Origin of the sequence: Micromonospora yangpuensis, assembly GCF_900091615.1 — a bacterium.
GTDB lineage: Bacteria > Actinomycetota > Actinomycetes > Mycobacteriales > Micromonosporaceae > Micromonospora > Micromonospora yangpuensis.
The window spans coordinates 284,966-342,636 of sequence record NZ_FMIA01000002.1; the positions used below are offsets into that span (position 1 = coordinate 284,966).

At 71.1% G+C, this 57,671-nt stretch carries 51 protein-coding genes (2 of these 51 running past the window's edge); 30 read left to right on the forward strand and 21 right to left on the reverse strand.

Going from position 1 to position 57,671, the window contains the following annotated elements; genetic code table 11:
• The 9 genes from GA0070617_RS01430 to GA0070617_RS01470 form a co-directional block, all read left to right on the forward strand.
• On the forward strand, positions 1–166 hold the final stretch of the coding sequence (locus GA0070617_RS01430) for a DUF4247 domain-containing protein (RefSeq protein WP_091432890.1). The gene continues 260 nt to the left of window position 1, outside the view; 166 of the gene's 426 nt are visible here — the last part of the coding sequence; the start codon falls outside the window, past its left edge; it ends in the stop codon at positions 164–166.
• 38 nt (positions 167–204) lie between these two features.
• Entirely contained in the window at positions 205–627 is a 423-nt protein-coding gene (locus tag GA0070617_RS01435) for a DUF350 domain-containing protein (RefSeq protein ID WP_091432893.1), read from the forward strand.
• 59 nt (positions 628–686) lie between these two features.
• Positions 687–1,391, forward strand: a complete 705-nt coding sequence (locus GA0070617_RS01440; protein WP_139135548.1) for a hypothetical protein — start codon at positions 687–689, stop codon at positions 1,389–1,391.
• A complete protein-coding gene (locus GA0070617_RS01445) occupies positions 1,388–2,992 on the forward strand; it encodes a polyamine aminopropyltransferase (RefSeq protein ID WP_091432899.1) in 1,605 nt (534 codons plus the stop codon). Before GA0070617_RS01440 ends, GA0070617_RS01445 begins: the two co-directional genes overlap by 4 nt.
• A gap of 83 nt (positions 2,993–3,075) precedes the next feature.
• A complete protein-coding gene (locus GA0070617_RS01450) occupies positions 3,076–3,897 on the forward strand; it encodes a hypothetical protein (protein ID WP_091432904.1) in 822 nt (273 codons plus the stop codon).
• A 73-nt stretch (positions 3,898–3,970) separates the two neighbouring features.
• On the forward strand, positions 3,971–4,624 hold the full coding sequence (locus tag GA0070617_RS01455; protein ID WP_229688283.1) for a hypothetical protein: 654 nt from the start codon (positions 3,971–3,973) through the stop codon (positions 4,622–4,624).
• A complete protein-coding gene (locus tag GA0070617_RS01460) occupies positions 4,621–5,430 on the forward strand; it encodes an SDR family NAD(P)-dependent oxidoreductase (protein WP_091432907.1) in 810 nt (269 codons plus the stop codon). Before GA0070617_RS01455 ends, GA0070617_RS01460 begins: the two co-directional genes overlap by 4 nt.
• Before the next feature lie 156 nt (positions 5,431–5,586).
• A complete protein-coding gene (pyrE, locus tag GA0070617_RS01465; protein WP_091432912.1) occupies positions 5,587–6,126 on the forward strand; it encodes an orotate phosphoribosyltransferase in 540 nt (179 codons plus the stop codon).
• A gap of 93 nt (positions 6,127–6,219) precedes the next feature.
• Complete coding sequence (locus tag GA0070617_RS01470) at positions 6,220–6,561, forward strand: ArsR/SmtB family transcription factor (RefSeq protein WP_091445720.1); 342 nt, start codon at positions 6,220–6,222, stop codon at positions 6,559–6,561.
• 66 nt (positions 6,562–6,627) lie between these two features.
• On the opposite strand, the gene GA0070617_RS01475 is transcribed toward GA0070617_RS01470, so the two are convergent.
• The 4 genes from GA0070617_RS01475 to GA0070617_RS01490 all read right to left on the reverse strand — a co-directional run bounded on the left by GA0070617_RS01475 (position 6,628) and on the right by GA0070617_RS01490 (position 10,475).
• Positions 6,628–7,584 carry a DUF368 domain-containing protein gene (locus tag GA0070617_RS01475; protein WP_175440402.1) on the reverse strand — a complete coding sequence of 319 codons (957 nt, stop codon included), beginning with the start codon at positions 7,582–7,584 and terminating at the stop codon, positions 6,628–6,630.
• Positions 7,585–7,767: 183 nt separating this feature from the next.
• A complete protein-coding gene (locus GA0070617_RS01480; protein ID WP_091432919.1) occupies positions 7,768–8,400 on the reverse strand; it encodes a DedA family protein in 633 nt (210 codons plus the stop codon).
• A gap of 204 nt (positions 8,401–8,604) precedes the next feature.
• Positions 8,605–10,167: an LPXTG cell wall anchor domain-containing protein gene (locus GA0070617_RS01485; RefSeq protein WP_091432924.1), complete on the reverse strand. Its 1,563-nt coding sequence runs from the start codon at positions 10,165–10,167 to the stop codon at positions 8,605–8,607.
• Between the two features lie 95 nt (positions 10,168–10,262).
• Positions 10,263–10,475 (reverse strand): hypothetical protein, encoded by a 213-nt coding sequence (locus GA0070617_RS01490; protein ID WP_091432928.1) that lies wholly within the window; start codon positions 10,473–10,475, stop codon positions 10,263–10,265.
• A 125-nt stretch (positions 10,476–10,600) separates the two neighbouring features.
• Here GA0070617_RS01490 and GA0070617_RS01495 point away from each other — a divergent pair, with 125 nt between their 5' ends.
• Entirely contained in the window at positions 10,601–10,993 is a 393-nt protein-coding gene (locus GA0070617_RS01495; protein WP_217628757.1) for a phage holin family protein, read from the forward strand.
• Positions 10,994–11,126: 133 nt separating this feature from the next.
• On the forward strand, positions 11,127–12,149 hold the full coding sequence (gene fbaA, locus GA0070617_RS01500) for a class II fructose-bisphosphate aldolase (protein ID WP_091432932.1): 1,023 nt from the start codon (positions 11,127–11,129) through the stop codon (positions 12,147–12,149).
• A gap of 100 nt (positions 12,150–12,249) precedes the next feature.
• Here the strand turns inward: fbaA and GA0070617_RS01505 are convergent, their stop codons facing one another.
• A complete protein-coding gene (locus tag GA0070617_RS01505) occupies positions 12,250–13,554 on the reverse strand; it encodes an LOG family protein (RefSeq protein ID WP_175440404.1) in 1,305 nt (434 codons plus the stop codon).
• 345 nt (positions 13,555–13,899) lie between these two features.
• Here GA0070617_RS01505 and GA0070617_RS01510 point away from each other — a divergent pair, with 345 nt between their 5' ends.
• Complete coding sequence (locus GA0070617_RS01510) at positions 13,900–14,328, forward strand: DUF3151 domain-containing protein (protein WP_091432935.1); 429 nt, start codon at positions 13,900–13,902, stop codon at positions 14,326–14,328.
• A 126-nt stretch (positions 14,329–14,454) separates the two neighbouring features.
• On the opposite strand, the gene GA0070617_RS31205 is transcribed toward GA0070617_RS01510, so the two are convergent.
• Both GA0070617_RS31205 and GA0070617_RS01525 read right to left on the reverse strand, forming a co-directional pair.
• Complete coding sequence (locus GA0070617_RS31205; protein WP_483308351.1) at positions 14,455–16,368, reverse strand: MinD/ParA family ATP-binding protein; 1,914 nt, start codon at positions 16,366–16,368, stop codon at positions 14,455–14,457.
• 766 nt (positions 16,369–17,134) lie between these two features.
• On the reverse strand, positions 17,135–18,136 hold the full coding sequence (locus GA0070617_RS01525; protein WP_091432942.1) for a diacylglycerol kinase family protein: 1,002 nt from the start codon (positions 18,134–18,136) through the stop codon (positions 17,135–17,137).
• Positions 18,137–18,260: 124 nt separating this feature from the next.
• On the opposite strand from GA0070617_RS01525, the gene GA0070617_RS01530 reads away from it, so the two are divergent.
• Positions 18,261–19,550, forward strand: coding sequence for an adenylosuccinate synthase (locus GA0070617_RS01530; protein WP_091432945.1), 1,290 nt, complete (start codon positions 18,261–18,263; stop codon positions 19,548–19,550).
• 45 nt (positions 19,551–19,595) lie between these two features.
• On the forward strand, positions 19,596–20,846 hold the full coding sequence (purD, locus tag GA0070617_RS01535; RefSeq protein WP_091432949.1) for a phosphoribosylamine--glycine ligase: 1,251 nt from the start codon (positions 19,596–19,598) through the stop codon (positions 20,844–20,846).
• Positions 20,847–20,949: 103 nt separating this feature from the next.
• Here purD and nshR read toward each other — a convergent pair whose 3' ends face one another.
• Positions 20,950–21,852 carry an NshR/TsnR family 23S rRNA methyltransferase gene (gene nshR / locus GA0070617_RS01540; RefSeq protein ID WP_091432954.1) on the reverse strand — a complete coding sequence of 301 codons (903 nt, stop codon included), beginning with the start codon at positions 21,850–21,852 and terminating at the stop codon, positions 20,950–20,952.
• 167 nt (positions 21,853–22,019) lie between these two features.
• On the opposite strand from nshR, the gene GA0070617_RS01545 reads away from it, so the two are divergent.
• From GA0070617_RS01545 to GA0070617_RS01555, 3 genes are all read left to right on the forward strand, one after another.
• Positions 22,020–22,622: an OB-fold-containig protein gene (locus tag GA0070617_RS01545; RefSeq protein WP_091445727.1), complete on the forward strand. Its 603-nt coding sequence runs from the start codon at positions 22,020–22,022 to the stop codon at positions 22,620–22,622.
• 104 nt (positions 22,623–22,726) lie between these two features.
• Positions 22,727–24,748, forward strand: coding sequence for an SPFH domain-containing protein (locus GA0070617_RS01550; RefSeq protein WP_091432957.1), 2,022 nt, complete (start codon positions 22,727–22,729; stop codon positions 24,746–24,748).
• Positions 24,741–29,801 carry a DNA repair ATPase gene (locus tag GA0070617_RS01555; protein WP_229688285.1) on the forward strand — a complete coding sequence of 1,687 codons (5,061 nt, stop codon included), beginning with the start codon at positions 24,741–24,743 and terminating at the stop codon, positions 29,799–29,801. Before GA0070617_RS01550 ends, GA0070617_RS01555 begins: the two co-directional genes overlap by 8 nt.
• Before the next feature lie 187 nt (positions 29,802–29,988).
• On the opposite strand, the gene GA0070617_RS01560 is transcribed toward GA0070617_RS01555, so the two are convergent.
• Positions 29,989–30,441, reverse strand: a complete 453-nt coding sequence (locus GA0070617_RS01560) for an SCP2 sterol-binding domain-containing protein (protein ID WP_091432959.1) — start codon at positions 30,439–30,441, stop codon at positions 29,989–29,991.
• A gap of 190 nt (positions 30,442–30,631) precedes the next feature.
• Here GA0070617_RS01560 and GA0070617_RS01565 point away from each other — a divergent pair, with 190 nt between their 5' ends.
• Positions 30,632–32,083: a HEAT repeat domain-containing protein gene (locus GA0070617_RS01565; RefSeq protein WP_091432962.1), complete on the forward strand. Its 1,452-nt coding sequence runs from the start codon at positions 30,632–30,634 to the stop codon at positions 32,081–32,083.
• A gap of 45 nt (positions 32,084–32,128) precedes the next feature.
• Here the strand turns inward: GA0070617_RS01565 and GA0070617_RS01570 are convergent, their stop codons facing one another.
• From GA0070617_RS01570 to GA0070617_RS01600, 5 genes are all read right to left on the reverse strand, one after another.
• Positions 32,129–32,758 carry a DedA family protein gene (locus GA0070617_RS01570; RefSeq protein WP_091432963.1) on the reverse strand — a complete coding sequence of 210 codons (630 nt, stop codon included), beginning with the start codon at positions 32,756–32,758 and terminating at the stop codon, positions 32,129–32,131.
• Positions 32,759–33,485: 727 nt separating this feature from the next.
• The gene (locus GA0070617_RS01585) at positions 33,486–34,952 is read right to left on the reverse strand and encodes an adenylosuccinate synthetase (RefSeq protein ID WP_175440714.1); all 1,467 of its coding nucleotides are present in this window, start codon (positions 34,950–34,952) and stop codon (positions 33,486–33,488) included.
• A 128-nt stretch (positions 34,953–35,080) separates the two neighbouring features.
• Positions 35,081–36,043 (reverse strand): hypothetical protein, encoded by a 963-nt coding sequence (locus GA0070617_RS01590; RefSeq protein WP_091432972.1) that lies wholly within the window; start codon positions 36,041–36,043, stop codon positions 35,081–35,083.
• Positions 36,044–36,053: 10 nt separating this feature from the next.
• Positions 36,054–37,034: a BUD32 family EKC/KEOPS complex subunit gene (locus GA0070617_RS01595; protein WP_091432975.1), complete on the reverse strand. Its 981-nt coding sequence runs from the start codon at positions 37,032–37,034 to the stop codon at positions 36,054–36,056.
• Positions 37,031–37,783 (reverse strand): NUDIX hydrolase, encoded by a 753-nt coding sequence (locus GA0070617_RS01600; RefSeq protein WP_091445732.1) that lies wholly within the window; start codon positions 37,781–37,783, stop codon positions 37,031–37,033. The genes GA0070617_RS01595 and GA0070617_RS01600 overlap by 4 nt, the downstream gene beginning before the upstream one ends.
• A 184-nt stretch (positions 37,784–37,967) precedes the next feature.
• On the opposite strand from GA0070617_RS01600, the gene GA0070617_RS01605 reads away from it, so the two are divergent.
• Both GA0070617_RS01605 and GA0070617_RS01610 read left to right on the forward strand, forming a co-directional pair.
• Positions 37,968–38,237, forward strand: a complete 270-nt coding sequence (locus GA0070617_RS01605) for a type II toxin-antitoxin system TacA family antitoxin (protein WP_091432978.1) — start codon at positions 37,968–37,970, stop codon at positions 38,235–38,237.
• Positions 38,234–38,968 carry a GNAT family N-acetyltransferase gene (locus GA0070617_RS01610; RefSeq protein ID WP_217628758.1) on the forward strand — a complete coding sequence of 245 codons (735 nt, stop codon included), beginning with the start codon at positions 38,234–38,236 and terminating at the stop codon, positions 38,966–38,968. Before GA0070617_RS01605 ends, GA0070617_RS01610 begins: the two co-directional genes overlap by 4 nt.
• A gap of 49 nt (positions 38,969–39,017) precedes the next feature.
• Here GA0070617_RS01610 and GA0070617_RS01615 read toward each other — a convergent pair whose 3' ends face one another.
• Positions 39,018–39,875 carry a MaoC/PaaZ C-terminal domain-containing protein gene (locus GA0070617_RS01615; RefSeq protein ID WP_091432980.1) on the reverse strand — a complete coding sequence of 286 codons (858 nt, stop codon included), beginning with the start codon at positions 39,873–39,875 and terminating at the stop codon, positions 39,018–39,020.
• Positions 39,875–41,287, reverse strand: a complete 1,413-nt coding sequence (locus GA0070617_RS01620; protein WP_091432983.1) for a 3-oxoacyl-ACP reductase — start codon at positions 41,285–41,287, stop codon at positions 39,875–39,877. Before GA0070617_RS01620 ends, GA0070617_RS01615 begins: the two co-directional genes overlap by 1 nt.
• A gap of 57 nt (positions 41,288–41,344) precedes the next feature.
• Here GA0070617_RS01620 and GA0070617_RS01625 point away from each other — a divergent pair, with 57 nt between their 5' ends.
• Positions 41,345–42,637, forward strand: coding sequence for an acetyl-CoA C-acetyltransferase (locus GA0070617_RS01625; protein WP_091432985.1), 1,293 nt, complete (start codon positions 41,345–41,347; stop codon positions 42,635–42,637).
• Positions 42,638–43,097: 460 nt separating this feature from the next.
• Positions 43,098–44,012 (forward strand): IS5 family transposase, encoded by a 915-nt coding sequence (locus tag GA0070617_RS01630; RefSeq protein WP_091432989.1) that lies wholly within the window; start codon positions 43,098–43,100, stop codon positions 44,010–44,012.
• Here the strand turns inward: GA0070617_RS01630 and GA0070617_RS01635 are convergent.
• Positions 44,009–44,185, reverse strand: coding sequence for a DUF397 domain-containing protein (locus GA0070617_RS01635; RefSeq protein WP_091432990.1), 177 nt, complete (start codon positions 44,183–44,185; stop codon positions 44,009–44,011). The genes GA0070617_RS01630 and GA0070617_RS01635 overlap by 4 nt on opposite strands.
• A gap of 17 nt (positions 44,186–44,202) precedes the next feature.
• The gene (locus tag GA0070617_RS01640) at positions 44,203–45,084 is read right to left on the reverse strand and encodes a helix-turn-helix domain-containing protein (protein WP_175440406.1); all 882 of its coding nucleotides are present in this window, start codon (positions 45,082–45,084) and stop codon (positions 44,203–44,205) included.
• A gap of 567 nt (positions 45,085–45,651) precedes the next feature.
• Between GA0070617_RS01640 and GA0070617_RS01645 the strand changes: the two genes are divergently transcribed.
• The 8 genes from GA0070617_RS01645 to GA0070617_RS01680 all read left to right on the forward strand — a co-directional run bounded on the left by GA0070617_RS01645 (position 45,652) and on the right by GA0070617_RS01680 (position 54,642).
• Positions 45,652–45,831, forward strand: a complete 180-nt coding sequence (locus GA0070617_RS01645; protein ID WP_091445735.1) for a hypothetical protein — start codon at positions 45,652–45,654, stop codon at positions 45,829–45,831.
• Positions 45,828–46,067, forward strand: coding sequence for a hypothetical protein (locus GA0070617_RS01650; RefSeq protein ID WP_091432997.1), 240 nt, complete (start codon positions 45,828–45,830; stop codon positions 46,065–46,067). Before GA0070617_RS01645 ends, GA0070617_RS01650 begins: the two co-directional genes overlap by 4 nt.
• On the forward strand, positions 46,064–47,221 hold the full coding sequence (locus GA0070617_RS01655; protein WP_091433000.1) for a helix-turn-helix domain-containing protein: 1,158 nt from the start codon (positions 46,064–46,066) through the stop codon (positions 47,219–47,221). Before GA0070617_RS01650 ends, GA0070617_RS01655 begins: the two co-directional genes overlap by 4 nt.
• A gap of 455 nt (positions 47,222–47,676) precedes the next feature.
• Positions 47,677–49,188 carry a type I restriction-modification system subunit M gene (locus GA0070617_RS01665; RefSeq protein ID WP_091433003.1) on the forward strand — a complete coding sequence of 504 codons (1,512 nt, stop codon included), beginning with the start codon at positions 47,677–47,679 and terminating at the stop codon, positions 49,186–49,188.
• The gene (locus GA0070617_RS01670; RefSeq protein WP_091433007.1) at positions 49,185–50,384 is read left to right on the forward strand and encodes a restriction endonuclease subunit S; all 1,200 of its coding nucleotides are present in this window, start codon (positions 49,185–49,187) and stop codon (positions 50,382–50,384) included. The genes GA0070617_RS01665 and GA0070617_RS01670 overlap by 4 nt, the downstream gene beginning before the upstream one ends.
• Before the next feature lie 44 nt (positions 50,385–50,428).
• Entirely contained in the window at positions 50,429–53,851 is a 3,423-nt protein-coding gene (locus GA0070617_RS01675; protein ID WP_091433009.1) for a DEAD/DEAH box helicase family protein, read from the forward strand.
• 148 nt (positions 53,852–53,999) lie between these two features.
• Complete coding sequence (locus tag GA0070617_RS29540; protein WP_139135549.1) at positions 54,000–54,179, forward strand: hypothetical protein; 180 nt, start codon at positions 54,000–54,002, stop codon at positions 54,177–54,179.
• A gap of 187 nt (positions 54,180–54,366) precedes the next feature.
• A complete protein-coding gene (locus GA0070617_RS01680) occupies positions 54,367–54,642 on the forward strand; it encodes a hypothetical protein (protein ID WP_091433013.1) in 276 nt (91 codons plus the stop codon).
• 154 nt (positions 54,643–54,796) lie between these two features.
• Here GA0070617_RS01680 and GA0070617_RS01685 read toward each other — a convergent pair whose 3' ends face one another.
• The 3 genes in view from GA0070617_RS01685 to GA0070617_RS01695 are tightly spaced (at most 53 nt apart) and all read right to left on the reverse strand, a layout consistent with a single transcriptional unit that may run on beyond the window.
• A complete protein-coding gene (locus tag GA0070617_RS01685; protein ID WP_229688535.1) occupies positions 54,797–55,969 on the reverse strand; it encodes a hypothetical protein in 1,173 nt (390 codons plus the stop codon).
• Positions 55,970–56,022: 53 nt separating this feature from the next.
• On the reverse strand, positions 56,023–57,111 hold the full coding sequence (locus GA0070617_RS01690) for a hypothetical protein (RefSeq protein ID WP_091433016.1): 1,089 nt from the start codon (positions 57,109–57,111) through the stop codon (positions 56,023–56,025).
• Positions 57,111–57,671, reverse strand: partial view of a hypothetical protein gene (locus GA0070617_RS01695; RefSeq protein WP_229688536.1) — the 3' portion only. The gene runs 1,248 nt beyond the window's last position; the window shows 561 of its 1,809 coding nt (coding positions 1,249–1,809); its start codon lies beyond the right edge, outside the window; it ends in the stop codon at positions 57,111–57,113. The genes GA0070617_RS01690 and GA0070617_RS01695 overlap by 1 nt, the downstream gene beginning before the upstream one ends.

The following is a 57,671-nucleotide window of genomic DNA, read 5'->3' on the forward strand; positions in this document are numbered from 1 at the left end:
TTACGACGACGACTCCGTGGTCATCCTGCCGGTCGCCGCCGGTTCGGTCATCCTGCTGGAGCGGCTCTCGACCGCGTACCCGCGCTACCACTCGACGGTCGGTGGGGGTTGGGGTTGGGGCGGCGGCAGCACCATTCGGGGCGGCGGCCCCGGCAGCGGCAAGTGAGCTTCGCGTAAGACACCCCCCTCACCCTGGAGCCTCCTGTGCAGAACCTCGTCACCGATCTGCTGGCCACCCTCGCCTACGGGGTGGTCGGCGTCCTGTTGATGGGCATCGGCTACGTCCTGGTCGACGTGGCCACCCCCGGCCGGCTCAACCAGCTGATCTGGAACGAACGCAACCGCAACGCCGCCGTGCTGCTCGCCTCCAACCTGGTCGGGGTCGGCACCATCGTGGTCGCCGCGATCGTCGCCAGCGACCACAACTTCACCCTCGGCCTGATCGGCGCCGGCGCGTACGGTGTCCTCGGTCTGCTCATCATGGCGGGGGCGTTCGTGCTGCTGGACGCGGTGACCCCCGGCCGGCTCGGTGAGATCCTGGTCGACCCGGAGCCGCACCCCGCGGTGTGGGTGTCCGCCACCGTGCACGTCGCTGCCGGCGCGATCATCGCAGCCGCGATCAGCTGATGGCGTCGACGAAGCAGCTCACGGATGGGAGAGCCTCCCGGGGGGTCGTGATCGGGTCGATGGCCGCGGTGTTCGTGGTGTTCGGCTGCTGCGTGGGTGACGACTTCAGCAATGTCTTCACGAGTGACAGCGGCAGCACGGCGGTGCCGCCGCCCACCAGCACCCAGCGCCAGGACACCGTGCCGATCCTGGCGCGGGCCGCCACCGAGCAGGGCCTCTGCTACGGCTGGAAGCTGGTGGACGGCTCGCAGGCGGTCACCGTCGGCTCCAACCTGGGCGACGGGATCGCGGTCGAGGACAATCCGGGCTGCCCGCGCTGGTTGCAGCTGGTGGCCGACGTCGACTACACCTCCGCGAGCAGCGAGTTGGAGGACTCGGCGTCGTTCCGGGTGGCTGGCTCGCCGGACCTGGACCGGGCCAGGCTGGGCGGGCTCGACACGGACCTGGCGCGGTTCGGGCTGACCGAGGAGGTCTTCGTCGACGATCCGGGCTGGGCGGTGACCCGGGCGGCCAGCGTGCTGCCACTGCTGGCCGCCGAGGCGGGTCTGGTCGAGCCGCTGGCCACCGCTCCGGCAGCGCCGGCGGCCCAGGTCACGGCCCTGCCCGATGCCGGTAGTGACCTCTGGCGGGACCGCAGTGGCTACCTCTTCGCCGTCGGGGCGCTGCTGCTGGCCGCCGTACTGTTGATCATTGTTGGTCTGGTGCAGCGCAGCCGGCAGCGGCGAGCGGCCCCGGCCCCGACCGGCCGACAGCGGGCCCGATGACCGTCGCCGCCGCCGGGGCCGTCGTCGGACCGCCCGAGGAGGACGCGCCGGTACGGCCGTACTGGCGGCTGGCCCGCGCCGCGGTGCTGGTCGCGGTCTTCGTCTGCGCGGCCTGCGGCCTGGTGTACGAGCTGGCGCTGGTGGCGCTGGGCAGCTACCTGATCGGCGACACGGTCGGGCAGGCCTCGATCGTGCTCGGCGTGATGGTCTTCGCGATGGGCATCGGCGCGCTGGCGGCCAAGCCGTTGCAGTCCCGGGCGGCTCCCGCCTTCGCCCTGATCGAGCTGGCCCTGGCGCTGCTCGGTGGCCTCTCGGTGCTCGGGCTCTATGCGGCCTTCGCCTGGCTGGACCTGTACGGCCCGGCGCTGGTCGGTACCGCCTTCGTGCTCGGTCTGCTGATCGGCGCGGAGATCCCCCTGCTGATGGTGCTGCTGCAACGGATCCGCGAGCAGTCGGCCGGCAGCGCGGTCGCGGACCTCTTCGCCGCCGACTACATCGGGGCGCTGCTCGGTGGACTCTCCTTCCCGTTCCTGCTGCTGCCGCTCTTCGGGCAGCTCAAGGGCGCGCTGGTGGTCGGCGCGGTGAACGCCGTCGCCGGGGTGGCGTTGGTCCTCACGGTGTTCCGCCGGGACCTGAGCCGCCGGGCCACGGTCACCATCGTCGCCAGCACCGTCGTGGTCGGACTCCTGCTCTCCTACGCCTGGGTGACCGCCCGCGACTTCGAGCTGACCGCCAGGCAGCAGCTCTACCGGGATCCGGTGGTGCACGCCGAACGCAGCCGCTACCAGGAGATCGTGCTTACCCGGTCGGTCGCCGAGCCCGGCCGCAGCGTCACCGACCTGCGCATGTTCCTCAACGGCGACCTCCAGTTCAGCTCGATCGACGAGTACCGCTACCACGAGGCCCTGGTGCATCCGGCGCTCAGCGGGGCCCGGGGTGAGGTGCTGGTCCTCGGCGCCGGTGACGGCCTGGCGGTCCGGGAGGTGCTGCGGTACCCGGACGTGCGCCGGGTGACCGTGGTGGACCTGGACCCGGCGGTGGTGGCGCTGGCCCGCAGCGAGCCACAACTGCGCCAGCTCAACGGCGACGCCTTCGCCGACCCCCGGGTACGGGTGGTGCACGCCGACGCGTTCACCTGGCTGCGCGAGTCGGCCGAGCGGTACGACGCGGTGGTGGTGGACCTGCCCGATCCGAACGAGACGGCCACCGCGAAGCTCTACACGGTCGAGTTCTACACCCTGGTCCGGGTGGCGCTGGCCGACGGGGCCCGGATCGTGGTGCAGTCCGGCTCGCCGTACTTCGCGCCCCGCTCGTACTGGTCGATCGAGGCCTCCATCCGGGAGGCCGGGTTCGCCACCGTGCCGTACCACGTGGACGTGCCGTCCTTCGGCAACTGGGGGTTCGTGCTGGCCGAGCCGGGTACCCGTACCCCGCAGCTGCGGCTGTCCGACGACGTACCCCGGTTGCGGTTCCTGGACGCGGAGACGCTGCGCTCGGCGGCGACCTTCCCGGCCGACCGCCGGCGGGTGGACGTGCCCGCCTCGACCCTGCTCAACCCCCGGGTGCTGGAGTACGCCCGGACGGAATGGCGAGGCTACTGACCGTTCCGGCGGGTCGCGACGCCACTTGGCGTGCCGCACTGGCCGGTTGTCGATACGGTGTGCTGATCTAGGAGAGGAGAACCGTGGTCGATTCCCAGAACACGCCCGCCCGTGCCCGGCCGAGCGTCGTCACGATTTCCAGTTATCTGATTCTCGCCTTCGCGATCACCCAGGTGATCGGCCTGATCCTGTCCTTCCTGACCATCGGTCCCACCCGGGACGCGTTCCAGGAGGCCTACCAGGGGTCGGACCCCGACGGTGCCGCCACCCTCGCCAACGTGGGGGTCGCCTTCGCCATCGGCGCGAGCGTCCTGGTGGTGCTGCTCGCGGTCGGGCTCTTCGTGCTCGCCATGCTGAACAACCGGGGCAAGAACTGGTCCCGGATCACCACCTGGGTGGTCGGTGGGGTCCTGGTCTGCTGCAGCGGTGGCGGCCTGATCAGCGGCGCGGCCGGGATGGCCGGCAACCAGAGCGGTGGCGACATCGACACCGACGCGCTGCAGCGTCGGCTGGAGGCGGACCTGCCGTCCTGGTACAACGGGGTAAGCATGACCCTGTCCGTGCTCGGTCTGCTGGCGCTGCTCGCGGCGCTGATCCTGTTGGCGCTGCCGGCGTCCAACGAGTTCTTCCGCAACAAGCCGCAGGGTTGGGAGCCGCCGGTTCCCGGCGGCAACTACCCGGGCCACCCGCAGGGACAGCCGGGCTACCCGCAGACTCCGGGGCACCCGCAGGGCTCGAACGATCCGGGCTACCCGTCGCCGTCCGGACCGCCCCAGGGCTCGGGCGACCCGGGTTACCCGCCGCCGGGGCAGTCGCCGGGCGGCCAGTTCCCGCCGTCGCAGGGCGACCAGGGCCCGCCGTCGCAGGGCGACCAGGGCCCGTCGGACCGGCCGTCTGGAAGTTGACGGCCGGATAAGCGCGCCACCGACGATCCCTCCGAGTAGGTTGCAACCCGACACCTACTCGGAGGGATCAGTCGTGTCCTGTCCCGATCCGGCACCCGTGCGCCGCCCCGCCGTGGTCACCTTCGCGGCGGCCGGGCTGCTGCTGATGGCCCTCGGTGCGCTCGGCTACGCCGTCGCCAGCCTGGTCAACCTGGCCGGCACCGTGGACCGGTTCCGCTCGACCGTGGCCGGCACCGCCGACGACGGCGAGATCGACACGGTGGTCACCCTGGTGCGGGTCACCGTGGTGCTGTCGGCGGTGGTCACCGTGCTGGTCGGCCTCCTGCTCGCCGGGCTCGCGGTCGGGCTGCTGGCCGGTCGCCGGGGCGCCCGGGTGGCGACCTGGGTGGTCGCCGGGTTCGGCGGGTGCTGTGGCGGTGGCGCCCTGGCGCTGCTGCTCGGTCAGCGCCTCGCGCCGCTGCGGCTGGCCGACGACGACCCCACGACGGCCGCCCTGCTCGCCGCCGTGCCGGAGGCGTACCCGTCGTGGTGGATTCCGTTGAACGCCGGGGTTTCGGTCGGACAGCTCGTCGGTTACCTTGTGGTAACCACGTTGCTGGTGCTGCCGGCGGCGCACACCTGGTTCGCCCGGCGCACCCCGTCGACCGGCTCGACGGACCAGGCCCCGGGTGGTCCACCCGCCCAGCCGCCCCGCGACCCCGTACCCCCGGTGAGGATGACCCCGTGACGTCCGATGCGATCCCGACGCGGCGGTGGGCCCTGGTCACCGGGGCGACCGCCGGGATCGGTGCGGCCTTCGCCCGTCGGTTCGCCGCCGACGGGTGGGACCTGGTCCTGGTGGCGCGGGACGCCACCCGGCTCGACACGATGGCGGCCGAGCTGACCGGGCGGCACGGTCGACGGGTCGAGACGTTGCCGGCCGATCTGTCCACCGAGGACGGTTGTCTCGCCGTCGAGCGGCGGATCACCGCCGGGCCGCCGGTCGAGATGCTGGTCAACAGCGCCGGGATCGGCCTCAAGCGGTCGTTCCTGAACACCAGCGCCGCCGACGAGGCCCGGGTGCTGCACCTCAACGTGTACGCGGTGATGCGGCTGACCCGGGCGGCGCTGCGGTCGATGACCGAACGCCGACGCGGGGCAGTGATAAATGTCTCTTCCGTCGCCGGGTTCGCCGCCTTCGCGCCCGGATTGACGTACGCGGCCAGCAAGGCCTGGGTAACCAACTTCAGCGAGTCGGTGGGGCAGGCCGCCCTGCCGTTCGGTGTTCGGGTGTTGGCTCTCTGTCCCGGCTACACCCGCACCGAGTTTCACGAACGGGCCGGCATCGACCCGGCGACGATCCCCGCCTGGCTCTGGCTCCGGACCGACGATGTCGTTGACGCAGCCCTTCGTGACCTGCGGAAAGGCAAGTTGGTAAGTGTCCCGGCGTGGAAGTACAAACTGGCCGTGGCGGGGCTGCGGCACACTCCGCTGCGCCTGCTGCACGCCGCGACCCGGGACCGCCGCCGGCGACCGGAGCGCGCCACCGGCTGACCGGGCCCGCCACCACTACTTGCGGGTACGTCCGGCCGCTGGACAGAGCACCGTCGCACAGAGTAGCGGATCATTGCTACAGATCAGTCGCTCGCGGGGTTGACCCGAGCGGACCCCACACCTGACTCCCAGAGTTGCGCAGTACCCTCTATCGGCATGGGGGACCACGACGACCTGCGTAAATTCATCACTGACCTGGCTGTTGTGCATGGCCGGGTGGTGCTCTCCTCAGGTCAGGAGGCGGACTGGTACGTCGATCTGCGGCGCGTCACGCTCCATCACCGGGCGGCACCGTTGGTCGGCCGGGTGCTGCTCGACCTGACCGCCGACTGGCAGTACGACGCGGTGGGTGGCCTCACCCTCGGCGCGGACCCGATCGCCCTGTCGATGCTGCACGCGGCATCGGCGGACGACCGCCCGTTGGACGCGTTCGTGGTGCGTAAGACAGGCAAGGCGCACGGCCTGCAACGACGGATCGAAGGCCCCGACGTAGTGGGACGTCGGGTGTTGGCGGTCGAGGACACGTCGACGACGGGGGGCAGCGTGTTGACCGCGGTCGACGCGTTGCGCGAGGCCGGAGCCGAGGTGGTGGGTGTGGCGGTTATTGTTGATCGAGGCGCTGGTGCCGCGGTGGAAGCCGCCGGACTGCCGTATCGGGCCGCCTATACGTTGGCTGACCTCGGCCTTGTGGCGTAAAAGTTTACCGATTCGGATCTGCTGATATGCAGGCGGATCGATGCTGCTGGTGGAAGGATGTAATTCGTGGGAACTGCGTTGGCTGAAATGACCATGCCTCAGATCTCGCCGCTTGCCGGCGAGCCGATCGAACGTGCCGATGCCGAGCGGCTGGCCGGGGTGCTCAAGGCCCTTGCCGATCCCGCCCGACTGCGGCTGCTCAGCCTGATCCAGTCGGCTCCCGAGGGGGAGGCGTGCGTCTGTGACCTGACCGCGCCGCTCGGCCTCTCGCAGCCGACGGTCAGTCACCACCTGCGTATCCTCACCGAGGCCGGCTTGCTGGAGCGGGAGAAGCGCGGTGTCTGGGCGTACTACCGGCTGGTGCCGGCGGCGATCGCCACGATCGCCGACCTGCTCACCCCGCCGCGCAAGCGCGCCACCAAGAAGGCTCGCTGACGGTGACCGTCACGCTCCGGTGACCGGTCAGGCCGGTCACCGGAGCGGGCGGGGTCGTCCGTGGCCTCAGCGGTCGGCCGGCGTCCGGTAGGACGCCGGTGGCTGGTACGCGGGCTCCTCGGTCAGTGCCTCGGCGGCCCGCCGCAGTCGGCGCTGCTCGGCGACGATCATCGCGCCGACCAGGGCGAGACCGAGCAGGAAGAGCCCGAGGATCGGCAGCAGGTTGTCGCCGGGGGCGGTCAACGTCCGGTCCTCGGTCTGCCACGGCCACAGTGCGCGGAGACTACCCAGCAGTGCGCCGGCCATCACCGCCAGCGTCATCCGGCGGTGCTTGTCCAGCAGCCACTGCAGCAGCTTCACGAACGAGGCCAGGCCGAGCACCATGCCGGTGCCGAAGACCGCGAGGTAACCGAGATCCCGGTCGTTGAGCGCGGTGATGGTCGGCTCGTAGAGCCCCACCGTGAGCAGCAGGAACGACCCGGACACCCCGGGCATCACCAGGGCGCAGACCGCCACCGCCGCGACGATCAGCACGATCACCGGGTGGGGCGTGAGCTCCGCCTGCGGCAGACCGGTGAGCAGGAACGCGCCGACGGCGGTGGCGATCAGCGCCACCAGGTGTCCGGCGTGCCGGGGTCGGGGAATCATCGACAGCGGCACCAGCACCGAGGCCAGCACCAGGCCGAGGAAGAGCCCCCGGGTGTGCTCCGGATACTCCGTCAGCACCGGTTCGAGCAACATCGCGGCGAGCAGCAGGCCCGGCACCATGCCGAGGAACACCGGCAGTACCACCGACCAGTGCACGTACCGGAACTGCTGGCCGGCCCGGGCCCAGCCCCGTTTGCGGGGGACGTCCGCCACGGCGTACCGGAACGCGTTCACCAGGTGGCCGGCGGAGACGATCAGCCGCTCGTACACGCCGGTGACCAGCGCGATCGTGCCTCCGCTGACTCCTGGTACGGCCTCGGCCACCCCGATGGCCGCCCCCCGGAAGACATGACCGACCCGTTCACCCAGTGCCATAAGAATCCGTTCGTCCGTCCGCCCGGACCGCCGTACGCGGACCGGTCACGTGGCCAACCAGGCTACCGGGGCCGGTCAGGGTAGCCCGGAGCCCCGCTTGACTGAGTCGCGGGTCAGCCGGTATGGCGCTCGTGGCGGCAGCCGGCGGCGGTGTCGCGGGACGTCCCGTGGCGGTGTCCCGGGTCAGGCGCGGCGGTTGGCCGCCAGCCGGGCGCGGAGCAACTCGAAGGCGATCGGCAGCACCGAGAGCAGCACGATGCCGATCAGGATCGCCTCGATGTTGGCCTTCACGAAGGGCACCTGGCCGAGGAAGTAGCCGAGCACGGTGACCCCGGTGCCCCAGAGGATGCCGCCGACCACGTTGTAGGTGACGAAGGTGCGGTAGTTCATCCGGCTCACACCGGCCACGATCGGGGTGAACGTCCGGACGATCGGCACGAAGCGGGCCAGCACGATCGACCGGGCACCGTACTTGGCGAAGAACTCGTGCGCCTTGACCACGTTCTCCTGTTTGAACAGCCGCGAGTCGGGCCGCCGGAACAGCGCCGGCCCGACCTTGCGACCGAAGGCGTACCCGACCTGGTCGCCGGCGACGGCCGCGATGGTGATCAGCAGGCAGACCAGCCAGAGCGGGTAGGTGATGTACTGCCCGTCGGCGGTGAGCAGACCGGCGGTGAAGAGCAGCGAGTCACCGGGCAGGAAGAAGCCGATCAGCAGACCGGACTCGGCGAAGACGATGGCCAGGATGCCCAGCAGCCCGAACGTCGAGATGAGGAACTCCGGATCGAGCCAGTCCGGCCCCAGGGCGACGGTCATGCTGGGCGGCACGGGGGACCTCCGAAGTCTGCCAGGGCAGAAGGCGGCACTCCGCCCTCGATAACGGCACTGCGTAGTCTAGAGCCCACCGTCCGACACCATCACCCGCATCGCCCGTCACCGGATGACCTGCCCGTTCTCGGCTCAGGGCCGCCAGCGGCGGGTGAGGGATGAAGGCGACGGATGAGGGCCGCCGGCGACGGCTCAGGGCTGCCGGCGGCGGGTGAAGAAGAAGAGGGCGGCACCGACCAGCAGGAGGCCGCCGCCGATGGCGGCGATCGTGACGACCGAAGCTCCGGTGATCGGCAGACCGCCACCCTGACCGCCGTCGTCGTCACCGTCACCGCCGCCCTGGGCTGCGGTGTCGACCACGATCTTCGCGGTGTCGTTGCCGGGATCGAGATCCACGGGGACCGTCGACCCGTTGTGGCCCAGCGTGATCGTGCTGCTGTGCCGGCCCGGCTTGTCGATCCGGAGCGAGAACGGGAACTCGGCCCGCTCGCCGCTGGGCAGCGGCCCCGTCCGGAAACAGCTGTAGTGTCGGCCACCCGGCCGGCCCGGCTCCTCGCCCTGGTCCTCGTCGCTGCGGCAGTTCTTCGGGGCGCGTACCGCCGTGGTGCCCTCGGGCACCAGCACGGCCACGATGGTGTAGAAGCTGCGGCCACCCGCGTTCAGTACCGCCGGCCCCTTGTTGGTGTAGCCGACGGTGACCGGCACGGTCCGGCCGACCTCGCCGCTGACCCGGGCCCCGTTGGCGGCCGCGTCGGCCTGCTGGTCACCCTGGACGGTGAGGACGATCTCGGTCGAGTTGTCACCCGGGGTCAACTCCGACTGGGGCTCGCCGGCCCGCTGCGGTGCGGCGGAGACCGACGCCAGACCGAGCACCCCGTCGGTGCCCCGCTCGCCGTCCTGGTTGGCCGGCGACCGCTGCGAGCGCAACGCCGCCCAGTCGGCCGGGGTGAGCCACACAGCGGTGCCGTGCTGGGTGTTCGGTGCCCAGGAGTCCCGGGGCAGGGCGAACGAGAAGTCACTGTCCACCCGGACGGCCGCACCGGGTGCCAGACTCCGGTCGAAGGTGCAGGCGAACGTCACCGGCGTGCTGTGGTGCGGCCCGGTGGCGAAGTACTCGCAGTTCCGGTACCGCTTGGCCGGCGCCAGGCTGTAGTTCCCGACGACGTAGAGGACAAGCTGCTCGACGGCCCGCTCACCCTGGTTGCGTACGGTCAGCGGGGCCGTGACGGTGGCACCCGGCCGACCGGTCAATGCCGCCTCGGCGGGCGCCACCAGGTCGACGCCCGCGCCGACTGAGACCGTCGAGCGGAAGGTGCTCCGGCCGCCGCCTGGCTCGGTCACGGTGAAGGCCAGCTCACCCCGCTGACCCGCCTCGGCATTCTCGCGCAGCGACACCACCAGCGAGAGCAGGCCCATGCTGGGCCCGTCCTCGTCGAGCACCTGGCAGGTCAGCACCGGACCGGCCGCGGAGCAGTCACCGCCGGAAGGGGCCACCGTGGCGAAACCGTCGACACCGCTGCGGTCCACCGTGACCGTCGCCGACGGCAGCGGCCGGTCGCCCAGCACGGTCAGGTCGACGCTCTTCTTCGGGCCGCCGGGCGCGAGCGCCACGTTGTTGGCGTACAGGTCGAACGCGACGGCCGGGCGGACGTCGGCCGGCTCCGGCGCGGCGGCACCGGGGGAAGCCGCCACGGCGACCACCAGGCCGACGACGCCGAGCCCGGCCAGCAGACGCCGAATCGAGCGGGTACGCATCACGGGGCTCCTCCGATGGGTGGCCCGTGGATCGTAAGCGCAACGGCCGGCTTTCGATGTCCCCCGGCGGGACGGTGCGGCTGTCGGTCGCTGCCCTAGCGGTAGTCGTCCTCGTCGCCGGCGACGACCCGGGCCTGCTCCATGGCGTCCCAGTCGGCGACCTCCAGCCCTCGGTGCGGTTCGGTCTCGCCGTCGGCCGGGTCGATCGAGGTGGCCTGCTCGACCGCGTCGGCGGCCGGGGCCTCCAGGTCACGCTCGTTAGGCGTGAGGTGGTCGCTCGGGGCGAAGTCCTCGTCGGGCTGACCCATCGTCTCTCCCTGGATAAACAGCGGAAATCTACCCACACCGTACGGGGTGTGGGCCGGGTCCGCTCGGCACGCCGGCCACCCCGGTCGGCCGATTGCCGCCCCGGAGGGCACCGGCCGGTGCCAGGATGGACGGCGTGGGCTTTCTGATCCGGTTGGCGATCACCGCGATCGCGTTGTGGGTCACCACCCTGGTCGTACCCGGGGTGGAGGTGACCGGCCGGTCCGGGGCGAACACGGCGTTCACCCTGGTCGTCGTCGCGTTGATCTTCGGCGTGGTCAACGCCGTGCTCAAGCCGGTCATCCAGGTGGTCGGTTGCGTCTTCTACCTGCTGACCCTGGGACTGTTCGCGCTGGTGGTCAACGCGCTGCTGTTCCTGCTCACCGACTGGATCGCCGGGAAACTGGACCTGCCGTTCCGGGTGGACGGCTTCTGGGCGGCCTTCTGGGGGGCCATCGTGGTGGCGGTGGTGAGCTGGGTGATCAGCGTCGTCGTGCCGGACGCCCCGGATCGCCGGTGAGCCGCTGGTCCGGGCCGGTTGTGTCGGCGCAGGGCTGTTACGGGATACTTCCGGCGATGGACAGTGCGGTCCGGCGGACCAACGGAAGACAGCGGCCACCCGGCCGACAGCGGTAAGTAAGGAGCGTTTCGAGATGCCCATCGCTTCCCCAGAGGTCTACGCGGAGATGCTGGACCGCGCCAAGGCCGGCCGGTTCGCGTACCCCGCGATCAACGTCACCTCCTCGCAGACCCTGAACGCCGCCCTGAAGGGCTTCGCCGACGCGGAGAGCGACGGCATCATCCAGGTCTCCACCGGCGGTGCCGAGTACCTCTCCGGCCCGACCGTCAAGGACATGGTCACCGGCGCGGTGGCCTTCGCGGCGTACGCCCGCGAGGTGGCGAAGAACTACCCGGTCAACATCGCCCTGCACACCGACCACTGTCCCAAGGACAAGCTGGAGAAGTTCGTCCGCCCGCTGATGGCCATCTCCAAGGAGCGGGTCGCCCGGGGCGAGGACCCGCTGTACCAGTCGCACATGTGGGACGGCTCCGCCGTACCGGTCGCGGAGAACCTCCAGATCGCCGCCGAGCTGCTCGACCGGGCCGCCGAGGGCAAGATCGTGCTGGAGATCGAGGTCGGCGTGGTCGGTGGTGAGGAGGACGGCGTCGAGAACGCCATCAACGACAAGCTCTACACCACCACCGAGGACGGCCTGGCCATGGTCGAGGCGCTCGGCCTGGGCGAGAAGGGCCGCTACATGGCGGCGCTGACCTTCGGCAACGTGCACGGCGTCTACAAGCCGGGCAACGTCAAGCTCCGCCCGGAGATCCTCAACCAGATCCAGCAGGCGGTCGGCGCCAAGTACGGCAAGGACAAGCCGCTGAGCCTGGTCTTCCACGGCGGCTCCGGCTCGCTGCTGGAGGAGATCCGCGAGGCGCTTGACTACGGCGTGGTGAAGATGAACATCGACACCGACACCCAGTACGCCTTCACCCGCCCGGTCGCCGACCACATGCTGCGCAACTACGACGGCGTGCTCAAGGTCGACGGCGAGGTCGGCAACAAGAAGCAGTACGACCCGCGGGCCTGGGGCAAGCTCGCCGAGGCCGGCCTGGCCGCCCGGGTCGTCGAGGCCTGCGAGCACCTCCGCTCCACCGGCACCAAGCTCAAGTAACCCCGGTGTAAGGAAGGGCCCCCTGTTAACGCTTACGGTCGAGAAGGTCACCCCTCTCACCGCCACGTGTTAACAAGGGGCCCTTCCTTACGCACGAGGGTCAGTGGGTGAGGATCTGGACCGCCTCGTGGACGTCGTCGGTGAGGTGGATGCTCTTGGCCAGGTCACCGAAGGGGGAGCCGGCCAGCAGCGGGCGCAGCAGCGCCTCGACCGGCAGCTCGCGGGTCCAGTAGGCCCGGTCCAGGAAGACGTACGCGCCGCTGGCCCCGTCGGTGCCGTAGAACGTCTTCGTCGCCGCCTGGAAGACCTCCTGCACGGTTCCGGCCCGGCCCGGCGCGAAGACGATCCCGCCCCGGGCCAGCCGGAGAATGGTGTCCTCCCGGATCGCGTTGGAGAAGTACTTCGCGATCCGCCCGGCGAACAGGTTCGCCGGCTCGTGCCCGTACAACCAGGTGGGGATGGCCAGCCCACCGCTGCGGGCCCAGTCCACGTCGGCGACCGCGCGCTGGTGCGGCACCCCGCCACCGGCGACCCCGCCATCGCCGGTCCCACCAGCGCCGGCCCCGCCACCGGGCGCTGCCGGGGTCGGCGTTCCACCGCCGCTGGCCGTCGCGACCCCGGCGCCGCGGCCGTAGCGTTGGCGGACCGCGAGCGCCGCCGCCGTGTACCGGTCGTGGTCGGTGAAGTCGGGCGCCTCGGCGAGCAGGTCGATCGCGGCGGTCAGCTCCGCGGCCGGGTACGGGGCGAGGAACGCGCCGAGGTTCGCCGCCTCCATCACTCCTGGGCCGCCACCGGTGACGATCAGCCGGTCGGCCCGCGCCAGCTCCCAGCCCAGGGTGGCGGCCAGCCGGTACGGCACACTGCCGCGTGGCACCGCGTGCCCGCCCATGATCCCGACCACCGACTGGGGCCCGTGGGTGGCCAGCCAGGCCCGGGTGGCGTCGGCGAGGGCGTTGTCCACCCCGTGGTCGTGCAGCCGCTGCGCCAGCGCCTCCTTCACCTCCGGCAGCGCGCCCCCGTGAGCGCGGAAGTGTTGGTAGACGCGGGTGTCGTACATTCCGGCGAAGCCGTTGTCGGCGAACCCGGCGGCGAGTTCCTCCGGGGTGTAGAGGTGCGACGGCTGGGTCGGATAGGGCAGTCCGGAGAACGGCGGCACCACGTTCGCGCCGCGCCTGACCAGGTCCGCGCCGATGTCCCGGGAGGCGAACCGGCACCCGATGAAGAGGGTGCCGGTGACCTCGATCCCGCTGAGGTCGGGGATCGGGTCCAGGTCGAGGCGGAGACCCTGCACGGTCAGTCCGGTCAGGCTGCCGGTGGTGAGCCGCTGGTCGAACGCGGCCCGGGTCTCGATCTCGGCGGGGGCGGTGTGCGGCTCGATGACGTCCGCTGGCGGTGGGGTCGGCACCCGACCATCCTTTCCGACGGCTGCGGCGATCGCACCCGGCCGTCTCCTCCGACGGGTTCGGGTGATCCACACCCGGCTGCCTTCTCCGGACGGGGCAGCTACCGAAAGGCCGTCTCTGCGGGCGGAATCCGGCTGCCGGACACGGGCCGCAACGGCGGGAGCCCGGCGGTCAGACCGCCGGGCTCCCGTTGTTCCGGGTCCTGGGGAGGCTCCGGACCTACAGTTCTAGCCGACGTGCCAGGCCGGCGACACTGGTCACCAGGCGGTGTCGGGTCATCCGTTCAGGTAGTCGACCGAGGCCAACCCCCCTCGCGCAGCCGAGGGCGAAGCGGGTTGAATGGGGCGATGCAGAACCTGTTGCCGGAGCCACCGGCCACCCTTCTCCCCGAGAACGTCGAGGCTGACGCCGCCCTTGGCGCCGCCGAACAGTCCGGCGGCGAGGAGGCGTACGCCGAGGCCGCTGCCCGTTTTCCGACCCACAGCGCGGCCTGGGCGGCGCTGGCCACCCGGGCCCTCGACGCCGGCCAGGTCGTCGCGGCGTACGCGTACGCGCGCACCGGATACCACCGGGGTCTGGACCAGTTGCGCCGCAGCGGCTGGAAGGGGCACGGCCCGGTGCCCTGGTCGCACCGCCCCAACCGGGGATTCCTGCGCTGCCTGTACGTGTTGTCCCGGGCGGCCGGGGAGATCGGCGAGGCCGACGAGGCGGCCCGCTGCGCCCAGTTCCTCCGCGACTGCGACCCCGCTGCCGGAGACGCCCTCGCCGGCAGCTGATCCGGCCGATGGATCGAGCCGGTCCACCGTCCTGGACCGGCTCCGAGACGGCACCGTTTCGTGGAAGTAGTGGCCTCATGTGGGCCACTACTTCCACGAAGCGTGGAGTTCGCGAAGAAGACCTGCTCAGAGGCCCTCGGCGACCGAGGCAGCGATCTTCAGCCAGGCATCCCGGGTGGCGGCGGAGAGGCCGCCGTAGCGGATCGGCTCGCCGGAGTCGATCAGTCGCTCGTACGGGGCGAGCAGCACCGCCCGGGTACGCGCCGCGAAGTGCTGCTGGATCGCCGGTAGGTCGATCTCCTTGCGGGACGGTGGCATGGAGACGACCGTCACCGCCTGCCGGACCAGCCGCTGCCGCCCGCTCTGCTCCAGGTGGTCGAGCATCCGGGCGGCGGTCTCCGCCGAGTCGTTCCGCGCCGACATGGTGACCAGTAACTGGTCGGTGGCGTCCATGGCGGCCTGCCAGTTCTGGGCCCGGACGTTGTTACCGGTGTCGACGAAGATCAACTTGTAGAAGCGGCTGACCACGTCCCGGATCTCGGCGAACGCCGCCGCGGTGAGCATCTCGCCACCCGTGGCGGACTCGTCCGAGGCGAGCACGTCGAACATCCCCTCGCCCTGCGAGCGGACGTACTGCGACAGGTCACCGACCCGCCCGTGCGCCCCCTGGAACTGGCCCAGGTCGCGCAGCATGTCGCGCACCGTACGGGAGTGGAAGTCCTGCTGGGCCCGCATGCCGAGGGTGCCCTGGGTCTCGTTGTTGTCCCAGGCCAGCACGTACCCGCCGCGCTTCTGCCCGAAGGTCATCGCCAGCAGCAGGATGGCCACCGTCTTGCCGGCCCCACCCTTCGGGTTGACCACCGTCACCTGACGCAGCCCACCGAAGTTGCGGCGCACCATCTCGATGTCGCGCCGCAACTCCTGCTCGTGCCGCCCGGGTGGCAGCTTGACCAGGCCGGTCTTGTTGACCATCGCCCGGAAACCGGTGGCCGCCACCGGGTCCGGGGGGCGGAGCTGCCGCCGCCGGGCGAAGTCCTCCGCCGTGGGCGCGGCGGCCAACTCCGCGGACCAGGAATCCGGGTACGCCGCCGGCCCGGCTTGTGGCGTCCCCGGCTGCCCGGTGCCGTGCTGCCCGGTGCCGTGCTGCCACGGTGGCGGGTACCAGCCAGCCGGGTCCCGGGGTGACGGACCGGGTAACCCCGGTGACAGCGGACCGGGTGGTGGTCCCGGCTGCTGGGTCGCCGGATCGGATGGTGCTCCCGATTGCTGCGCTGACGGGTCGGATGGTGACCCGGGTTGCTGGGCCGCTGGTCCGGGCGGCGGCGCGGGTTGCTGGGCCGCTGGTCCGGGCGGCGGCGCGGGTTGCTGGGCCGGAGGGCCCGACCGGTACGGGGGCGGCAGCGGTCCGGGCGGGTTGAACGTCGGGTCCAGCGGCCCGGGTGGGTTGAATGTCGGCGGCAACGGTCCGAGCCGGGGCCGTGCCGGTTCGGCCGGGTGCGCGGAAGTGAGCGGGCCGGGCTCCGGCGGCACCGGTGCGGGTGGCACCGGTACCGGCGCCGGTTGCGACGGCACCGGCCCGACGCCCCTGGGCGCGTCCGGCACCGGCCCGTACCCGGCTGGTCCGGCGCCGGACTGGGCCGTCCCGGCGGTACCGACCTGAGCCTGTTCCGGCACGCTGGACTGGGCCTGTCCCGCCACGCCCGCTTGGGGCTGTCCCGTCACGCCGGCTTGGGCCTGTCCCGTCACGCCGGCTTGGGGCTGTCCCGCGACGCCGGGTTGGGCTGGCTCGGCGACGCCGGCTTGGGGCTGTCCCGCTACGCCGGGCTGGGCTGGCTTGGCGACGCTGGGCTGGGTCGCCCTGGCGGTGTTGGACTGGGGCAGTCCGGCGGTGCCGGGCTGGTGGGGCGGTGCGGCACCGGTCGAGACCGGATCGGGGGCCGGTCCGCTGGTCCGCTGCGGGGGTTGTGCCCACGGTGACTCCGGCTGGGGCCGGACCCCGGTCGTCGGCGGGCGCTGGCCCGCCCTGCTCCGGTGTACCACCGGCTCGTCCAGGGTGAAGGGCGCGCTCAGGTCGACCGGAGCCGGCGGCGCACCGCGCTGCGCCGGCACCTGGTCACCCGATCCCGGATCCGGTGCCGACGCCGCACCCGATCGCGCACCCGATCCTGGATCCGGTGCCGACGCCGCACCCGATCCCGCACCCGATCCCGGATCCGGTGCCGACGCCGCACCCGATCGCGCACCCGATTCCGAATCCGGAGCCGGTGTCGCGGACGGGGATGAGGGCGGGTGGGGGGCAGGTGCGGCGTCCGGGGCCGGAGGCGAGGGCGTAGGTGGAGGCTGGTCGGTCACCTCCGGAACTGCCCGGTGGCGAGCTGTCGGAGCCGGGTCGGCGGCGGGCTCGCCGGGGCGGGCCGGGACCGGTGGACCCGGCGGGACCGGTACCCGTGGCGGGATCGGCGTCCAGCCACCCGTACCGTCGGGTGGGCCGGTCATCGCCCACGGTGCCGGCGTCGTCCCGGTTGCCGGCGGTGGTGGGTAGCTCAGTGACGGGTACGCGTTCGCGCCGGGCAACGGCTCGACCGGCGTAGGGCCCGGATCCGCCCAGGGCTTCCCGGGTACCGCCGGTACGTCGGGCTCCGGTGGCCAGAGCGGCTCGATGTCTCGTTCCGGCACGGGGTGCTGCCCCGGGCCCCGGACCGGGTCGTTGTGGTCAGCCACGTTCCTCCCCCATTCCTCCTGCCGAGGATAGGCTCCCGCCCGCTGCCGGTCCTGCTGACGGCGGCCGATGTGGACCAACCCTGCCTCAGCTCGTCCAGACCGCCCAGGCGCCCGGCTCTGTCCACCAGGAACGTTTCCGGCTCAGCTCCCCCTCAACCCCGTCGTCGAGATAGGGCACCCGCTCGTCACGGGGGATCACCGCCACCGCCCGGCCACGGGCTCGTCGGACCTCCAACCGCACCCGCTTCCTGCCCAACGTCCGCCGGGTGACCACGGGAACGGCCACCGCCACCTCGACCACCCCGTCGGTCGGGTCGGGCGCGGCCAGCAGGGCCACGTCACCGAGGCGCGCGTACCCTCCGGAGTTGCCGACCGCGCAGGCCAGCAGGGGGTCGTCACCGGTGGACAGGACGACGTCGTCCACCTCCACCCGGCCCCGCCACGGTAGCGGCCGACCGGCGTCGTCGACCGCCCCCAGCAGCGCGCCGTCCAGGGTCACCGAACCGCCGTCGTTGCGCAGCAGGTCGAGCCGGCGGGCCGTCCCGTCGAGCACGGCGGTGGCCACCGCCGCCGGGTCACGTGGCAATCCGAGCTGCGCGGCAAGGTCACGGTGCGGGGTGCCCCGGGCCGGATCGAGCGGGAGTACGCCCACCGGTGGCAGGTCCGGCACCGTACGGTTGCCGGCCAGGTCGGCGGGGCGGCGACTGGGCGGTGGGGCGTACCGGCGGACCAGTCGGCGCAGCACGGCGCGCAACTGCGCGTCGCTGGCGGTGGCCACCACGAGCCTGGTCTTGCCGTCCGGGTCGGGCCAGGTGAGCCCGTCCGGTCGGGGCGGCCCGTCGAAGCGGGCGAGTACCGCGTCGATCTCGGCGTCCGAGCGGGCGGTGACGGTCTCCACCCGCGCCCCCCGGGCGGTGAGCGCGTCCGCGCAGGCCAACACCGGCACCCGCGGGGTGGCACAACGCTCGGCCGGCTGCTGCCCGGCGGCGGCGTCGGCGGTCGGGCCGGCGCAGCAGGCTCCGCCGGTGCCGCACCCGCCGGCAGCGTTGCGCTCCGCGTCGAGCGCGAGCAACACCACGTCGTACACGGTAGGGGCCTCCCGCTTCCCGCCACGACCCCTGCTGGCCGTGCCGTCACTACTTGTTAGCCTGGCACCCCGGGCTCGCCAACCGGTCGCCACCTGGCACCCGAGCCTTCTGGAGGCGGAGAAGATGCCAGCGATCGTGCTCATCGGCGCTCAGTGGGGCGACGAGGGCAAAGGCAAGGTTACCGACCTGCTGGGTGAGCGGGTCGACTACGTCGTGCGCTACTCCGGCGGCAACAACGCCGGGCACACCGTGATCACCCCCGACGGGCAGAAGTACGCCCTGCACCTGATGCCCTCCGGGGCGTTGTCGCCGAGCGCGATGATCGTCATCGGCAACGGTGTGGTGGTCGACCCGAAGGTGCTGCTGGAGGAGATCGACGGGCTCGCCGAACGCGGCGTGGACGTCTCCCGGCTGCGCATCTCCGGCGACGCGCACCTGATCATGCCGCACCACCGGGCGCTGGACCGGGTGGTCGAGCGTTACCTCGGCAGCTCCCGGATCGGCACCACCGGCCGGGGCATCGGCCCCGCGTACGGCGACAAGGTCGCCCGGATGGGCATCCGGCTGCAGGACCTGCTCGACCCGGGCATCCTGCGCAAGAAGCTGGAACTCGCGCTGCGCGAGAAGAACCAGATCATGTTCAAGGTCTACAACCGCAAGGCGATCGACGTGGACGCGACCGTCGAGGAGTACCTCGGCTACGCCGAGCGGCTGCGGCCGTACATCGCCGAGACCCGGGTGATGCTCTGGGACGCCCTGGACCGGGGCGACACGGTGCTGCTGGAGGGTGCCCAGGCCACCATGCTCGACATGGACCACGGCACGTACCCCTTCGTCACCTCGTCGAATCCGACGGCCGGTGGGGCGTGCGTGGGGGCGGGCATCCCGCCGACCGCGATCACCAAGGTCATCGCGGTGAGCAAGGCGTACACCACCCGGGTGGGTGCCGGCCCGTTCCCGACCGAGCTCTTCGACGACAACGGCCAGCACCTGCGAAAGGTCGGCCACGAGTACGGCACCACCACCGGCCGGGAGCGCCGCTGTGGCTGGTTCGACGCCGTGGTCGCCCGGTACTCCTGCCGCCTGAACGGGGTCACCGACCTGGTGATCACGAAGCTGGACGTGCTGACCGGCCTGCCCAAGGTGCCGATCTGCGTCGGGTACGAGATCAACGGCGAGCGGTTCGACGACATGCCGATGACCCAGACCGACTTCCACCACGCCACGCCGATCTACGAGGAGCACGACGGCTGGTCGGAGGACATCACCAAGGCCCGTACCGAGGACGAGCTGCCCGAGAACGCGCGACGCTACATCGCCCGGATCGAGGAGATCACCGGTACCCGGGTGAGCGTGGTGGGCGTCGGCCCCGGCCGCGAGGAGAACGTGCTGCGCCATCCCCTGCTCCCCTGACGGGCGTGCTCGGCGGCGTCCGGCCGATCAGTAGGATGCCAGACCGTGCGGGTACTTCTTGTGGGTGGCGGGGGGCGGGAGCATGCGCTCGCGCTCGGCCTCGCCGGTGATCCTTCCGTCGAGCGGCTGATCGCGGCCCCCGGCAACCCCGGCATCGCCGGTGTCGCCGAGTTGCGCCAGGTGGTCACGACCGATCCGGCCGCCGTTGCGGCGTTGGCCGTGGAGGTCGGCGCGGACCTGGTGGTGATCGGGCCGGAGGCGCCGCTGGTCGCCGGGGTCGCCGACGCGGTACGCGCCAAGGGCATCGCGGCCTTCGGCCCGAGCGCCGAGGCGGCCCGGCTGGAGGGTTCCAAGACCTTCGCCAAGGAGGTCATGACGGCCGCGGGTGTGCCCACCGCGCGCTCGTACACCTGCACCGACCCGGTCGGCACGGCCGCCGCGCTTGACGAGTTCGGCCCGCCGTACGTGGTGAAGAACGACGGGCTGGCCGCCGGCAAGGGCGTGGTGGTCACCGACGACCGGCAGGCCGCCCTCGCGCACGCGGCCGACTGCGGTCGGGTGGTGGTCGAGGAGTACCTCGCCGGCCCGGAGGTCTCCCTCTTCGTGGTCACCGACGGCGAGGCGGCCCTCCCGCTCCTGCCGGCCCAGGACTTCAAGCGGATCGGCGACGGCGACACCGGCCCGAACACCGGCGGCATGGGCGCGTACGCCCCGCTGCCCTGGGCGTCCGCCGACCTGGTCGACCAGGTGATGGCGGACACCGTGCACCCGACGTTGGCCGAGATGCGGCGTCGGGGCAACCCCTTCGTCGGGCTGCTCTACGTCGGCCTGGCCATCACCGCCCAGGGGCCTCGGGTGATCGAGTTCAACGCCCGCTTCGGTGATCCCGAGACCCAGGTGGTCCTGGCGCTGCTGGAGAGCCCGCTCGGTGGCCTGCTGCACGCCGCCGCCACCGGTAGCCTCGCCGACCACCCGCCGCTGCGGTGGCGGGACGGCTCGGCGGTGACCGTGGTGGTCGCCGCCGAGGGGTACCCGGGGACCCCGCGCACCGGCGACGCCATCACCGGTGCCGACGCCCCGGGGATCATCCACTCCGGCACCGCTCGCCGGGATCCCGACGGCCCGCTGCTCTCGACCGGGGGCCGGGTGCTCTGTGCCACGGCCACCGGCACCGACCTGGCCGCCGCGCGGGAGGCCGCGTACGCCCTGGTCGACGGGGTGGGGCTGGCCGGTTCCCAGCACCGTACCGACATCGCCCTGGCCGCGGCGCAGGGGCGCATCACGCTGCCCGGGTGATCGCGGGGAACATTTCGGCCCCCGCGTCGAGGACCAGGTGTCCGGAGGTGTCCGACCAGGATCGCAGCCAGCAGCCAGGGAGCCGCACGGGGGCGGACCAGGGTCAGCGGCTCCGGCGGTCCGGGTACGCCGGCTGGGCGGGCCGCCCCGTGCCGCGCGCGCTGGACGACCGGCCGGCCCGAGGCGGCTGCGGCGAGCGCCGCCGGTCGTCGAGGTTCCAGTGGACCCGTTCGTACAGCGCGATCCCGGCGCAGACGGAGACGTTCAGCGACTCCGCAGCCGGGTTGATGGGGATCGACACCGAGTGGCTGGCGATGCTCTCGAAGGAACGTGACGTGCCGGTCTTCTCGCTGCCGAGCAGCAGGGCGAGCTGCTCGTCGGCGTAGCGCAGCTCGCCGACCGCGAGGTCGCCCTCGGTGTCGAAGGCGACCAGCGGGATGCCGGTGCGCCGGAAGTGGGCGATCGCGTCGGCGCGCGAGGCGAGCACGATCGGGAGCGAGAAGACGTAACCCCGGCTGGCCCGGACCAGGCGTCGATCCGCGATGGTGGTGAGGTCGCTGTCCACCAGCACGATGCCGGCGGCGCCGAGCGCGAAGGACGTCCGCACGATGGCGCCGATGTTGCCGACGATCTTCACGCCGTCCAGGACGATGATGTCGCCGGTCGTGCGGGCCAACTCGTCGAAGCTCCACGGCCTGGGGACCCGGGCGATGCCGAACGCCTTGGGTTTCTTGTCCGTCTTGAACAGGTCATTCATGATCGGGGCCCCGACCAGGCGGACCGGAATGTCCCGCTGCCGGCAGGCGGCGAGGACCTCGTCCGGGAGCGGGCTGGTCTCCACCCCGTAGACCTCGGTGAACTCCAGTCCGGCGCGGATGCACTCCACGAGCGGCTCGGCATCCTCGATGAGCACGGTGCGGACGGCGGACCGCGAGTGCCTGGTGACGTCCATGATCCGCTGCACGGCCGGATCCGACCGTTCGGTGATGACGTCGAGGCTTACCACGAAATCGACCCTAACAGAATCGTGATCGACCCCCGTTCGTGGCCGAACGGCCCGGGGGACGCTCCGGACGGTCCGTTCGGCCCCTCGGCGAGGTTGACACCTCGTGTCACGATCATGGCTGAACCGGCTGGTCGTGGCGGCTGGTGCTGACCAGGGAGGGGACGCCGGTGGCCGGGTTCGTCGACGCGGTGCTCGCCTTCCCCACCGTCCTGTTCAGCTTCCTGTTGGTCGTCGTGGTCGGCTACTGGCTGCTGGTGCTCACCGGCGTGTTGGACATCGGTGAGGACGCCGACGCCGACGCCACCGGCGGGCTGCTCGCCTCGGTCGGCCTGGGTGGCCTGCCCAGCGTGATCGTCCTCTCCCTGCTGGTGGCGCTGGCCTGGTTCGGCAGTCTGGCCGGCGGGGTGCTGCTCGACCAGGCCGGCTTCACCGCCGCCACCCGGACCCTGCTGTCGGTGCTGGTGCTGCTGCTGGCCGCCGGGGTCGCCTGGCTGTTGACCCGACTGCTGGTGGTGCCGCTGCGGCGGCTCTTCCCGGCCGGCTCGGAGGCGAGCCGGCACTCCTTCGTGGGTCGGTTCTGTGTGATCCGTACCGGCCAGGTGACCCGGGACTTCGGGCAGGCCGAGGTGACCGCCGAGGACGGCTCGTCGGCGCTGGTCCAGGTCCGGCAGACCGGCACCGAGCAGCTGCGCGCCGGCAGCACGGCCGTGATCTACGAGTACGAACCCGACGGCGAGTTCTTCTGGGTCACCTCGACCGAGCTCGCCTGACCCGCCCCCCTTCCCGACTTCGAGCCCCTGGCACCGACCCCTCGAAAGGAGGATGCGCGGGACCCGCCGGCGTACGCCGGGCCCGGGCCGCCGCGTACTCACCCATGGATGTCCTCACCGCCGGTATCGGCGTACTCCTGGCAGTTTTGCTTCTGGTCGTTTTCGGGGTGGTGCTGCTGGTCAGCCGGCTGTTCCGCAAGGTGGAGCAGGGCAAGGCCCTGATCGTGTCGAAGGTGCGGCGGGTCGACGTCACCTTCACCGGCGCGGTGGTCATGCCGGTGCTGCACAAGGCCGAGATCATGGACATCTCGGTCAAGACCATCGACATCGAGCGGACCGGCCACGAGGGTCTGATCTGCCGGGACAACATCCGCGCCGACATTCGGATCACCTTCTTCGTCCGGGTCAACAAGACCACCGAGGACGTCATCAAGGTCGCCCAGGCCATCGGCACCGCCCGGGCCAGCGACCGGGAGACCCTGCAGGAGCTGTTCAACGCCAAGTTCTCCGAGGCGCTGAAGACCGTCGGCAAGCAGCTCGACTTCGTCGACCTCTACACCAAGCGCGACGAGTTCCGGGACCAGATCATCCGGGTCATCGGCACCGACCTCAACGGGTACAGCCTTGAGGACGCGGCGATCGACTTCCTTGAGCAGACCCCGATGTCGCAGCTCGACGCGGCCAACATCCTCGACGCCCAGGGCATCCGGAAGATCACCGAGCTGACCGCCCTGGAGCACGTCCGGACCAACGAGTTCCGGCGCAGCGAGGAGAAGGAGATCACCCGGCAGAACGTCGACGCCCGCGAGGCCATCCTGGAGCTGGAGCGCCGGCAGGCCGACGCCGAGGCCAAGCAGCGCCGGGAGATCGACACCATGCGGGCCCGCGAGGAGGCCGAAACCACCCGGGTACGGGCGGAGGAGCGGCTGCGGGCCGAGACGGCGAACATCCGTACCGACGAGCAACTCGGCGTCCAGCACGAGAACCGGGCCCGGGAGATCGCCGTCGCGGAGAAGAACCGCGAGCGGGTCATCGCCATCGAGACCGAGCGGATCGAGAAGGACCGCATGTTGGAGGTGATCGGCCGGGACCGGGAGACCGAGCTGAGCACGATCGCCAAGAACAAGGAGGTCGAGGCGGAGAAGCGGTCGATCGCCGAGGTGATCCGGGAGCGGATCGCGGTGGAGAAGACCGTCGCCGAGCAGGAGGAGAACATCAAGCGCCTGCGGGTGGTCGAGGAGGCCGAGCGGACCCGCCAGGCGGTGATCATCCAGGCCGAGGCCGAGGCGCAGGAGGGCCTGGTCAAGGACATCAAGGCGGCCGAGGCGGCCGAGCAGGCGGCGAAGTTCAAGGCCCGCGAGGAACTGGTTCTGGCCGAGGCCCGGCAGCAGGCCGCGGAGCTGGACGCGCAGGCCCGGATCCGGCTGGCCGAGGGGCAGCAGGCCGAAGCCGCCGCCGCCGGCCTGGCCGAGGTGCAGGTACGCGAGCGCGGAGCGGAGGCGATCGAGCGGGTCGGTCGGGCCGAGGCCAGCGTGGAGCGGGAGAAGGCGCTGATCGTCGCCGAGGCGGTCCGCGAGAAGCTCAAGGGTGAGGCCGAGGGTCTGACCGAGAAGGCCGCGGCGATGGCCGCGCTTGACGACGCCACCCGCGAGCACGAGGAGTACCGCCTGCGGTTGGAGCTGGAGAAGGAGGTCCGGCTGGCCGGCCTGGACGCCCAGCGGCACGTCGCCGAGGCCCAGGCGAAACTGGTCTCCACCGGGCTGGAGAAGGCGAACATCGACATCGTCGGCGGGGACAGCGTCTTCTTCGACCGGCTGCTCAGCTCGATCTCGTTCGGCAAGAGCGTGGACGGCTTCGTCGCCCACTCCGACGTGGCCCGCAGCGTGGCCCAGCCGTGGCTGGACGGCAAGGCCAGCTTCACCGACGACCTCTCCCAGGTGCTCGGCTCGCTCAACACCGCCGACGTGCAGAACCTCACCCTCTCCGCGTTCCTGGCCCAGCAGATCAAGGCCGGCGGCGCCAACCAGGGCAAGCTGGAGGAGCTGCTGCGGGCCGCGAAGAAGCTCGGGCTGGACGGCACGCCGGTCGCCGCGCTGAGCGGGTCGCGGCAGCACGCCGGTGAGTGAGCCGGTGACCGGCGCGGCCGGTGCGGACTCCGGGCCTGTGCCCGGCGCCACCACCGCCGCGCCGGCCCCGGCAGCCGACGCCACCGGCCCGGACGGCCCGGCCGGGCTGGAGGCGGGCAGCTACGAGGTGCTCCGGCGGCGGCTCGCCGAGCAGGCAGGTGAGCTGGGTCGCCGGGCGGAGCAGCTCAACGCGCGACGCCTGGAGACTTTCGGCAGCACCGAGTTGCGGCTGACCAGCACCGAGCGGATCCGGACCGCGCACAACTGCGTACCCCGGGACATCGTCTCGGTGGGCGGGCTGATGCTCTTCGGGTACAACGTCTTCATCGGCCTCAAGCCGGAGACGACGGTGGACGACGTCTTCTCCCTGCACCGCTTCGAGCCGGACCCGGCCGGCGGCGGCTACCGGTTCGACGAGGTGGGCCGGACCGAACTGCCGGGGCTGCTGCGGGACCCCCGCTTCGAGCGGGACTTCAACGAGCTGTACCGGTACTACCGGCAGACCCGGCTGTTGCAGCTGCGCCGGGTCGAGGGCCGGTTGCTGGCGGTCTTCCAGACCGGCCCCCGGGTCGACGACGTCCGGGTGCTGCGCTGGGCGGTCGGCACCGACGGCACCGTCGAGTACCTGGACAGTCGGGGCGAACGGGACCACGTCTTCCCGCCCAGCCACGACTTCGAGTGGACCCCGACGGTCCGGGAGCACCACGTGCTCGGCCGGCACCCGCACATCTCCATCGAGGGGGAGGTGTTCGTCGAGACGGTCGGTGGTGACCTCACCGTCAAGGTGGAGGACAACACCGAGACCGGGGAGGGCATCTACCGCGAGCCGGTCGACGAGCCGTTGCAGAGCCTGGCCGACGCCGAGATCGGTTACGCCCGGGTGGGTCCGCTGATCCTGCTGCGGATCCGGCCGTACAAGGAGACCGAGTGGCGGCACCTGGTCTTCAACACGCTCACCCGGCAGGTGGCCCGGCTGGACGGGATCGGGGTGGCCTGCCAACGGCTGCCGGAGGACCACGGGATCATCTTCCCCGGCGGCTACCACCTGGCCACCGGTGAGACGCGGACCTTCGACACCGAGGTCGCCGACCTGGAGTTCGAGCGGGTGGTCCGCTCCACCAACGGCGAGGACGTGCTCTACGTCTTCCACGGCCGGGCGGAGGGCCGGTCGCTGCTGCTGCCGTACAACGCGATCCGCAAGGAGGTGGCGGCCCCGATCCCCTGCCACGGGTTCTCCCTCTTCGACGACGGCACGCTTGTGGTGTTCCGGGCGGTCTCCGAGGAGCCCACCCGGGTCCATCCGATGCAGGTCTGGCAGACCCCGTTCCTCTCCGACAGCTACGCCGCCGCCCAACCCGTGGGGACCGGGCCGCTGGAACGCGTGGGCAACGCCGACCTGGTCCGGGGCATCTCGGACTGCCTCTCGGTGGCGCGTACGGCCGGTGACACCGGGGCGGCGGCCGGGCTGCACGAGTCGCTGATCGCCGCCTGCACCCGGATCTTCGACCACTACCACTGGCTGGCCGACGAGGAGCTGGGCAACCTGGCCGCCCCGCTGGCCGAGGTACGGGCCACCGCCGGTCAGGTGCTCGACGAGTACGAGAAGGTCCGTGCGCTGACCGCGCAGGCGGCCCGGGAGCTGACCGCCACCGCCGAGCAGGTCGCCTCGTTGAGTCGCCGAGTCCGGGGCGAGGCGCCACTGAGCGCCGACGACTGGGTCCGCCAGCTCGCCGGGCTCCGGCAGGCCCAGGGGCACCTGGTGACCGTGGGCGAGCTGCACTACGTCGACCAGGAGCGGATCGCCGAGCTGGCCGCCCGGCTGGACGACGACCTGGCCTACGCCGGCCGGCGGGCGGTGGACTTCCTCAGCCGCGACGACGCCTTCGAGGCGTACCGGTCGGAGGTGGCGCGGCTGGCCGAACGGGCCGCCGCGATCGGCACGGTCGCCGAGGCGACCCCGGTCGGCGACGAGCTTGCCGAGCGGGCCGACGGGCTGCAGACCATCACCGAGGTGGTCGGTGGCCTCGACATCGCCGACGCGACGGTACGCACCCAGATCCTGGCGAGCATCGGCGAGGTGCTCGGCGGGGTCAACCGGGCCCGGGCGGCGCTGGACGGTCGCCGGCGCGAGCTGCGCCAGGCCGAGGGGCGGGCCGGCTTCGCCGCCGAGTTCGCCCTGCTCGGGCAGGCGGTGACCGGGGCGCTGGCGGCGGCGGACACCCCGGAACGCTGCGACGAGCAGCTCGGCCGGCTGCTGTTGCAGGTGGAGACGCTGGAGGCGCGGTTCGGGGAGTTCGACGACTTCCTGGACGAGTTGACCACCCGCCGGGCCGACATCTACGAGGCGTTCTCCTCGCGCAAGCAGGCCCTGCTCGACGACCGGGCCCGCCGGGCGGACCGGATGGTCTCCTCGGCCGAGCGGATCCTGGTGAGCGTGCAGCGCCGGGTCGGCACCCTGGGCACCCTGGACGAGATCAACACCTACTTCGCCTCGGACGCGATGGTGGGTCGACTGCGGTCGGTCGTCGACGAGCTGCGTACCCTCGGCGATCCGGTCCGGGCCGAGGAGCTGGACGGCCGGATCCGGGCCGCCCGCCAGGAGGCCGGGCGCGGCCTGCGGGACCGGCTGGACCTGTACGCCGACGGCGGGGAGACGATCCGGCTGGGGCGGCACCGGTTCGCGGTCAACACCCAGGCGATCGACGTGACCGTGGTGCCGCACGACGGGCGGATGGCCATCGCGGTCACCGGCACCGACTACCGGGCCCCGGTCGTCGACGAGCAGTTCCAGTCCACCCGCCGGTTCTGGGACCAGCTCCTGGTCTCCGAGTCCCCGCAGGTGTACCGGGCGGAATACCTGGCCACCTCGATCCTGGCCGACGCCGAGGCCGGCCGGGGCACCCTGCGGCTGGACGCCCTCCAGGCCGCGGCCCTCGACCCGGACCAGCTCCGCGAGCTGGTCCGGACCGTCGCCGAGACCCGCTACGACGAGGGGTACGAGCGCGGCGTGCACGACCACGACGCGGCGACCATCCTGGGTACGCTGCTGCGCCTGCACGCCGCGGCCGGGCTGCTGCGGCACCCGCCCGCCGCCCGGGCCGCCGCCCAGCTCTTCTGGCGCTTCGGCAGCACCGAACCGGCCCGACTGGCCTGGTCGGCACGGGCGGTCTCGCTGGCCCGGGCGCGGGCCCGGTTCGGCCGGCCCCCGCTCGACTCCGGCCAGGGGGACGCCATCGACCGGTGGCACACCGAGCTGGCCGCCGCGATCGGCACGTTCCTCGGCGAGCGCGGCCTGACCGGGCCGGCCGCCGAGGCCGACCTGGCCGGGGCGTACCTCTTCGAGGAGGTGGCCCAGACACCTGTCGGCTTCGTCACTGGGGCCGGCGCGCGTACCCTGCTCGACCGGTTCCGGCGGGCCCTCGGCGGCCGGCAGTCCCGGTCCAGCCGGGAGTTCGACGACGACCTGCGGGCCGTCGGCGACGACCTGGCCAGCCGGTACCAGCTGGTCGAGGCGTGGCTGACCGCGTTCCTGGCCACCGACGACGGACAGCTCTCCGGCTACGACCTGCCGGAGGCGGTCGCGGTCGAACTGTGCGGCCCGGACCTGCCCCGGCGGGAGACCGGGGCGGCGCTGGCCGGCACGGTCGACGGACTGCTCGGCACCCACCCCCGGCTCAGCGGGGGGCGGCTGGAGCTGCGGCTCGACGAGACGCTGGCCCGGGTCGGCCGGTTCCGCACCGAGCAGGTCCCGGCGTACCGGGACTTCCAGCACCGCCGCAACGAGCTGGTGGCCGCCGAGCGGGACCGGTTGCGGCTCACCGAGTTCCAGCCGAAGGTGATGAGCGCGTTCGTCCGCAACCGGTTGCTGGACGAGGTCTACCTGCCGCTGATCGGCGACAACCTGGCCCGGCAGCTCGGGGCCACCGGGGAGAACAAGCGGGTCGACCAGATGGGCCTGCTGCTGCTGATCTCCCCGCCGGGCTACGGCAAGACCACCCTGATGGAGTACGTCGCCAGCCGGCTCGGCCTGGTCTTCGTCAAGGTCAACGGGCCGGCCCTGGGCTCGCAGGTCACCTCCCTGGACCCGGCCGAGGCACCCGACGCCACCGCCCGGCAGGAGGTGGAGAAGATCTCCTTCGCCCTGGAGATGGGCAACAACGTCCTGCTCTACCTGGACGACATCCAGCACACCTCACCGGAGCTGCTGCAGAAGTTCATCCCGCTCTGCGACGCCCAGCGCCGGATGGAGGGCGTCTGGGAGGGCCGGACCCGCACCTACGACCTGCGCGGGAAGCGGTTCGCGGTGTGCATGGCCGGTAACCCGTACACCGAGTCGGGCAAGCGGTTCCGGGTGCCGGACATGCTGGCCAACCGGGCCGACGTGTGGAACCTCGGTGACGTGCTCTCCGGCCGGGAGGAGGCGTTCGCGTTGAGCTACATCGAGAACGCCCTGACCGCCAACACGGTGCTCGCGCCGCTGTCCACCCGGGACCGTGGCGACCTGGAGCTGCTGGTCCGGCTGGCGAGGGGCGACGACTCGGTCCGCCCGGACCAGCTCAGCCACCCGTACTCCGGGGTCGAACTGGAGCAGATCGTCTCGGTGCTGCGCAAGCTGCTGCACGTACAGCGGGTGGTGTTGACCAACAACCAGGCGTACATCGCCTCGGCGGCGCAGGCCGACGCGTCGCGTACCGAGCCGCCGTTCCAGTTGCAGGGGTCGTACCGCAACATGAACAAGCTGGCCGAGAAGGTCGTCCCGGTGCTCAACGACGCGGAGCTGGAGGCCGTGATCGACGACCACTACGTCGGCGAGGCGCAGACCCTGGCCGCCGGGGCGGAGGCCAACCTGCTCAAGCTCGCCGAGCTGCGCGGTCGGCTCAGCCCGGAACAGGCCCGCCGCTGGGCCGAGGTGAAGGCCGGCTTCCTGCGCGCCCGCGCCCTCGGTGGGGCCGGCGACGACCCGCTGGACCGCGCGGTCGGGGCGCTGGGCCTGCTCGCCGACCGGGTCGGCGGGGTGGAGGCCGCCATCGGCCGCGCCACCAGCCACCCCTGACCCTGCCAAGCCCCCGCCTCCACTCGCCCGGCCACCACCGCCAGTCCCTGGATGTGGTGGCCGGTAGGGCGACCGCCCGCGACTGGTTCGTGGATGTGGTGGTCGGTGGGGCGGCCGCAGGCCACTTGTTCCTGGATGTTGCGGTTGCCGGTCGGCCCGGTGGGGTGCGGTGGGGGCTCGGCGGGGGTCAGGCCTTGGGGATGTCGAACAGGTTGGCGATGTTGGCGGCCAGGCCCAGGTCACCCTTGGCCTTCAGCTTGCCCGTCATGAACATCATCACCGGGTTGGCCGCTCCGGAAACGATCTTGAGGAACTCGACCGGACCCATCGTGAGGCTGAGCTTCGGCTCGTGCTGCGGGGTCTCGTTGACGGTGCAGGTGCCGTCGGCGATGACCACCTCGTAGGAGTCCGTGCCGCCGTCGGGACGGCCACCGATGTTCCAGTGGATCACCGCGTTGGTGTTGCCGGCCTTCTCCGGGCGGAAGATGGTCGGCATCCGTCCGAAGACCTCGCCGAGCACCCTGCCCCGCATCGGGCCCGACATCACCTCGGCGATCTTGGCGTCCGGGGTGGACTTGACCAGCTTGGCGAACTCCTTCGGGCCGTAGTTGGCGAAGGTGGCCGGGTCGAACTCAGTCATGGTGGATGTGCCCTCTCGCGCGCCGTCCGGTCTCGGTTACTCCGGCGTAAACCTACGCACGAGTAGATACCCCCCGCAACCGCTCCCCCCGTGTAAGGAAGGGCCCCCTGTTAACGCATTCTGTATAGGAAGGGCCCCTTCCAAACAGGCATTGGGTGGAACTGTCGGTGGGACGGGTCAGGATGGTCGCGTGCTTGACGGAATCGACGACATCCAGTGGTCACGACTCGGCCACGCCTACGGGTCGGCCGCCGACGTGCCCGACCAGATCCGCGCCCTGCGCTCACCCGAGCAGCCGGTGCGCCAGCAGGCCCTGAACGCGCTCTTCGGCAACATCTTCCACCAGGGCACCCGCTACCAGGCCAGCGCGTACGCGGTGCCCTTCCTGCTCGAACTGCTCGCCGACCCGGACACGCCGGAGCCGGACTGGTTGCTCACCCTGCTCACCTCGCTGGCCATCGGTTACGACGAGAGCTTCCTGCCCGACGGCTTCCCGGTCGGTGAGTGCCGCCAGGCGGCGCGGGGCGGACGGGAGCTGCTCGCCGCCAAGCCACCACCGTGGGTCGGCGAGGACGAGGACGAGGACGACAAGGAGTACGTCGAGTACGAGTACGTCGAGTCGCTGAGCGCGGCGGACCAGGACCGGCTCTGGACGTACGTCGCGTTGGCGGTGTACGACGCGGTCCGGGCCGGCGTCCCGCTGTTCCGTAGCCTGCTCGACCACTCCGACCCCGGGGTACGGGCCGGAGCGGCGTACGCGTTGGGCTGGTTTCCGGAGGAGGCGGCCGGCAGTCTTCCCGCCTTGACCGCACTGATCGCGGGCGGTGGCCGGGCCGAGCGAGTTGGCGGCGTCGACGCCGAACGGCCCGACGGCGCGGACTTCGAACCGTCCGACGGCGCGGAGGTCGAACGGCCCGACGGCGCGGAGGTCGAACGGCCCGACGGCGCGGACTTCGAACCGTCCGGCGGGGCGGACTTCGAACCGTCCGGCGGGGCGGAGTTCGAACCGTCCGGCGGGGTGCGACGGACGCCAGCCGAGGTGGCGACCGCTGTGGTGGCGGCGGGGCTGCTCGGGGCGGCACCGTACGCCGGCCTGCTGGCCGATCCGCGACCCGTGGTGCGCTGGGCAGCGGCCGTCGGGCGGGCCCGGGTGCTGGGCGCGGAGGTCGACGCGGCGACCGTCGACGAGTTGCTGCGGTGGCTGGCCGTCACCCCGGCCGGGTCCCCACACCGACCCGAGACCGACGGTCACGTGCCGTTCCTCGACGGCGACCTGGGCGGGTACGCGGCACTGGCCCTGCGGCAGCTCGGCCCGGCCTACGCCGACCGGGCCTTCGACGCGTTGCTCGACCGGCTGCCCGCCGTCAGCGGAACCGAGGCGTTGCCGGTGGCCACGGAGGCGCTGCGGACGGCGTTCCCGGCCGGCGCACCCCCCACCGGCGCGCCGGTCGCCGAGTTGCTCCCCGATCAACGGCGCCTGGTCGAGGTGCTGGCCCGTTCGCCGCGACCGTGGTTGATCGGCGAGAGCGTCTTCGGCAACTTCAGCTCGTTGCTCCGCGGGTACGGCCTGCCCGCCGACCGGGACGCGATGCGGGCGTATCTTGCCGACAGCGTCGGGGTGGCCGGCGGAGGGCCTGGCTGAGGCCGCACCGACCCACATGGGCGGGGCGGTCCAACCGACGAACATTCAGCGGACGGCGGTCCGGCGGCGGGAGGCTCGGCGGTGGATCCGGCGGCGTAGCCACCTGGCCGCCTCCAGCAGTCCGGTGACGGCCACGGACAGTCCGACGCCGACCAGGATGCCCTTGACCGGGTCGCGTTCGAAGGCCAGCCCGCCGAAGTAGCCGAGCAGCCCGCAGTAAAGGGCCCACAACGTGGCCGCGAGCGCGTCGTAGAGCAGGAAGAAGCGCAGCGGGTAGCGGACCGCGCCCATGGTCAGGGTCACTGCGGTCCGCCCACCGGGCAGGTACCGGGCGGTGGTGAGGATCATGCCGCCGCGCCGGTCCACCGCCCGGCGGGCCCACCGCGACCCGGCCCGCCGTCGGCTCTCTGCCGGTGACCGGTCCAGCCGGCCGCTGCCGCCGTACCGTCCGACGGCGTACGAGAGGTGGTCGCCGGCGAGCGCGCCCAGGGCGGCCAGCACGATTACCCAGGTCAGGTCGGGTGGACCGGTGGCTGCGAAGACCCCGGCGGTGACCACCACCGTCTCCCCTGGGACGGCCGGAAAGACCGCGTCCACCGCCGTGATCACGAAGATCACCAGGTAGACCCAGGGCGAGGTGACCGTCTCCCGGAGCAGGTCGAGCAGCGACTGCATGCCCCCATGCTCGACGGTACGGCTTGACGAATGCCGCGAAACGGTGCTTCTCGGGCTAATGACTGCCTGGTGGTGGCGCTCCTTGACGTAGCCCGAGGCTGGTTCGGGGTCACGGTCCGGATCTTGGAAGAAAAGTGCCCCTATCGGGGCCTCATTCTTCCAAGATCTTCGGCGAAGGGCGAAGGGCGAAGGGCGAAGGGCGAAGGGCGAAGGGCGAAGGGCGAAGGGCGAAGGGCGAAGGGTGAAGGGCGAAGGGTGAAGGGTGAAGGGTGAAGGGTGAAGGGCGAAGGGCGAAGGGCGAAGGGCGCAAGTCTCCCACGTGACCATGGCTGTTGCAGACGCACAGCAGGCATAAAAATGGGGCAAGTCCGGCCCAAACTCCCTTCTGCTCCCCGACCACCCCCCGACCCACCCCCCGACCCACCTGCCCCGTCACCGCCGAAGCGGAACCCGATGTAGATCTTGGACACTTACCGTCCAAATAGAACGGTAAGTGTCCAAGATCTACACCCCGGCCGGGTGTGAAGAGGGCGAGGCGCATCGGCCGTGGGAGGGGGTGGGAGTCGGGGCGTTCTGCGGGTCAGGGTTGGTGGCGGTGACCGGGCGACCGAACCACCCCTGTCCCGTCAGGCCTGGGAGGCGTCGACAGCAGGCGGGGTGATTGGAAGAAAACGGCCCTGGGCCCTGCCGCAGATGCCTCGCAGGCGGGACGTCGGGGGCCGCTCGGCTAGGCGACGGGCGTCGGCAGGGCACGGGCCCATTCGACCTTGCCCTCGGCGGTGGGGGAGTGGGAGGTGAGCACCACCGGTACGTCGAGGGCCACCGACACCGCCTCCGGCCAGTCCTCCGGCGTCCCGGGGTCGTACACCGGACGGGCGTCGAGCAGCCGGGCGGTCAGTGCGGCCTGCCGATCGAGGTCACCGGCCGGACCGGGCACCAGCCGGTCGAAGCCCGGGTCCGGTGCCGAGCCGCCAGGGCGACGGGGCATCAGCGGGTCGAGGGCCCGGCCGGGGACCGGCCCGCCAGGGTCGCCAGGCACCAGCCGCTCGGTGACTGAGCCGTCAGGGGCGACAGGGACCAGCCGGTCGGTGGCCGAGCCGTCAGGGTCGACAGGCACCAGCCGGTCGGTGACTGAGCCGTCAGGGCCGCCGGGGGCCAGTTCGTCGGGCGTACTGTAGCGGCGGCAGATCCGCAGGTCCAGGCCCCGGTCGGCGAGGTCGAGGTGGGTCAGCGCCAGGCCGTCGACGCCGCCGACCACGTCGAGGGCGTACCGGTGGGCGACCGCGTCGAAGTGGCCGAACCGGAAACGCCCCTGCCACGGGTTCGTCGGGTTGTGCGGGTCGGCCAACGGCAGTGTCGGGTCCTCGGTGACCAGCGGACCGGGGCCGTGCCGGGTGGTGACGGTCCGCAGTACGCCCAGCCGCTCGGCCTGCCCGGCCAGCCCGGCCTCGGCCAGTAGCGCCTCGGCGTTGGCGAAGGTGGTGGTGCTCCAGGTGGTGTACGGGTGGAAGCCGTGCCACTCGTCCAGCAGCACCCCCTGCGCCCCCTCGAAGACGCAGGTCCCGGCCCGCAGCACCCCGGCCAGGTACGTCCGGTCGACGATGGTCACCCGCTCGGCGAATCCGGTGAACGCCGGCAGGCAGTCCTCGACCGGCGGGGCGTCCAGCGGCCCCAGTTCGGCGGTGAGCCGGTCGGCCAGCGCGGTGAGGCGACGGCGCAGCACCACCGGGTTGTGGCAGTCGGCGACCCGGGGTGCCTCGTCGGGGTGGCTCAGCGCGTACGCCATGGTCTCGCCCACGCCCAGCCCGCACGAGCCGTGCCGGTCGTCGCCGCGGGCCAGCTCGCGGGCCCGGTTGGCGGCCCGGTGGTACGGGGTGGCCAGCAGCGCCTCGCCGTCTACGGTGAGCCGGTCGAGGGCGTCCGGCACGCCGACGGCGGCCAGGTGCTCGGCCTCGGCGGCCAGGGCCAGCGGGTCCACCACCACCTGCCGGGCCAGGTGGGTCCGCACCCCGGGGCGGAACGTACCCGCCCCGAACTGGGCGAACGTGTGGTGTCGGCCGTCACGCAGGACGACGTTGTGCGCCGCCTGGGCGCCCCCGTTGAAGCGGATCACGGTGTGCACCGGGCGGGTGGCGCAGAGCCAGTCGACCACGGTGCCCTTGCCGGCATCACCGTAGGAGAGGTCGACGACCATGACGTGTCGCCCGCCGGCCCCGATTCCCCCACCGGTCCCGTTCGGGCGGGGGAACCGGGGCCGGCGGTGCCGGTCCCCGGCCCGGCCGGTGCCACCACCGACCGGACCGGGCGTGCGGGTGGTCGGGTTCATAGCCGGGTGACCCCACGGGTCGCCGGGCGGGTCGCCGCCGGCAGCGTCGATGCCACGGTCTGCCGGCCGGCGCGCAGCGGGGCCAGCGCCTTGGAGACCGTCGCGGTGGCCGTCGAGCCGGCCCGGTCCAGGTCCCGCAGGCCCTCCTCCAGCTCGATGGCCTCCTCGCCGAGGCCGATGGTGAGCGCGATGGTCTCGCAGACCGCGTCCAGGTCGTCGAGGGTGACGGCGTTCTGCCCGAGCAGGTCGCGCCAGAAGTCCAGCACCTTCGAGTTGCGGGCGTAGTGGCTGCCGGCGGGGAGCAGGTAGTACGTGTCCCAGCGCTCGGTGACCTCGTCGACGATCCGCCGGACCGGGATGTCCTCGCCGATCCGGTCGCCGATCACCCCGGTCACCTCCCGGTGCTTGACCCCGGCGTACGCCAGCTCGTCGCCGATGATGAACAGGTAGCCGCGTCGGCCGCGCCTGTCCCAGCTGTCGGTGGCCGTGTGCCGGGCCATGAAGTACAGCGCCAGCTCGTACGACTCCATCATCTGGCCGCCACCGCCGCCCTCCAGGACGATCCGGCCGAGGTCTTCGTCCATCCGGTTGTCCGACTCGAACTGCCCTACCTGCAGAGGCACCCGGTCGCAGGTGGCGTCGCCGATCGCGCCGAACATGATCTGCGGGTCGCGGGCGTACCCCTGGCGCTGGAGCAGGCCGAGCAGTTGCGGCAGCTTCTCCTGCAGGGTGCGGGGCACGTGCCCCATCGATCCGGTGACGTCGAAGAGCACCGCGATCGGGGTCGACTGCGGGTGCTCGGCCGAGTCGCGGGCCTCCCGCATGGCGTCCCGGGGGTCCAGCGCCGGGTGGACCGTGCGGGCCCCGCTGTCGCTGTACGAGAAGGCGCTCTTGCCGGCGGCCCGGCGGTACTTCTTGGCCGCGTCGTAGACGTTGGTGGACCAGACTCCGCTGCCCATGGCAGCCTCCTTAGGGGGTGAGGGTGAAGGGTCGGAAGGTGCGGGGGCCGTAGACCCGTTCCAGCACCTGGTCGAACTCGCCCAGCAGGTGCCAGGCGTCGTCGGGCCGGGACCGTAGCTGCCGTTGCTGGCAGCCGCGGGCGAAGGCGAGCAGCTCGCGTGGGGCGCGGCGGCCCATCAGCCAGGTCATGCAGCGGGCCGCCATCGCCAGGTCGGTGCCCGCCCCGGCCGGCTGCCGGTTGGTCACCTCGGCCGGGTACCAGTCGTCGAAGCCGGGGACCAGCGCCGGCACGGTGTGGCCGAGCGGGGTCGAGAAGCACCAGTCGACCAGGACCAGACCGTGCGCGTCCGGCTCGATCAGGACGTGCCGGGGCAGCACCGCGCCGTGCGCGATCCCGGCCCGGTGGGCCAGGCCGAGGGCGACCAGCAACCGCCGCCACATCCAGGCCGCGTCCCGCGGGTCGACCCCGTCCGGGTACGCCTGCCGCACCTCGTCCAGGCTGTGCAACCCGGGTACGGCGGCCAGCACGTTGACCCGCCGTTCGGCACCGGTGGCCGGGTCCCGGTGCCGGAAGCTCTCCACCAGCCGTGGCACGTACGGCAGGTGCCGGGGATCGCCGCGCTCGACGATGGTCTCCAGCGCGTGCACCTCGCGGGCCATCAGGTCGTTGTCGGCCGGGTTCCGGGGCAGCTTGAGCAGCCGGTCCGCCCCGACGTCGTAGAGGTCGGCCAGGTCACCGGCGTGCCGCAGCGCGCCGAGGCGGTAGTCGCCGAGCGGGACACCGCCGGTGCGCTGGGCCTGCCACCTGGTGGTGACCTGGACGAACGCGTCGGTGGCTGTGGCGCGTACCCGGTCGGTGGTGTTGCCCAGGCGGTCGGGGTGCAGGGCCGCGACCAGCTGGCGGTAGCGGCGGGCCGGGTCGTCCGCGCCGAACAGGTCGGCGTCGGTACGGGCGGCGGCGACCAGCCGCAGGGCCTCGTCTGTCCTCACCGGATCGTCTCCTCCCGGGCGGGGCGCAGCAGCGCCGGGTGCAGCAGGCGGGCGTCGCCGGCCCGGTAGAGCCGGGCGCGCGGGCCGCCCCGCGCCCCGCCCCGCTCGGTGCTGGTGCCGGTGCCCTCCACGAAGCCCGGCACGGAGAGCACCTTGCGGTGGAAGTTGCCGGCGTGCAGCTCGTGCCCCCAGACCGTCTCGTAGACCGCGCGCAGCTCGCCGATGGTGAACTCGGGGTCGAGGAAGCGGGTGGCCAGCGGGGTGTACTCCAGCTTGGACCGGGCCCGCTCCAGGCCGTCGTCGATGATCCGGGCGTGGTCGAAGGCGAGCGGCCGGCTGGTAAGCGCGGTCACCGGCAGCCAGGCTGCCTCGTCGGCGTCGCTGCCGGCGGCCGGGTCGGGCAGGTCGGGGGCGAACGCCAGGTGGGCCACGGAGACGATCCGCATCCGGGGGTCCCGGCCGGGGTCGCCGTAGCTGGCCAGCTGCTCCAGGTGCACCCGGCCGAGCCGCTCGCCGCCGAGCCCGGTCTCCTCGGCCAGCTCGCGGCGGGCGCCGGCGAGCAGGTCCTCGTCGGGGTGGACGAAACCGCCAGGCAGGGCCCAGTGCCCGGCGTACGGCGGCTCGGCCCGCCGGATCAGCAGCAGGTGCAGCGCGCCGTCGCGGACGGTCAGCGCGACCACGTCCACGGTCACCGCGACCGCCGGGTACGCCCGGGGGTCGTAGTCGGCGAGAAACTCCTGCTCATTCACGGTACGCACTCCCTCGAAGGCGTTCATCTCGATCTGAGAAGAACTCGATGTGAGAACAACTTAGCTCACGATCGGGTGACTGTCCAGCCCTGGTGTTCGGGTGGCGAAACTGACCAGCTGGCGGGCGCATCCGCGTAGAAAGTTCCGTACAACTGCCGTACGCTCTCGGCAGAGGTGATGAGAGATGGCACCCAAGACCGAGCGTATCGAGATGCGGACCGATCCCGAGACCAGCGACCTGCTCGCCCGTGCGGCGCGAACGCGCGACGAGTCGGTCTCGTCCTTCGTCCTCAAGGCTGCGCGCACCGAAGCGGACCGGGTGCTGGCGCGAGCGGATCGGACGATCATGCCGGCAGAGCAGTTCGACGAGATGATGGCAGCCCTGGACAAGCCCGACGAGTCGACCAGGCTCGCCGATATCGCCGCCAGGCCGCGGAGGTTCCGCCGCAGATGACCGAATGGCTCTCCGGGCCGCTGGAACCGCAACACGATGTCGAGGATTTCGACTGCGGGGTCGATTCCCTCAACAGGTGGCTCATCGGGCATGCGCGCAGCGCCGCTGTCAGTGGCACTGCCAGAACGTACGTATGGACAGAAGAAGCTCCTGACCCGGCAGTGATGGCCTACTACGCGATCGCGCCCACCGTGGTCGTCCGCGATCAACTCAGCAAGAAGCTGGCTGGCGGATCGGGCGACGTACCCGGCTACCTCCTGTGCAAGCTGGCTTTGCACAGGGATCTGCACGGACAGAAGCTCGGTGGCGAGCTCCTGCTGGACGCACTGGAGAAGATCGTGCGTGCCTCGGATGAGTTCGGCGGTCGCCTGATCGTCGTCGACGCTATCGAATCAGCGGTGGATTTCTACTGCCGTTACGGGTTCAAGCCTGTCGTGGGGGTGCCCCACCGCCTCGTCATGAAAGTGGCGACCGCGCGGAACGATCTCCGTCTCGGGAGCCTGCGGCTGTCTTCCAACCGGGAGGCGGGCCTCGTTTCCATGGTGCTCAACCGCCCGGACGGCTCGTTGACTCCTTTCGTCGGGGACGCTGACGAGGCGCGTGCAGTCGCCAGGGAAATACTGGCCGCCGCTGAACAGCAAGAGCAGACCGGCGTGACCGGTGCAAGCATTGATCTTCGTGCGGTCATGGTAAGGGCTCTCGGCAGGGATCCGTTCGGCGAGGAAGCCTGAGATAGTCGGTCGGTCCAGGCGGGCGTTCGTCAGGCCGGTTCAGCGCGGGTCAGGTCAGGGTGCCGGTGAGGTGGGGGCGTCCGGTCCGGGGATCGTGCAGGGCGAAAGCGCCGTCGGGCGTGCTGTGGAAGCCGACCGTCGCCGGTAGCGGCACCGGCGCCTTGAACTCCACCGCCACCGTGTACGCCGCCGGCAGTCGACCCGCCAGGGCGGCCAGGCAGCGGGCCTTGCTCCACATGCCGTGCGCGATCGGGCGGGGGAAGCCGAACAGCCGGGCGCCCAGCCGGGAGGTGTGGATCGGGTTGTGGTCGCCGGAGACCCGGGCGTACTCCGTACCAGTCTGCGGGGTGACCCGCCAGTGGGCGGAGGCCGGCGGCGGCGTGGGACGGTCGCGGTGGTCGCGCCCGGCGCGGCCGTCGGGGGTCGGCTCCCGACGCAGGTACGTCGAGACGCCGTGCCACACCGGCACCCCGGCGACCGAGGCGAGCAGCACCACGTCGACCTGCCGGCCCCGCTCGTGCGGGCGCAACCCGTCGGCGTACGCGACCAGGTCGAGGGTCTCGCCGGCGTCGATCCGGCGGTGCACGGTGATCCGGTTGGCCACGTGCACCAGGCCGATCAGGGGCAGCGGGAAACCCGCACCGGTCATCAGCCGCAGCGCCAACGGAAAGCCGAGCACGTGCGGGTACGTCCCCGGCACCTCGTCGGTCAGCCGGAAGCCGCAGACCCGGTCGTACTCGGCCAGGTGGGTCCGGTCGACGGTGACCCCGGCGACGGCGAACTCCACCGCCGGCAGGGTGTCGCCGCCCCGGCGGCCGCCCAGCGGCAGCGCGCCGAGCAGGGCCCGCCGGTACGACGACCCGGCCGTCGGCAGCCGGTCCAGCTCGATCCGCGTCCGGTCGGTCATCAGGCCCCCAGCAGGCTCTGGCCGCAGACCCGGACCACGTTGCCGGTGACCGCGCCGGAGGCGGGCCAGGTCAGCCAGCCGATCGTCTCGGCCACGTCCACCGGCAGGCCGCCCTGGGCGAGGCTGTTCATCCGGCGACCCGCCTCGCGCAGCGCCAACGGCATCTTGGCGGTCATCCGGGTCTCGATGAACCCGGGGGCGACCGCGTTGACGCTGATCTCCCGCTCCCGCAGGGCCGGGGCCAGCGACTGGACCAGGCCGATCACGCCGGCCTTGCTGGTGGCGTAGTTGGTCTGCCCCCGGTTGCCGGCGATCCCGGCGATCGAGGAGACCGCGACCAGTCGCCCGCCGGCCGGGACCAGTTCCCGCTCCAGCAGAAGATCGTTGATCCGTTCCTGGCTGGAGAGGTTGACGTCCAGGACGGTGTCCCAACGGTCGGGGTCCATCCGGGCCAGGGTCTTGTCCCGGGTGATGCCGGCGTTGTGCACCACCGCGTCGACGCGGCCGTACCGACCGGCCAGGTGTTCGGCGAGCCGGGCCGGCGCGTCCGGGGCGGTCAGGTCGAGCTGGACGGCGCTGCCGCCGAGCCGGTTCGCCACCGCCGCGAGGGCGTCACCGGCCGCCGGTACGTCCAGGGCCACCACCTGAGCGCCGTCGCGGGCCAGCACCTCGGCCACCGCCGCGCCGATGCCCCGGGCCGCCCCGGTGACCAGGACCACCTGCCCGTCCAGGGGGCGGTGCCAGTCCGTCGGGGCGGTGGCCCGGCCGGAACCGACCCGGATGACCTGCCCGGAGACGTACGCCGACCGGCCGGAGAGCAGGAACCGCAGGGTCGCCTCCAGGCTGACCCAGGTGCCGTCGTCCGCGTCGCCGGTGACGTAGACCAGTTGGGCGGTGCTGCCGCGCCCGAACTCCTTGCCGATGCTGCGGGTCAGCCCCTCCAGGGCCCGCTGGGCGGTCGCCTGGCGGGGCGTGGCGCACTCCTCGGGCGGGGTGCCCAGCACGACCACCCGGCCACCGGAGGCCAGCGAGCGGGCCCTCGGGTGGAGGAAGTCGTACACCTGACGCAGTTGGGTGGAGTCGACGATGCCGGTGGCGTCGTAGATCAGCGCCCCGTTCGCCGCCCTCCGCCGGTCGGCCGCGCCGGCCGTCGTGTCCGCAGCGCCGCCTGCTGGTTCCGCCGTGCCGGTGGTCGGGTCGGTCGCGGTGTCGCGCATGGTGGCGCCGGTGGCCAGCAGGATCCGGCGGACCCGGTCGGTGAGCCGGCCGTCGCCGCTGAGCACGAACGGGGCGGGCAGCAGCGGATCGCCGGGGGTGAACCGGCGCAGTCGCGGCGGGTCGGGCAGCCCCAGGCGCTTGACCAGGGCACGGCCGGCCGCCGATTGGACGAAAGTCGCGTACCTGTCGGTCATGGGCGTAGCCTACTGGTCGGTAGGTTGTCGGCAAGTCAGCACAACGGAGGCGGGTTCGTGCAGAGCATCCGGCGGGTCGCCGTCATCGGTGGCAACCGTGTCCCCTTCGCCCGGTCCAACTCCCGGTACGCCGACGCCAGCAACGCCGATCTGCTCGGCGCGGCGCTGGACGGGCTGGTCGCCCGGTTCGGGCTGGCCGGTCAGCAGGTAGGCGAGGTGGTCGCGGGGGCGGTGCTCAAGCACTCGAAGGACTTCAACCTGACCCGTGAGGTGGTGCTCGGCTCGAAACTCGACCCGCGCACCCCGGCGTACGACATCCAGCAGGCCTGCGGCACCGGCCTGGAGGCGGTGATCCTGGTCGCCAACAAGATCGCCCTCGGGCAGCTCGACGTGGGCATCGCCGGTGGCGTCGACAGCACCTCCGACGCGCCGCTCGCGGTCAACGAGGAACTGCGGCGTACCCTGCTCCGGCTCAACTCCGCGCGTACCCTCGGCGAACGGTTGAAGCTCGCCGCCCGGCTGCGCCCGCAGCAGCCGTTCCGGCCGGAGCTGCCGCGCAACGCCGAGCCGCGTACCGGACTCTCCATGGGTGAGCACGCGGCCCGGACCGCGGTGCGTTGGGACGTCGACCGGCAGGCCCAGGACGAGTTGGCGCTCCGCTCGCACCAGCGGCTCGCCGCCGCGTACGACCGGGGGTTCTTCGACGACCTGGTCACCCCGTACCTCGGTCTGACCCGGGACCAGAACCTGCGCCCGGACACCAGTGTGGCCAAGCTTGGCGCGCTGAAGCCGGTCTTCGGCACCGACGGCCCGGACGCCGGGCGGGCCACCCTGACCGCCGGCAACTCCTCCCCGCTCACCGACGGCGCGTCCACCGTGCTGCTCGCCTCCGAGCAGTGGGCCCGGGAGCACCACCTGCCGGTGCTTGCCTGGTTCTCCTGGTCGCAGACGGCCGCGGTCGACTTCGTCAGCGGCGACGAGGGGCTGCTGATGGCCCCGGCCTACGCGGTGCCCCGGCTGCTGGAGCGGGCCGGGACGAAGCTCCAGGACTTCGACTTCTACGAGATCCACGAGGCGTTCGCCGCCCAGGTGCTGGCCACCCTGGCCGCGTGGGAGTCGCCGGAGTTCTGCGCCGACCGGCTCGGCCTGGCCGCCCCGCTCGGCCCGATCGACCGGGACCGGCTCAACGTGGTCGGCTCCTCGTTGGCCGCCGGCCACCCGTTCGCCGCGACCGGCGGCCGGATCGTGGCCACCCTGGCCAAGCTGCTCGCCGAGGCCGGCACCGGCCGGGGCCTGATCTCCATCTGCGCCGCCGGCGGCCAGGGCGTCACCGCCATCCTGGAACGCTGATCGCGTCGGCGCGGATCTCCGCGGTGCGAAGCCTTGAAAGATCTTGGAAGAAATGTGCCCCTCCAGGGGCCGAAATCCTCCAAGATCTTCTGGCTCGTGCGCCCGGTGCGACGGCGACATGCCCTCCGGTGCCTGTCGAGCTGAGTCACCCACGACATCGCCGCCCACCAACCGCCGCAACGTAGATCTTGGACATTTACCGTCGCATTCGGACGGTAAATGTCCAAGATCTAAACCCGTCGAGAGCAAAATGTCCCGGCTCGGGTGGGGGCGGGGTCAGCAGCCGAGGACTTTGGGGAGATCTGTGGTCACCCTGGCGGCCACAGATCTCCCCAGAGCGGGTCGGGGCTAGGCCGTGTTTCGTAGGGCGGCGTTGTTGGGGCGTGGCGGTGGTCGCTAATGGGAGAGGTCTCCGGTAGTTGGTTCAGCGACCAAGCTGGAACTTCACACCGGAGACCTCGTGCCGAGCGTAGCGGCAGCGAGGCGACATGACCTGACCGACGTGCAGTGGGCGGTCCTCGAGCCGTTGCTGCCTGCGGGAACGGGTCATGCTCGGCCGCGCAGATGGACCATGAGACTGATCATCGACGGGATCCGGTGGCGGGTCCGGACCGGATCACCATGGCGGGACGTGCCCGCGTCCTACCCGCCGTGGCAGACCTTGTACCGGTGGTTCCGGCGCTGGCAGCGCGACGGCGTCTGGGCGCAGATTCTCACCTCGTTGCAGGCCCTGGCGGACGCGGCGGGGTTGATCGGCTGGACGGTGAGCGTGGACTCGACCATCAGCCGCGCCCACCAGCACGCCGCTGGGGCCCGCCGTGACGGGCAGGCGCAGAAGGAGCCACCCGGTGGTGTGCAGACCGAGCCGGCAGATCACGGCCTCGGCCGGTCAAGGGGCGGCTGGACCACCAAGACCCATCTGGCCTGCGAGCAGGGCCGCAAACTGATGGCCATGGTGGTGACCGCCGGACAACACGGCGACAGCCCACAGTTCATCCCCGTACTGGCCAAACTACGTGTCCCACGCGCCGGTGGCGCCCGGCCCCGGACCCGCCCCGACATGGTGCTGGCCGACAAGGCGTACACGTCCAAAGCCAACCGAGCCCACCTGCGATCCCGGGGCATCCGAGCGTGCATCCCGAGCAAGGCCGACCAGGACGCGCACCGCAAGGCCAAAGGGTCCAAAGGCGGACGTCCACCCGCCTTCGACCCCGAGGTCTACCGCCTGCGTCACGCCGTGGAGTGCGGCATCAACCAGCTCAAACAACACCGCGCCATGGCCACCAGATACGACAAACTCGCCGTGCGCTACGAAGCCACCCTCACCATCGCCGCCATCAACCAATGGCTCCGCGCACTACGAAACACGGCCTAGTTGTTCTTGAGGGAGTCGACGAAGGTACGCCAGCCCTGGGCGTCGAAAGCCAGGGCGGGGCCGGCCTTGTCCTTGCTGTCCCGGACGGCGACAACTCCGGGAATGTTGTCCGCGACCTCGACGCACTGACCGTTGCTCTGGCTCTTGCTGCTCTTGCGCCACTTCGGCTGCACGGCCGTTCCTCCTTCTGCTACGCCAGCTTCCTGGCGGCATCGGCGATCAACTGACGAGACTTCGTGGAGCTGAGGGCCGAGCTATGCAGGTGTGTATAGGCCAGGGTAACCCGGCGCATGTCCTCCTCACGCTCCAGATACACGTCGCCGCCAAAGCTCTCGACGTAGGCGACCGGGGTGTGCACATCCTTCGGAAACTCAAGGATGGCAACCGAACCGAGCATTCCCGGGTGGGCGCCCTCACCGAACGGCAGAACCTGGATGTCGATGTTGTCGCGTTCGCTCATCTCGACCAGGTGGAGCAACTGCTCGCGCAGCACCTCCCGACCACCGACCTGGCGGTGAAGCGTGCTTTCGTCGATGATCGTCCAAAGGTTGAGCAACGGCTCCTCGGTGAGGCATGCCTGTCGCGCTAGTCGTACCTGGAGTCGTTTCTGTCGCTCGGCTGCCGCCTCGGTCATCCGCTGCTGGTCGAAGATGGCTTGGGCGTACCGCTCGGTCTGGAGTAGGCCGGGCACGGCGGCCAGCTCGAAGTTCCGGATCGCCGTCGCAGCGGATTCCAGCCCGATGTACATGCTGTACGGGGCGGGAAGCTGACCGAACTTCGCCCACCAGCCGCGCTCCTTGCCTTGGCGCTGAAGGTCCAGGGCGGTCTCCCGAAGACGGTCGTCGTCAACTCCGTACCGCGTCAGCATCACGATCACGTCGGCCCGGCTGACCCCGACGTCGCCAGACTCGATCTTGTAGACCTTGGACTCGGAACAGCCCAGCTCTGCCGCGACCTCCTTGTGCGAGACCTTCGCCGCCTCGCGGAGTCGGTGCAGCTCTCTGCCGAGCTGCCATCGCGCGATCGTCGGGCCACTTGCCCTCGCCACGTCTACCTCCAGGGTCGTGAACACCGCCAGTGTTCTCCTCTCCACCTCCGAGATCAAGGAACGCGGAGCGAATCCGCTAGTTCCATGGAATTCTTCCATGGAACTCTAGACTTCTCGCATCAGCTTTGTCACTCTCTGAGTGGAAGCCGTTACGTTCCTGGAGGTCTGATGGCTCGGCATGCGAAGAACCCAACGCGCACCGGCCCGCGGTGGCGGCTCTGGCCGTTCACCCGCCGCCGGGCGAGCCCACTCGACCGTCTGGGTCAGCCGCCGAGCTATGCCACGCCGGAGGTGTCGTACCGGGCCGTGGGGGTGGCGCGGGTGGTCTATCTGCCGGAACCGCTGTTGCTCACTCTCGCCGGGGAGTACCGGGCGGGTTGCTGGTCATGACGGCCCGGCGGACGCCCTACCTGGTTCAGCAGGCCTGGTACGTCCTGGAATACCACCGACATCACCGCTGCCCGGACTGCACGGACAGCGCCTGGTGCCGGGCGGTTCGACTCGCGCGTACCCGGATTGCGGCCTGGTACCGCTACCGCCAGGGGCAGCGGTAACCCGCCCCACCACAACATCAGTCGCAAGGGGATGGTGATGAGCAGACGTACCCGTAGCAGGCCTGATCGGCCGGGCGCGGCCGAGATCCAGGCCGCCGAGCAGCAAGCCGCCGAGCACGAGGCAGCCAGGCAGCGGATCCTGGCCCAGGCCGAGGCCGAGCGGACCCCGCTCGACGACACCACTCAGGCCAGGCCGGATCGGCGGGGTCGACGGTGAGCGTGGACGAGGCGATCGACGACGAGGCCATCGCCGTCGTGGGACGGCGGATGGTGGCCGCCCACGAGACCGGCCACCCGTGCTGGCGCTGCACCGCCGACACGGTCGTCACCTGCGACGAGGTGACGTGGTGGCGGGCACAGCTCACCGTCCTGACCCCGCGAGCAGCGGGGGCACCGAGAGCAGCAGTGGCCACGCCAGCAGTGGGGGCGACGCGAGCGGCGGTGGCGTCGTGAACGACGGTCTGCCGGTCGGTCGGCGGGTGGCGTACTGGCGGCAGCGGCGGAAGATGTCGCAGCAGGTTTTCGCCGACCGGCTCGGTAAGTCCAAGTCGTGGGTCGACAAGGTCGAGCGTGGGGTACGCCGGCTGGACAAGTGGTCGGTGTTGCGGGAGGTGGCCGACGCGCTCGACGTCGACCCGGACCTTCTCCTGGGCGAGGCCACCCCGCCCCGGCCCGCCGACGAGACCACCGCCGACGTCGAACCGATCCGGGCCGCGCTCACCCGCCACCCCGGCCTGCTACCGATGACAGCCGATCAGACCCCGACCGACCCGTGCCGGTACCGCACCCGACTCGCCCACGCCGACGCCGTCTACCAGCACGCTGACTACCCGACGCTGCTCCGGCTCCTGCCCGACCTGCTCGACGACACCCACGGCCGCGTGCTCCCCGCCGAGCTGCGCATCCAGGCGTACCGGCTCACCGCACAGCTCGCGGTGAAACTCGGCGCGACGGAGGTGGCGTGGCTGGCCGCCGACCGGGGCCTGGCCGTGGCCGCCGGCACCGACGATCCGCTGCTGGAAGCGGTCGCCGCCCTGCCGTTGGGTCAGGCGCTACGCGCCGCCGGCCGGCACCGCGCCGCCTTCGAGACGACGATCACCGCCGCCCACCAGGTCGCCCCACTCACCCCCGATTCGGATACGCCAGCCGAACGCGCGGCCAGCGCGGCACTGCTCGTCCAGGCCGCCCTCGCCGCCGCCGACCACGACGACCCGCCGACAGTGTGGGACCTGCTCGACGACGCCAGCACGCTTACCGACCCGGACGGGCCAGAGCGGGCAGCGGTCGACGCGGCCCGGGTCACCGCCGCAGCCACCCTCGGCGACCACCACACCGCCATCGAACTACACCAAACCTTGACGGTACGACCGCTGCCGATCGAGCACCGGGCCGCGTACCTGCTCGACGTGGCCGGTGCGTACCTGGCGGCCGGCGACGCACCCGGGGCGGCGCGGGCCCTACTCGCCGCCGGCCAACTCGCCCCACCAGAGCTGCGGGTACGACCAGCCGGGCGGGCGATGCTTGCCGAGGCGCTTACCCGGTCACCAGCCCCGGACCCGCACCTACGGGCGCTGGCCGAAGCCGCCGGGGTGAATGGTGCCTGGTGACGGGTCTGCTCGGGATCCTTACTCGGCATGGCTGCCACGCTATCCCTGAATGCGCAACCCCGCCGGGGTCGGTGAGGGGTAGGTTAGCGACCCACCCGGATCCGGTCGGCTGCGTACAGCTCGCGGGACCCGTCGGCACGGAGGACCACGAGCACCGGGACACCTTTGCCACCGTCCCCGCCGCGTCCCGGCTGCTCATGAGCGCCGACTGGCTCGCACCTGCGGAGGTACGGGTACGCCCAGCCGGCCGAGGAGCCCTCGCCGACATCCTGACCAGATCACCAGCCCCCCGACCCGCACCTGGTAGCCCTGGCCAGGAGTGTCGGCGTCGGTGGCCCCTGGTGATGGTGCCGCCGGGCAGGGTTGTCTAAATGGCCGGCAAGCCCACCCCCGCTTGATCGCGACAGCCGCTAGTCTGTGGGGTCAACCTGACGCGACACCATGGGACGAGGCACGTGATAACCGGTGAACTGAAGAGCAAGATCGACCGCGTCTGGGATGCCTTCTGGTCGGGCGGCATCTCGAACCCGCTGGAGGTGATCGAGCAGATCACCTACCTGCTCTTCATCAAGCGCCTGGACGAGATCGAGGCCCGGGAGCTGTCGAAGCTGGCGCGCTTCCCGGATGCCCCGGTCATCCTGCGGTTCAAGCCGGACCAGCAGGAACTCCGCTGGTCCACGTTCAAGCGCCGGGACCCGGAGACGATGTTCAAGATCGTTGCTCACCAGGTCTTCCCCTACCTCCAGACGCTCGGCAGCGACGGGTCGACGTACTCGCACCACATGCGGGACGCCCGGTTCACCATCTCCAACCCGGCGTTGCTCGACCGGGTGGTCGACATGCTCGACAAGATCCCGATGGAGGACCGGGACACCAAGGGCGATCTCTACGAGTACATGCTCGGCAAGATCGCGACGGCCGGACACAATGGACAGTTCCGCACGTCCCGGCACATCATCCAACTCATGGTCGAGATGATGGCCCCGACGCCCGCTGACGAGATCTGCGACCCAGCCTGCGGCACCGCCGGCTTCCTGGTCGAGGCGGGCGAGTACGTCCGCCGCACGCACCCGAACGCGCTGCACGACGCGAGGCAGCGGAAGCACTTCCACGAGGAGATGTTCCACGGCTTCGACTTCGACGCCACGATGCTGCGGATCGGCAGCATGAACATGCTGCTGCACGGCGTGGAGAGCCCGGACATCCGCTACCGTGACTCGCTGGCCGAGAGCGTCAGCACCGAGTCGGAGAAGTACTCGCTGATCCTGGCCAACCCGCCGTTTGCCGGCAGCCTCGACCACGAGAGTACCGCCAAGGATCTCCAGCAGATCGTCAAGACCAAGAAGACCGAGCTGCTCTTCCTGGCGCTCTTCCTCCGGCTGCTGAAGCCTGGCGGGCGGGCGGCCGTGATCGTGCCGGACGGTGTGTTGTCCGGGTCGAGCAAGGCGCACAAGGAGCTACGCAGGATGCTGGTCGAGGACCAGAAGCTGGACGGCGTGGTGAAGCTGCCCAGCGGCACCTTCAAGCCCTACTCGAGCGTCTCCACGGCGATCCTGCTCTTCACCAAGACCAACAGCGGCGGCACCGACAACGTCTGGTTCTACGAGGTGACCGCCGACGGTTGGAGCCTGGACGACAAGCGCACGCCGCTCCTGCCAGCCGAGAAGCTGGGACCGGGAGCGGTGCTCGCCGAGGACGAGTACGTGAAGAACAACCTGCCGGACGCCTTGGCGCGCTGGTGCCGCCGGGACGGCGACGAGTTGCAGCGGGCGCGGACCGAACAGAGCTTCTGCGTCCCCAAGGCCGACATCGTGGAGCAGGACTACGACCTTAGCCTTAACCGCTACAAGGAAGTCGTCCACGAGGAGGTCGAGCACCGCGCACCGCTCGACATCCTGGCCGATCTCGAACGCCTGGAATCCGACATCCAGCAGGGCATGTCGGATCTGAAGGGGATGCTCGGATGACGGCTACGTTGGAGTTGTCCAAGCTGGCCGATGTCGCGTCGATAAATCCGAGGCTCGTTGTACGCCCAGAAGCTGAAGAGCTCATTTCGTTCATTCCAATGTCGGCGGTCGACGCCGTGACCGGAGCCACTGATAGTGGCCAGGATCGCCCGTTCGGTGAGGTGAGTAAAGGCTATACTCTTTTTGCAGACGGAGACGTTCTCGTCGCCAAGATCACGCCTTGCTTCGAGAACGGAAAAATCGCCCAGGCGCGACTCGCTCGATCGGTGGGTGTTGGGTCTACCGAGTTCCATGTGATCAGACCGAAGAGTGCGCGACTGGATGCACGCTACCTTCTCCATTTCCTGCGCAGGCCGGCGGTTAAATTGGCTGGCGAAAGGCGAATGACCGGCAGTGCCGGACAACGGCGGGTGCCAGAGTCTTATCTTGCCAATCTTGCGATTCCGATGCCTTCTATGGATGAGCAAAGGCGGATTGCAAAGGTGCTGGATCGGTCGAACGAGTTGCGCATCAAGCGCCGTGAAGCCCTCGTGCACCTCGATGATCTCGCCCAGTCAATTTTCCTCGACATATTTGGCGATCCTGTCGCAAATCCAAAGGAATGGCCTGTTGCGGCAATGTCTACGCTTTTTGATAAACCGCCTACCTACGGCACGATGATCCCAGCCTCGGCGCTAGGCGGATCTTGGCTGTGCCTGCGCGTAGCGAACATCCAGGATTGGAAGATCGACCTGTCGGACCGAAAGTATGTCGACCTTGAGGGGTCTGGTTTAAATCGTCACGTTGTGAAAGACGGCGATGTTTTGCTTGCGCGGGCGATCGCAAGCCAGGAGCATCTCGGTAAGGCCGTGGTCGCCCACCCCGGGCAAGGTCAGTGGGCGTTTGATTCTCACCTTATGCGGCTCAGTTTTGACGCTCGTCGAGCGAATCCGGAATATATCTGTGCGTTTTTTAGGAGCTCGGGTGGCAGAAGTCTGTTTCTTCGGGTAACGAGGCGTTCATCGGTACAATTTAACATCAATACAAAGGAGATTTCCAAACTGTGCTTGCCTGTGCCTCCCGTGGCACAACAGAACGAGTTTGCGGGTCGGATGCAGGAAGTTGAAGATCTTCGCGCGGCCCACCGAGGCGCACTCGCAGAGCTGGACGCGCTCTTCGCGTCGTTGCAGGATCGGGCCTTTCGGGGGTTGCTCTGATGTGAGAGGCTGTAGGGCTGTCCACTGTGGGGGGTAGACGTCCGATGAGTAACTTCGCGTTCCTGGGGGCCGACGAGTGGTCGTTCCTGTTTGACGAGGCCCGGCGGGCCGAGCGGCTTGCCGTCGCCGACCCGCGGGTCTCGTGCTTCTATGCCCGGCGCACCCTGGAGTTGGCGCTCGGCTGGCTGTACGACGCCGACGCGACGCTGAAGCGGCCGTACCGCAACGACCTCGCCGGCAAGATCAACGAGGCGACCCTGGGCAAGCTGGTCGGCCCCGACCTGCGGGCCAAGATGGACATCATCCGCAAGAAGGGCAACCGGGCCGTGCACGAGCGGCGGCCGGTGACCGAGCAGGACTCGGTGCCGGTCCTGCGGGAGCTGTTCCACGTCACGTACTGGATCGCCCGGCGCTACACCCGCGACCAGGCACATTTCCCGGAGAGCGCGGTCGTCTTCGACCCGAAGTTGATCGCCCCTGCCGACGCCACCGACGTGCAGCAGCGGACCCAGGCCCAGGTGAAGGCGCTCGCGGAGAAGCTTGCCGCCCGGGACGCGGCCCTGGCCGCCGAACGCGAGAAGAGCGCCACCCTCGACGCCGAGTTGGCGAGGCTGCGCGCCCAGGTCGCCGCCGCGAAGGCCGTCAACGAGGCCCGCCCCGACGACCACGACTACGACGAGGCGCAGACCCGGGATCTCTTCATCGATCTGCTGTTGGCCGAGGCCGGCTGGCGGCTCGACGGCCCGGACGACCGCGAGTTTCCGGTGACCGGGATGCCCAACGCCACGGGCACCGGCTTCGTCGACTACGTGCTGTGGGGTGACGACGGCAAGCCGCTCGCGCTGGTCGAGGCAAAGCGCGCCCGCCGAGACGCGACCGTGGGCCAGCAGCAGGCCAAGCTCTACGCCGACTGCCTGGAGCAGCGGTACGGGCAGCGCCCGGTCGTCTTCTACACCAACGGGTACGACACCTGGCTCTGGGACGACACCGCCTACCCGCCCCGCCCGGTGCAGGGCTTCTACACCAAGGACGAGTTGGCGCTGCTGATCCAGCGTCGGGCCAGCCGGCAGCCGCTCGCGGAGGTGCCGATCAGGTCGGAGATCGTCGAGCGGCACTACCAGCACCGGGCGATCCGCAAGATCGGCGAGGCGTTCGAGCGGGACGGGCAGCGGCAGGCGCTCGTGGTGATGGCCACCGGCGCGGGCAAGACCCGGACCGTGATCGCCCTGGTCGACGTGCTGCTGCGGGCCAACTGGGTCAAGAACGTGCTCTTCCTCGCCGACCGTACCGCCCTGGTCACCCAGGCCGTCAACGCGTTCAAGAATCACCTGCCCAGCGTGACCACGGTCAACCTGGTCACCGAGCGCGACAACGACGGGCGGGTGTACGTCTCGACGTACCCGACCATGATGGGCCTGATCAACGAGACCGTGAGCGGCGGACGGCGCTTCGGGCCGGGCTACTTCGACCTGGTCATCATCGACGAGGCGCACCGGTCGGTGTACCAGAAGTACCGGGCGATCTTCTCCTGGTTCGACGGCCTGCTGGTCGGGCTCACCGCGACCCCGCGCAACGAGATCGACCGCAACACCTACAGCCTGTTCCACCTGGAGGACGGCGTACCCACCGACCACTACGACCTCGACGAGGCGGTGGCCGAGGGCTACCTCGTCCCACTACGGGCCTTTTCGGTGGCGACGGACTTCCACCGGCACGGCATCCGCTACGACGACCTCAGCGAGCAGGAGCAGGAGGAATGGGAGTCGCTCGACTGGGGTGACGACGGCCCGCCGGACAGCGTCGACACCGACGCGGTCAACAAGTGGCTGTTCAACAAGGAGACCGTGGACAACGTCCTGAAGACGTTGATGGTTCACGGGCACAAGGTGGCCGGCGGCGACCGGATCGGCAAGACGATCATCTTCGCCCGCAACCAGGCCCACGCCGACTTCATCCAGCAGCGGTTCGACGTGGCGTACCCGACGCACGTCGGCAAGCGCGCCCGGGTCATCACCCACAAGACCGAGTACGCGCAGAGCCTCATCGACGACTTCGCCCAGCCGGAGAAGGACCCGCACATCGCGATCTCGGTGGACATGATGGACACCGGCATCGACGTACCCGAGGTCGTCAACCTGGTCTTCTGCAAGCCGGTCCGGTCGAAGTCGAAGTTCCTCCAGATGATCGGCCGGGGCACCCGCCTGCGCAAGGATCTCTACGGGCCGGGGCAGGACAAGAAGGACTTCCTGGTCTTCGACTTCTGCCGGAACTTCGAGTACTTCAACCAGAACCCGGAACAGGCCCAGGGCAAGCTCACCGAGTCGCTCACCGAGCGGCTGTTCAAGGCCCAGCTCGACCTGATCCACCGTCTCGACCAGCGACTGCCCGCCGACGCCGGGCCGGAGACCGACGCCGACGGGACCCAGAGCGAAGCCGGCCTGCGCTGGGCGCTGGCCCGCGACCTGCACGCCCGGGTGGAGGGCATCCGCACCCACCTGGACAACTTCGTCGTACGCCCCAAGCGACGCCTGGTCGAGTACTACCTTGACTTCAGCCGCTGGCACCGGCTGACCCCGGACACGGTCGACGAGATCGGCGGCAACCTCGCCGGCCTGCCCACCTCGGTGCAGGACAACGACGAGGCGGCCAAGCGGTTCGACCTGATCGTGCTGCGCCTCCAGCTCGGCCAGTTCGACGTGGTGCCCGGCTACGAGCGGATGCGCCAGCAGGTGCAGCAGATCGCCTCGACGCTGCTGGAGCAGGCCAGCATCCCGGCGGTCCGCGACCAGCAGCAGCTCCTCGACGAGGTGGCCGGGGACGAGTGGTGGCGGGACGTGACCCTGCCGATGCTGGAGCTGATGCGGCGGCGGCTGCGCGGGCTGGTGCGGTTGATCTCGCTGGCGAAGCGGGCCATCGTCTACACCGACTTCAGCGACGAGCTGGGAGAGATCGCGGTAGTCGAGCTGAACGACATCCGGATCGGCACCGACTTCGAACGGTTCCGTGCCAAGGCCCGGGTGTACCTACGCGAGCACGAGAACCACCTGGCGTTGCAGAAGCTGCGCCGCAACAAGCAGCTCTCCCCGACCGATCTCGACGAGCTGGAACGGATGCTGGTGGCCAGCGGCGGCGGCACCGAGGAGATCGACCGGGCCCGCCGCTCGTCGGACGGGCTCGGGCTCTTCGTCCGCTCCCTGGTCGGGCTCGACCGGGCGGCGGCGATGGAGGCGTTCAGCGAGTTCCTGACCGGCCGTACGCTGACCGCCAACCAGATCAGCTTCGTCACGTTGATCGTCGACCACCTGACGCACAACGGTGTCATGGAGCCGGTACGGCTCTACGAGTCCCCGTTCAGCGACATCGCGCCGAACCCCGATTCGATCTTCCCCTCCGCCGACGTGGAACGGCTGATCACCATCCTCAAGTCGGTCCACGCCACCGCCGCACCGGCAACCGAGGTCGCCTAGCGAGCCACGCCCACGGTCAATCCCCGGCCGCGGAACGCCCTACCGTGGCCGGGGAGGATCGACGTGCGGCGTCGCCTCGGAAGATCCTGTCGCAGCCTGGCTCGTTGTGGCACCCTGACATCATGGTTCACTCACTTAGCGCATCAACGTGACCCGTCAGGTTGCCGAGAATCTCGCTGCGGCTCTCAAGGTTCGCCGACAGTCGATCGGATCCGTGATTGGCACCCTGGACTCCATCTACCTGCACGGGCAGCGGCGGGCAGGCCTGTGGCAGGAGCGCACCAATCGTCGTCTGGACGTCACGTTCACGGCGGCGCAGACAGATTAGGTAAGGGCGGCACTCGGTCAGCGGGTGGAGGTCTCGGGGCGAGTCATTCGCGCCATCGACGATGCGTTGGTGAGTGTCAAGATGCGGACCCTGGAAGTCCTTCCGAGTGGTCCTGTCACGGACCTGATCGGCCTAGACCCCGATTTCACCGGCGGCGTGGATCCGGTGGATTACGTGAGGGAAGTTCGTGGCGCGTCCTGACAACCCGACGTCGGTCTACCTGGACTCGAACACCCTGATCTACGCCATCACCAAGAAGCCGAGCTATGAGCCTGTCGCCGCCGTCCTGCGCTTGGCAGAGGCCAGCAAGATCGTTGTCGTGATCTCGAACTTCACCTACGTCGGGGTCTTTGGGGAGATCTGTCGTCGCCAGGGTGACGACAGATCTCCCCAAAGCGGGTTGGGGCTAACGGGGGCAGGTCGCGTGGCAGCAGAACCCGGGCACAGTTGCCGCCGGTCGTGACACCTTCCCGGCGTTACGCGAAACCACCGTCACAAAAGTCCCGCAAGTACCGGGATGTTGTCCTCACCCACCCGCCCGAGACCACCACAACCAGGAAGTTAACGCCTCGGGCGCGGCGGTACGCGCTGGACAGCGCCCCCACGTGGGCGGCCCGTCAGGCGAGGGGGCAGCAGGTGTCAGTGGGGGCGCTCTCCACCTGGATGCTGTGCAGCCCCACACTGTCGGCGTGCTCCACCAGCAGCGGTGACCAGCCACGCTGGGCGGAACCGGCCGTTGAACCGCCCGGCGCGCGACGGAGCACGGTGTCGCGGATCGTGGTGTCGACGTACTCCAGCCGGCTGACCAGGCCGTCGACCTCGCTGCGCCCCCAGCCGGCGACGCGCACCCCGTACCGGGGGCCGGTCCAGGTGACGCAGACGCCCCGGATGTCGATCCGCTCGCAGATCCGGGCCTGCGGGTCGCGGTGGTACCGGTCGGTGTTGTCTCCGGCCAGCAGCCGGAACCCCATCTCCACCTCGCGCAGGCAGACCCCGCTGACCGCGACGTCGTGCACCGCGCTCAGGTAGAAGCCCTCGACCGCGTCGCGGACCCGCAGGCCGGCCACCCGTAGCCGGTTCGGGTGGTACGAGGGGCCGACGATCGTATCGACGCTGGCCCCGATCGCGCCCCAGTGCACCGCCAACCCGGTGTGCCCACCGGTCACGGTGACGTCCTGGACGGTGACGTCGCGAACCGCGCCCATCAGCGCCACCGCGTTGGCGGCCCGGTTGTCGCCGTGGTCGACGTGCACCCGCCGAATGTCGACGCCGCTGAGCCACTGCGGCGTACCCGGATAGAGGTAACGTCCCACGGTCAGTCCGGTGCCCCGGTCGCCGTCGTGCTCACCGGGCCGACTGGGCGCGGGCCGCAGCCCCAGGTCCAACACGGACACCCGACCACCCAGTACGTGCAGCACCGGTCGGTCATCCGGCACAGCGACGGTCAACCAGGTCGCCGGCCCGCCGGACGGCGGCGCGGGGCCGGACCCGCTTGACCCGCTGGGCGGCGCGGGGCCGGACCCGCTTGACCCGCTGGGCGGCGCGGGTACGGACGGCGCGCCGCGGACGGTCCAGCCGGTCGGCACGGTCAGGCCGTGGGCGAGCGGGTACCGGCCGGCGGGCAGGGTGAGCACCCCGCCCGGTGCCGAGTCCAGCAGCTTCTGCAGGTACGCCCGGTTCAACTCCGGGTCCGACCCGAGCGCCACCGGGTCCGCCCGTGCCGTCACCGGGTCCGGCCCGAGCGCCACCGGGTCCGGCCCGAGCGCCACCGGGTCCGCCCCGAGCGACACCGACCCCGTCGTCTCTGGGTCAGGCTGCGTTGGTATTGGGCCAGGCTGTGTCGTCACGGGGTCCCGTCCTCGAATCGGCAGGCGAGCTGGCGGGCGGTGCGTTCCCGACGGAATCCGCCGCGTTCGGTGATCCCGAGCAGCACCGGGCCGTTCCGGTCAGCGGGCAGGCGCAGGTCCAGGATTTCGCCGTGTCGGCCGGTCACCTCGACCGGTACCGGTGTTCCGTCGACCAGGTCGACGGCGTGGATGGTGAGGTCGTCGGCGCGTACCCGGTCGCCGGTGGCCTCGGCACTGGCCCGGCCGGCCGCCCGACGGGCGGTACGCAGCACCTTCAACGCCGCCCGCGCCGGCTTGCGTTTCGCGTACGACCGGGTGGGGTTGCGGGGCAGCGGCGGTGCCGGCGGTACGGTGCCTACCCCGACCCGGTGGTCGGCCGGGCCGTCCGGGGGCACCACGAGGAACGGGCAGCCGGTGCCGGTCGGGCCGGGCGGTAGCGGTTCGGCGTCGGGCACACCCGGCGGTAGCGGTTCGGCGTCGGGCACGCCTGGCGGTAGCGGCTCCGCGTCGGGCACGCCTGGCGGTAGCGGCTGAGCGTCGGGCAGCGGGTCCAGGCGTACCCGGTCGATCCGCAGGCCGATCGCGCTGCGGGCGGAGAAGCGGTGGGCGGCCCAGTCGGGCAGGTCGACGCGGGGCGCGCTCAGCTCGACCAGGAGCAGGTCGTCGTCGCCCAGTTCGTCGGCACCGAGGGTGAAGGTGACGGTCTGGATGCTGCCCCCGGCCCGCAGCCAACCCTGCCGGCGGGCCAGTACGGCGGCACCGCGTACCCGGCCCTGCGAGCTGAGCACCACCAACCGGGGCCGTTCCGGCTGGGCCGGGGCGGGTTTGACCCGGTTGGCCCACCAGCGGGTGCCGGCGTCGTCGAGTTGCAGGGTCACCGCCACCCGGACCGGCCGCCGCACCGGTCGTACCTTGAGCCCGATGGTGGCCGGGTCACCCACCGCCCGGCCGATGATCTGGTGGCCCCGGACCAGTTGGTCGACCACGCAGAGCGCACCCTGCTGGCCACCCGATACCACGGTGGGCAGCTCGCTGACCGGGTGCGGGACGTCGAACTCGGTGCCGAACCAGGTGCCCACCGGCATCAGCGGGCTCCCGTCGGCAGGGCCGGGTCGGCCCCCGGCACCGCCGGGGGTGGCTCGATCGTCGCGGTCGGCGAGACAGCCTCCACCCCGACCAACGGCACCCCGGCCGGCGGCGCGGTCCCGGCCGGCGGCGCGGTCCCGGCCGGCGTGGAGGTCCCGGCCGGCTTGTCCGGCGGGCCGCCGGTCAGCGGCATCCGGGTCAGCATCGGCTCCCGGTTGCGCCACATCCGTTCCACCGCCGGATAGAGCGGGTCGGCGTCGCTCTCGATGTGCCGGAACGCGGCGCCCATCGACTTGAGCAGGTGGGTGGCGGGCCAGACGTCCCACTGTGGCACCAGCGGGGTGACCAGGTCGCTGCCGCTGCGGTAGAGCCAGAGCCAGAGCCGGGCCCGGCGGACCTGCTCCTCGGTGACGGTCAGCTCACCCCGCTGGGCCGCCGCGATCGCCTCGTCCAGGGCCCGCCAGTAGTCGCCCGCGTCCTCGACGACCGTGGAGATCCCGCAGGCGCTCCACTCGGAGTGTCCGGCCTGGATCACCGGGATGCCGTACGCGGGCAGTTC

Coding starts and splice junctions, on each gene's coding strand:
- GA0070617_RS01675 (WP_091433009.1), top strand. CDS start 50,429: ATGAGTAACTTCGCGTTCCTGGGGGCCGACGAGTGGTCGTTCCTGTTT.
- GA0070617_RS01570 (WP_091432963.1), bottom strand. CDS start 32,758: ATGCAGTCGCTGCTCGACCTGCTCCGGGAGACGGTCACCTCGCCCTGG.
- GA0070617_RS01495 (WP_217628757.1), top strand. CDS start 10,601: ATGGACGGCGTGGGCTTTCTGATCCGGTTGGCGATCACCGCGATCGCG.
- GA0070617_RS01560 (WP_091432959.1), bottom strand. CDS start 30,441: ATGACTGAGTTCGACCCGGCCACCTTCGCCAACTACGGCCCGAAGGAG.
- GA0070617_RS01510 (WP_091432935.1), top strand. CDS start 13,900: ATGCAGAACCTGTTGCCGGAGCCACCGGCCACCCTTCTCCCCGAGAAC.
- GA0070617_RS01550 (WP_091432957.1), top strand. CDS start 22,727: ATGGATGTCCTCACCGCCGGTATCGGCGTACTCCTGGCAGTTTTGCTT.
- GA0070617_RS01485 (WP_091432924.1), bottom strand. CDS start 10,167: ATGCGTACCCGCTCGATTCGGCGTCTGCTGGCCGGGCTCGGCGTCGTC.
- GA0070617_RS01615 (WP_091432980.1), bottom strand. CDS start 39,875: ATGACCGACCGGACGCGGATCGAGCTGGACCGGCTGCCGACGGCCGGG.
- GA0070617_RS01610 (WP_217628758.1), top strand. CDS start 38,234: ATGACCGAATGGCTCTCCGGGCCGCTGGAACCGCAACACGATGTCGAG.
- GA0070617_RS01590 (WP_091432972.1), bottom strand. CDS start 36,043: ATGGGCAGCGGAGTCTGGTCCACCAACGTCTACGACGCGGCCAAGAAG.
- GA0070617_RS01470 (WP_091445720.1), top strand. CDS start 6,220: ATGCCTCAGATCTCGCCGCTTGCCGGCGAGCCGATCGAACGTGCCGAT.
- GA0070617_RS01690 (WP_091433016.1), bottom strand. CDS start 57,111: ATGCCGGTGGGCACCTGGTTCGGCACCGAGTTCGACGTCCCGCACCCG.
- fbaA (WP_091432932.1), top strand. CDS start 11,127: ATGCCCATCGCTTCCCCAGAGGTCTACGCGGAGATGCTGGACCGCGCC.
- GA0070617_RS01490 (WP_091432928.1), bottom strand. CDS start 10,475: ATGGGTCAGCCCGACGAGGACTTCGCCCCGAGCGACCACCTCACGCCT.
- GA0070617_RS01670 (WP_091433007.1), top strand. CDS start 49,185: ATGACGGCTACGTTGGAGTTGTCCAAGCTGGCCGATGTCGCGTCGATA.
- GA0070617_RS01475 (WP_175440402.1), bottom strand. CDS start 7,584: ATGGCACTGGGTGAACGGGTCGGTCATGTCTTCCGGGGGGCGGCCATC.
- GA0070617_RS01445 (WP_091432899.1), top strand. CDS start 1,388: ATGACCGTCGCCGCCGCCGGGGCCGTCGTCGGACCGCCCGAGGAGGAC.
- GA0070617_RS01620 (WP_091432983.1), bottom strand. CDS start 41,287: ATGACCGACAGGTACGCGACTTTCGTCCAATCGGCGGCCGGCCGTGCC.
- GA0070617_RS01585 (WP_175440714.1), bottom strand. CDS start 34,952: ATGGTCGTCGACCTCTCCTACGGTGATGCCGGCAAGGGCACCGTGGTC.
- GA0070617_RS01605 (WP_091432978.1), top strand. CDS start 37,968: ATGGCACCCAAGACCGAGCGTATCGAGATGCGGACCGATCCCGAGACC.
- GA0070617_RS01440 (WP_139135548.1), top strand. CDS start 687: ATGGCCGCGGTGTTCGTGGTGTTCGGCTGCTGCGTGGGTGACGACTTC.
- GA0070617_RS01530 (WP_091432945.1), top strand. CDS start 18,261: ATGCCAGCGATCGTGCTCATCGGCGCTCAGTGGGGCGACGAGGGCAAA.
- GA0070617_RS01645 (WP_091445735.1), top strand. CDS start 45,652: ATGAGCAGACGTACCCGTAGCAGGCCTGATCGGCCGGGCGCGGCCGAG.
- pyrE (WP_091432912.1), top strand. CDS start 5,587: ATGGGGGACCACGACGACCTGCGTAAATTCATCACTGACCTGGCTGTT.
- GA0070617_RS01480 (WP_091432919.1), bottom strand. CDS start 8,400: ATGACCGTCGCCCTGGGGCCGGACTGGCTCGATCCGGAGTTCCTCATC.